Here is a 41383-nt window from a genome sequence, read left to right on the forward strand (position 1 = left end):
ATGCGGCTCAAAAAACGCTTCGCCAGAACCCTTCCTGAACAATTTTCGCTTCCAAAAACGAAATTTAAACATGCTCTGAGCACGGAGTATCGCCACGAGATTTAACAATTTAATTACGCGAAAATAATGATGAAAGAGGTAAGGTAAAGTCAGGACGAGTTTACGATTGCAACAAAACGTAATTTTTAAAAATCGGACATTTGATTGATCGTTTCCGAAGTCCTATATGTATTTTCCAAATGCTGCATTGTATCGATGTTTTTCCGCACTACTTCTGGGGTAGGGGAACTCAGGCGAACACACGGATAAAGGATGCTGCGTTCTGAAACAAAGTCATACATGCTTAATGTCTAGAAAACTAAACTCTTTTTATTTTCACGTGCTTCTTACGAAACAAATGGCCTTTTTGCTATGGTAAAGGGGCTTATGCGAAGAGAATATATATTTTACGCATAATTTTATACCTTTGCAGGCATGAAGTACCTGACGCTCATTTGGGGAATCCTGATTTTAGCCATGTCGTGCCTGCCGTGCACAGACAGCGGCGCGGCGTATGCCCAGGACCGACCCACGACCGTGCAGGCTGACGATCTACACCATGATGACGCACAGGACGCTGACCTTTGCTCTCCGCTTTGCGAGTGCAACTGCTGCGGCGGCATTACGCTTGCCACACACGTGCCAAAGCTCCCGGCGCCCGAACATACGCCGCAAAGCACTTCTCTGAGTACCTATCTGCGGGCAACTTCCTTTTCTCCTTCTTTCGCTTTCTGGCATCCGCCCAAAGCGTAACCTTTTCTTTTGATAAGAATCTAAATTCACTTTCCCGGCACCGTATGGGCTCAGGGAGGTGTGCGCATGCCTTTTCCGGCATGTGAATCTTTGGGATCAAAACTTATAAAGGTGTTAGACAGAATCATTCATTTTTCCATTTACAACAAGCTCATCGTCGGACTTTTCACCCTGGCGCTTGTGGTATGGGGCGGCTATTCCTTGACGCAGCTGCCCATCGATGCCGTACCCGACATCACCAACAACCAGGTGCAGGTCATCACGGTGTCGCCCTCGCTGGCCGCGCAGGAGGTGGAGCGGTTGATCAGCTTTCCGGTGGAGCAGACCATGGCCACCATACCCGACGTTGAGGAAATCCGCTCTTTTTCACGCTTCGGCCTCTCCGTCGTCACCATCGTTTTCGACGACAAGGTAGACGAGTACTGGGCCCGCCAGCAGGTAAACGAACGGCTGGGGGAGGCAAAACAGCGCGTCCCTCAGGGGATCGGAACCCCCGAAATGGCCCCTCTCACAACGGGTCTCGGAGAAATCTACCAGTATGTGCTCGCCACAAAACCCGGTTTTGAGCAAACGTACACTGCCGTGGAGCTGCGTACGATCCAGGACTGGATTGTGAAGCGCCAGCTGTTGGGCACGCCCGGCGTGGCCGACGTGAGCAGCTTCGGGGGCAAGGTAAAACAGTATGAGGTCGCCATCGACCCGGCCCGCCTGCGCAGCATGCGCGTCAGCATCCAGGAGATCATGACGGCCCTGGAGCGGAACAACCAGAACACCGGCGGCGCATACATCGACAAAAACCCCAATGCCTACTTTATCCGAAGCGAGGGCTTGCTCAGCAGCCTCGACGACATCAGCAAAGTGGTGGTGCGCAACGGCCCGGACGGGGTGCCCATTCTGATCGGGGACGTGGCCGAGGTGCAGTTCGGCCATGCCGTTCGCTACGGGGCACTCACGCGCAACACCGAGGGGGAAAAAGTGGGGGGCATCGTGATGATGCTGAAAGGGGCCAACTCCTCGAAAGTGATCTCCGCCGTGAAAGAACAGATGGCGCAGATAGAGAAGAGCCTGCCCGAGGGTGTTTTTGTAGACCCTTTCCTCGACCGCACCAGGCTGGTGGACAACGCCATCGGCACCGTTACGAAGAACCTGGCGGAGGGCGCGCTCATCGTGATTTTCGTGCTCGTGCTGCTGCTGGGTAACCTGCGTGCCGGCCTGGTGGTGGCCTCGGTTATACCCTTGGCGATGCTCTTTGCCATTTCGATGATGAACCTGTTCGGCGTGTCGGGCAACCTGATGAGCCTGGGCGCGATTGACTTCGGCCTGATCGTGGACGGGGCCGTGATCATTGTGGAAGCCACGATGCACCACCTGGGGCTGCTCCGGCTGGGCCGCCGCCTCACGCAGGCCGAAATGGATGAGGAGGTATATGAGTCGGCGCGGAAAATCCGCTCGGCCGCTGCTTTCGGCGAGATCATCATCCTGATTGTATACCTGCCCATCCTGGCGCTGGTGGGCACCGAGGGCCGCATGTTCGGCCCGATGGCGCAGGTGGTCTCCTTTGCCATCCTCGGGGCTTTCCTGCTGTCCCTGACTTACGTGCCGATGATGAGCGCCCTGTTTCTTAATAAAGAGATAAGTCACAAAAAAACCGTTTCAGATAAGATTATGGGGGCTTTCCATCGGGCCTACGATCCGGTAATCCGGTTTGCCTTGCGCCGGAAACTGGTGGTGATACTCACGGCCGTCGCCCTCTTTGCCGTCAGCCTGCTGCTCTTCCTCAACATGGGCGGCGAGTTTATACCTACCCTGGAGGAGGGCGACTTTGCCGTGGAAACCCGCGTGATGACGGGCAGCTCGGTGAGCCATACCATCGAGATGACGCAGAAAGCCTCGAAGATCATACTCGACAATTTCCCGGAGGTGAAAGAGGTAGTGGCCAAAATCGGCTCCGGCGAGATTCCAACGGATCCAATGCCCATCGAGGCGGCCGACCTCATGATCATCCTCAAGGACCGGGACGAGTGGGTGTCGGCCTCGAACCGGGAGGAACTTGCCGCAAAGATGAAAGAGGCATTGGAGGTGCTTCCGGGCGTAACGTTCGGCTTTCAGCAACCTATCCAGATGCGCTTCAACGAGCTGATGACCGGGGCGCGGCAGGACGTGGTGCTGAAAATATACGGCGAGGACCTGGACCTGCTCACCACCTACGCCGGGCAAATCGGGAGGGTGGCCCGCACGGTAGAAGGCGCGCAGGATGTGTATGTAGAGGAAGTGACCGGCTTGCCGCAGTTCATGGTGACGTATAACCGCGACCAGCTGGCCAAGTTCGGCCTTAGCGTTGACGAGGTGAACCAGGTGATTCAGACGGGGTTTGCCGGCCAGAGCGCGGGGCTGATATATGAGGGAGAGCGGCGCTTTGACCTCGTGGTGCGCCTGAGCGAAGCGAACCGCAGCAGTATGGACGACATGCAGAACCTATTCGTGACCTCTGCCAGGGGCGAGATGATCCCCATCCGGCAGGTAGCCGATATCCAGATGAAAACTGGCCCGAACCAGATTCAGCGCGACAATGCCCAGCGGCGCATTATGGTGGGCTTTAACGTGCGGGGCCGCGATGTGGAGAGCATTGTGGAGGAGATCGGCCAGAAGGTGGAAGAGCAGGTAAATTTTGAACCGGGCTACTACGTAACCTACGGCGGGCAGTTCGAAAACCTGCAGGAGGCCCAGAAGCGGCTTTCCATCGCGGTGCCGCTGGCTCTGTTGCTCATTTTTGTGCTGCTCTATTTCACGTTCGGTTCGATGCAGTATGGCCTGCTCATTTTCACGGCCATACCGCTCTCTGCCATTGGTGGCGTGCTGGCACTCTACCTGCGCGCGATGCCATTCAGCATTTCGGCCGGGGTGGGGTTTATAGCGCTTTTCGGGGTGGCGGTGCTCAACGGCATCGTTCTGGTGAGCGAGTTCAACAACCTGAAGAAGGAAGGCCTCACAGACCTGCGGGAGATCGTGCTCCGCGGCACGCGTGTCCGCCTGCGCCCCGTGATCATGACGGCCACCGTTGCCTCGCTGGGTTTCCTGCCGATGGCGCTGTCGCAGGGGGCAGGGGCCGAGGTGCAGCGCCCGCTGGCAACGGTGGTGATCGGCGGCCTGGTGACGGCCACGCTGCTCACGCTGGTGGTGCTGCCGGTGCTGTATGTGCTCGTGGAGAACTACGCCGCCCGGAAAAATGACCGTTCGGAGCGCGGCTTGCGCCTTTCGGCTCCTGTCGTCTTGCTCCTCCTCACGGCAGCCGCTATTCTGGCAGCACCCGTGCCTACGGCGCAGGCACAACAGGGGCAGCCTGTGCGGGTCTATACCCTGGAGCAAGCCGTGGAAAGCGCCCTTCGGCAAAACCCATCCGTGGAGGCAGCCCGGCTGAACGTGAAAAAAAATCAGACCCTGAAGGGCGCCGCCTGGGATATCGACAAGACACAGCTCCAGTATACCACTGGCAAGCTGGCCTCGGGCAGGTATGACAAGGAGGTGTCGGTGACGCAAACACTGGCCTTCCCGACGGTATACAGCAAGCAGGCGAAGGTGGCTGAGGCCCTGGTGGAAACGGGCCGGCTGAACCTGACGCAACGCGAGCGGGAAATTGTGCGGGAGGTGCGGCTGAACTATTATGGAATGGTGTATGCCATGTCGCGGCTCCAGTTGCTGGCGTATCAGGATAGCCTGTATACCGGATTTTTAAGGGCCGCCCAGGTAAGGCTCAGAACCGGTGAGACCAACCTGCTGGAGAAAGTCACGGCAGAAAGCCAGCTCTCGGAGGTTCGCAACAGCGCGTTTCAGGCCGCCGCCGACAGGGCCGTGTTTCAGAAGCGGCTGCAGGCCCTTCTCGCCACGGACTCGCTGCTTGCCACCGCTGACTCCACGTTGCACCGTTTGCCGCTACCGACGCTTTCGGAGCAGCTGCTCGAGCAAAACCCGCAACTGCGGCTGGGGCGGCAGCAAGTGGCACTGCGGCAGGCGGAAACCGAGCTGGAACGGGCCCGGCTGCTTCCGGACTTCAAGCTGGGCTATACCAACCGCACCCTGGGCGGGAGCCAGGCCATACCCGGAACAGAGGAGTTTGAGCCAAACCAGGAAGTGTCTATCGGTATAGCCGTGCCCTTGTGGGCAAAGCCCCAGAAAAGCCGGATCGAAGCCGCCAAACTGGAAGCGCAACTGGCGCAGCAAAACCTGCGGCAAACCCGGAACACGCTGGAGGCTGACCTGGAGGCATCGCTGCAACAGGCCCTCAAGCTCCAGGCCAGTCTGGACTACTATGAGGGCACGGCGCTGCCCCAGGCCGAACTCATCATCCGCCAGGCCACCAAGGCATACCGGGCCGGGGAGATCGACTATCAGAATTATATCCTCAGCCTCAACAGGGCGCTCTCCATCCGGACAAACTATTTGGAGGCGCTTTATACCTACGACAGGGCTGTGATTGCGCTTCAGTTCATCATCGAAAATCAACGCTAAACTCTTAAAGCTGAACCTATCCGACATGAAAAGGATCCTATATATACCCGTGCTCTTCTTACTAAGCGGTTTCATTTTTACTGCCTGCGAGCAGAAGACAGAGCCGGCGCAAGCTGAGGCAGAGGGGCAAGCCGGGGCACACCACGAGGAAAGCCCCTTCGCAGTAGCCTTAACCCAGGAGCAATACCAGGTGGCCGGAATCGCGCTGGGCAAACTCGAAATGCGCAGCCTGAGCCATCTGTTAACCGTGACGGGCATGCTCGACCTGCCACCTCAGAACTTGGCCTCCGTCAGCGCCCCGATGGGCGGCTTCGTGAAAAACACCGAGCTGCTGGAGGGTATGAAAGTGAAGAAAGGGCAACTGATCGCAAAGATTGAGAACCCGGAGTTTGTAACGCTGCAGCAGCAGTATCTGGAGGCCAACAACCGGCTCGATTTTCTGAAACTGGAGTATGAGCGGCAACAGGAACTTTCAGAAGAGCAGGTTACTTCGGCCAAAACCTTTCAGCAGGCTACCGCAGAGTACCGGACAGCCAGCGCCCAGGTAGAGGCCCTGGCAGAAAGGCTCCGGATCGTAGGCCTGAATCCTGCTACCCTGAAGGCGGGCAAAATCAGCCGTATTCTCCCGCTCTATTCCCCGATCGAGGGGTATGTCACCCTGATCAACGCTAACATCGGGCAATACGTAAACCCGACCGACGTGCTGTTCCGGATAGCGGACACGGAGCATTTGCACGTGGAGCTCACGGTGTTTGAGAAAGACGTCGCCTCCCTGAAAAAAGGCCAGGTAGTGCGTTACGCGCTCCCCGGAGAGGCCACAGCGCACCGAAAAGCCACCATCTACCTGATCGGCAAAGAGATAAGCCCTGAGCGTACAGTGCGGGTACACGCCCACATGGAGGACGAAGACAAAGACCTGGTGCCAGGCATGTATGTGCAGGCGCAGGTGGCCCTGAACGGGCAGCAACTGCTGGCCCTGCCCGAAGCCGCCGTGGTGCAGGACCAGGGCCGGGATGCCGTCTTCCTGTTTTTGGGAGAGGAAAAAGAGGGGGAAGCCACCCTGATGAAGTTCCGGTTGGTGCCTGTCGAGAAGGGCGTGACGGAGGGCGGATATGCGCAGGTGGCCCTGCCCGCTACTGTGGATGCCGCATCCGCCCAGTTCGTCACGAAGGGAGCGTATTCGCTGTTGTCAAAGCTGCGCAATGCAGAAGATGAAGAGGGCGGGCACCATTAACGTTGTAAAACTACTTTAAAACCGAAAGATGAAGCACACAGAAAACAACGATAAAGAAGAAGATTTCAAGCCGCTGGAGATCACTTCTCCGCGAACAGCGGAGGCTCCCGGCCCGAGCTTCGACGCCGATGGAAATGCCATATACCAGCCGGGTGCCGAAGACCATGCCCATGCCGAGGAAGAGGCAAAGGCGTCTTACCTGCCCACGGCCATCAGTTTGGCGCTCTTGTTGGGCGGCCTCCTGCTCGACTACCTCGACACGCCCTGGTTCGTGGGGTATGTGCGGCCCGTCGTGTACGGCATCGCCTATTTGCTGGTGGGCTGGCGGGTGGTATGGCATGCCATCAAAAGCATGCGCGGCAGTTTTTTCAACGAGTTTTTCCTGATGAGTATGGCTACCCTGGGTGCCTTTTACATCGGGGAGTATGCCGAGGGGGTAGCCGTGATGTTGTTTTACGTGATTGGGGAGCACTTTCAGGAGGCGGCTGTGCTGCGTTCCCGGCGCTCCATCAAAGCCCTGATCGACAACAGGCCCGACGAAGTGGAACTGGTTTCGGAGCAGGGCATCACTACCGTGAAAGCCAGAACAGTACAGGTCGGGGATGTGGTGCAGGTGAAGGCAGGCGAGAAAGTCGCGCTGGACGGCGAGCTGCTCACCGACAGGTCCTCTTTCAACACTGCCGCCCTCACCGGAGAGTCGAAGCCCGATACCAAGACGAAGGGCGAAACGGTGCTGGCGGGTATGATCAACCTGGACCGCGTGATCGAGCTGCGCGTGACCTCACCCTACGAGAACAGCGCCCTGTCCAAGATTCTGCAAATGGTGGAACAGGCCGGGAGCCGCAAAGCCAAGACGCAGCAGTTCATCACGAAATTCGCTAAGGTATACACGCCCATTGTCTTTTTCCTGGCCCTGGGGCTCATCGTGGTCCCATACTTTGTTGTAGAGGGGTATGATTTCGACCAGTGGCTATACCGGGCGCTCATCTTTCTGGTGATCTCCTGCCCCTGCGCTTTGGTTATTTCCATACCCCTGGGCTATTTCGGCGGCATCGGGGCGGCCTCGCGCAACGGCCTGCTCTTCAAAGGAGCCAACTTCCTGGACCAGATGACGCAGGTAGACACTGTGGTGATGGACAAAACGGGCACCCTGACCGAGGGCGTTTTTAAGGTGCAGGAGGTGCAAACAACGCTGCCCGACAAGGCTTGGTTTCTGTCGGCGGTTGCCGCGCTGGAAAGCAAGTCCACCCACCCAATCGCGAAAGCCATTGTGGAGGAAGCCGGACAGGCTGGCCAACGTATGGCTGTGCATGGTGTGGAGGAGATTTCCGGCCACGGCCTGAAGGGGGAGGTAGACGGAAAGCAGCTGCTGGTCGGAAACGGCAGGTTACTGGAGAAATACAAGGTGCCGTACGACGCCAAGTTGAAGGAGATTGTGGAGACGATCGTGCTGGTTGCCGTGGATGGAGCGTACGCCGGGTATATCACCATCGCCGACAAAGTGAAGGCAGACGCGCCACTTGCCGTGCAGCGCATGCGGGAACTGGGCGTCAAGAAGCTGGTGATGCTCTCGGGCGACAAAGACTCGATTGTGCAGAAAGTTGCCCGGGAGTTACAACTTGATGAGGCTTACGGCGGGTTGCTCCCTCAGGACAAGGTAAGCCATGTGGAGCGCCTGAAAGCGGAGGGCCGGACAGTGGCTTTCGTAGGGGATGGCATCAACGATGCTCCGGTCATCACGCTGGCAGACGTGGGTATGGCCATGGGCGCTTTGGGATCAGACGCGGCAATTGAAACGGCGGATGTGGTGATACAGGCAGACCACCCTTCCCGCATCGCCACGGCCATAAATATCGGCAAAAAGACGAAACAGATCGTGTGGCAGAACATCACGCTCGCCTTCGCTGTGAAGGCCATAGTGCTGCTCCTGGGTGCCGGCGGCCTGGCCACCATGTGGGAGGCCGTGTTCGCCGACGTTGGTGTGGCCTTGCTGGCCATCCTGAATGCAGTGCGTATCCAGCGGATGAAATTCGATTAAAACCAACTTATACCTATAGGGGCAGCGCGCGCTACCAGTTAGGTATGGCTCTGCCCCTGAAAAGGGTTGTCTGCTACAGGAAATCTATTTGGTATAATTGCGCGCGCCAAAGATGCCGCTGCCCACCCGGATCATGGTGCTTCCTTCGGCTACGGCCAGTTGCCAGTCCGAGGTCATGCCCATCGAGATCTCCCGAAAATAGTCACTGCCCATGAAAAAGGTGTCTTTCAGGTTCTGGAAACACTCGCGGAGGTATATAAACTCCTGGCGCAGCTTGTTTTCGTCTTCGGTGTTTGTGGCAATGCCCATCACCCCCGTAATGCGCAAATACTGCATCCGCCGGTACTCCTCCGACTGCAGCAAAGCGAACGCCTCATCGTAGCTCATCCCAAACTTTGTTTCCTCGTCCGCGATGGAGATCTGGAGCATGCAGTTGATCGGTGCCGTGCGGGCAAACCGTTCGGCCCGCGTTTCAATTTCCTGCAGCAGCTTCAGGCTGTCCACCGACTGGATGGTATCGATAAACGAGGCGATGTACTTTACCTTGTTCGTTTGGAGGTGGCCAATCAGGTGCCAGGCGATGTCGTGGGGCAGCAACTCGCGCTTGTCGATCAACTCCTGCACCTTGTTCTCGCCGAACAGCCTGTGCCCGGCATCATACGCTTCTTTTATTTTCTCGATGGGGTGCATTTTCGAAACGGCCACCAGGCGGCAAGGCGTGTTGCGCAACTGTTCGTCGAAGTATAGTATGTTCTCTGCTATAGACATAGTGTAGGGTTTAGTTGATTGATTTTAGTATCACGATACTCGTATCACGTAGCACGACAAAATTGGTCAAACATATATAAAATCGATGCTTACATATTTAGAAGAATCGACTTCAGACATGCTGCTAACCTTTTGCTGCAATCTACATCAAATTGCAAAGCCGTGTTTCTTCGGAAGCCTTTCCAGTACCTAAATCTTATATGAACTTGAAAACGTGATACGAGTATCGTGCTACGTGATACGAGTATCGTGCTACTAAAACCGTGATACGCCAAAAAAATCAATCATCCAGCACATTTGTGATAAAGGTGTTTTTGAGGAGCATCCAAAGCAGGAGAAGGAGCAGGGCCCACTTGAGGTATACCTGATAATAATCCTGCGTGTCGCGGAAGCGTTTCTCGGTCACCTCCGTCTTTTCCATCCGGTTGATGTTCTGGAAGATGCGCTGCAGGGCATCCTTGCTGTCGGCCCGGTAAAAGCTGCCGTCGCCCACTGTGGCTATTTTCCGGAGGGAGCTTTCGTCCAGTTGCGTCTCCACAAAAAGCGTTTTCCCGGTTTCGGTGTCGGTATACGGCACCTGCCCGTCTTTTCCGATCCCGATGGTATAAAGTTTTATACCGTAAGCGTAGGCCAGTTGCGCGGCCAGTTCGGGGTCCAGGCTTCCGGCGGTGTTCTCACCGTCGCTGATCAGGATGATGACCTTGCTCTTGGCACCCGAGTCGCGCATGCGGTTGATGGCCACAGCCAGGGCGCTGCCGATGGCCGTGCCGTCGTTGGGGATCATCTTAAAGCCAATGGAGTTGATGTTTTCGCGCAGCAGCTGGTAATCGGTGGTGAGGGGCGCGAGGGAGTAGGCATCGCCAGCAAACACCACCATCCCGATGCGGTCCTGAACCCGCCCGCCTATGAAGTCAAGCGCCACCTCCTTTGCCGCCGTCAGTCGGTCCGGCTGGATGTCCTGCAGTTCCATTGAGCCAGACACATCCAGCACCAGCACAATGTCGATGCCCTCGGCCGTTTGCTCCACCTGCTCGTTCACGCGTTGCGGGCGGGCCAGCGCCACAATCACCAGCAGCATAAACAGCACATAGAGCAGGTTGGGCAGGTGGCGCAGCACACTGCTCCACTGCCAGCTCACTTTGCCCTCAAACAGAGCCAGCTCCAGCTTGTTGCGAGTGTTCAGGGTAAAAAGCCACTTGAGCAAAAACAGCAGCGGCACCACGGGCAGCGCATACAAAACCAGCGGGTATACCCAGTCGAAGGAGCGCAGGGTGCCGTAGCTGAACCACTCCAGGCTGAGCCAGTCCCAGAAATTCTCAGTTACTCTTAGCATTCCGAATATAGTCTCGTTGAATTTTGTGACGGCTCTTGGCAAAGCGGCGCAACATGCCGAGCGCCAGGTTCGTTTCGCCCTCCGACTCGGTCTGGAGGTTGCCATATATGGCCTTGTCGCAGATGCGGAGCGCGGTGTTTACCTCCTCGTCGTTTTCGTAAAACTCAACGATCTCCTTGGTGGTGAAGGAGTTGATGGCGCTCCGCTCCAGCTTGGTGAGGTAATTTTTCCACAGCGACACGGCCTTTTCCAGGCTTTGCAGCGAGCCGGCTTTTTTAAAGCGCTCTTCGTGCGTGTTGTATCGGGAGGCGAAGTACACATGGTCTTTTCGGAGGCGGTACAGCTTGTATTTGCGCAGGATGGGTTGCCCGAGTATAAACCAAACCAACGCGAGCAGTGTGGTGGAGGCCACGATCCAGAGCAACAGGGCAGGCCAGTTAAAGCGCTCCTCTACCAGGGCCAGCGTGGTGTTCGATTTAATGGCCAGTGGCTCTTGCAACGCAAGCGGGCCTTTAACCAGCTGCGCCACTATCAGTTTGGATGGCTGGGTATAAACCGTCTGTGTGTCTCGCTCGCCCAGCACGTAAACCGGAAGCCCCAGCTGCTGCACCGGGTCTGTCTGGAAGGTGCGGAGGGTATACACGGCGCTGTCGGTGCTGATGCCGGCCTTGGTAGAGGTCGGGAAAAAGTCTTTCCGAACCAGCTCAAAAGGCGTGAAATCATACTGCTCAGAGGGCAGTATAACCTCCTGCGCGGCCGCGTGCCGATGCACCAGGGTATACTGCAGCAGCTCGCCCAGCTTGGCTGTGTCGCGGGCAAAGCCGCCCTCGGGTTTCGGGATTTGCCCCCAGGCCATGGTATGCAGGATGCTGAAAAGCAGGAGCAGGGTATGTTTACGCACTTTTCTTGGTTGACAGGTTACGCAGCCGGAACAGGTTGACGAGCTGCGGCACATAATCCTCGTTTGTCTCGATGGTCAGGTAATTGGCCTGGTACTTCTGGCAGAGGCGCATCAGGCTCTCCTTGTTCTGCGTGTACTGCGCCAGGTAGCGCTTCTGAAACTCCTCACCCGAGGTGTTCAGCCATACCGTCCGGCCTGACTCCTTGTCCACTATCGGCACAATGCCCATGGGCGGCAGGCGGTGCTCCCGCACGTCCTGCAGGTGCAGCACAATCAGGTCGTGCCGTTTGGCCAGCATGGCCAGCTCTTTCTCGTAACTGAGGTCAATAAAGTCGGAGAGGAGCAGGATGATGCTGCGGCGCTTGATAATGTCCAGCGTCAGCCGTATACCGGCAGCCAGGTTGGTTTTGCCGGACTTGGGCTCCAGTTCGCTCAGGGCTTTGATGATACTGTAGGCCTGCTGGATGCCTTTGGCCGGTTTGATGTATTTTTCTTTCTGGTCGGAGAAGCAGATAATGCCAATCTGGCTCTGCTGCCGCGCCGCCGAAAAGGCCAGCACGCCGCAGATCTCCTTGCCCACGTCTATCTTCTGCTGTTCGCCGGTGCCGATGGATTGCGAGGCGCTCACGTCGAGCATCAGGAAAACCGACTGCTCTTTCTCCTCCCGGTAGGTCTTCACAAAGGTGCCGTGGCCCTTTGCCGACACGTTCCAGTCGATGGAGCGCACATCGTCGCCATACTGGTAGGCGCGCACGTCGTCAAACTCCAGTCCGGTGCCTTTAAACACAGAGTGGAAGTCGCCCTGCATCTGTGTGGTAATGGCCTTGCGTATGCGGATTTCGTATTTGCGAAGCTTCTTTACAAGCTCTTTCATGAACTGCTGCCGTCGTGAGTTATTTTAAATTTACCACATAATCTCGTAATTTACATCCGTGAAAAGACTTTTCCTCTTACTTTTTTGCGGCTGTCTGCTGGGCTGCCAGTCCAAGGGCAACGACAAACCCGCGAACATGGTGCCGACCCAAAAGATGGTGCGCATCCTGGCCGACATCCATACCGCTGAGGCCGTTATAGAGCACAACGTGTCTTACCCGGACACCGCGCTTGTGCTATACTCAGAGCAGCAGGCCGATATCCTGAAGAAGTATGGCGTAAAGCCGCAGGCCTTTGAGGACAGTTACCGCTATTACCTGACGCATATAGAGGAGATGGACAAGCTCTACGAAGTTGTGGTCGACTCCCTGAGTGTGCGCGAGTCGCGGATAAAGGCGGCCCAGCGGGAAATCATACGGGACTCGGTGCAGTAGTGGCGTTGCCTCCGCTGCTGCACCGAAAGGCCCCTAGCTGTGTATTTTAATCTTAGCGAAACTGAGCAGGAGCGTTTTTTCGCCCACTTCCTCAAACTCGATGATGGCTTTTGTGCTGTTGCCCTGGGTGTCGATTTTGCTCACCACGCCAAAGCCGAACTTGGGGTGCTCCACTTTCATACCTGCCGCCAGGTTGGATGTGTCGCTCGGCGCGAAGTCGACGGGAGGGGTATAATTGCTGGCTACCTGCTTGCGGGGCGGCGGGGAAACCAGGCTGCTCTTGCGCTGTAGCACCCGGTCAAAAACGCCGCCACTATTGCCGGAGCTTCCGCCGTCGCCGTACTTGAAGTTGATATACTTTGGGTCGATCTCATCTAAAAAGCGGCTTTTCTCGCACGAGCGCAGGTTGCCCCACTGGTAGCGGCTGGTGGCGTAAGTGAGGTATAGCTTCTTCTCCGCGCGCGTGATGGCCACATAAAACAGGCGGCGCTCCTCTTCCAGGTCGGCGCGGGAGTTAAGCATCATCTGGCTCGGGAAAAGGTTCTCTTCCATACCCACGATAAACACATTCTTGAACTCCAGCCCCTTGGCTGAGTGGATCGTCATCAGGGTCACAAACTCGCTGCCATCGTCGGCCTTCGTGTCGGCGTCGGTGATGAGGGCAATGTCCTGAAGGAAAGCGGAGAGGCTCTTGTCTTCCTTCTCCGGGTCGTCCACATACTCCTTTATACCGTTCAGCAGCTCCTGGATGTTCTCGTAGCGTGCCAGCCCCTCCACGGTTTTGTCGGCATACAGGTCGTCTACCAGCCCGGAGTGTTTGGCCACGTGCTTGGCCACTTCGTAGGCGTCGCTGTGTTCGGCGATGCGCGCAAAGTCCCGGATCATCATCGAGAAATTCTCGATGGCCGTGCCCACGCGGTTACCCAGAAACTCCCCAGCGTTCATCACGACCTCCCATACCGCATGGTTTGTGTCGTTGGCGATCACGAATATCTTCTGCTCGGTGGTTTCGCCGATGCCGCGCTTGGGGTAATTGATGATGCGGCGCAAGGCCTGTTCGTCGTTCGGGTTCACGGTAAGGCGCAGGTAGGCGATCAGGTCCTTGATCTCCTTGCGTTGGTAAAAGGACAGGCCGCCGATGATCTTATACTTGATGTTCATGCGGCGCAGGGCCTCTTCCATGGCTCTGGACTGCGCATTGGTGCGGTACAGGATGGCAAAGTCGTCGTAGGAGAAGTGGTTGCCCATTTTCTCCTCAAAAATGGTGGTGGCCACCAGCTTGCCCTCCTCGTTGTCGGAGTTGGCTTTGATCACCTCGATCAGCGGTCCCTGCTCGTTGTCCGTGAAAACTTCCTTGCGGAGCTGTGCCTGGTTATTTTTGATGACCGAGTTAGCCGCGTGCACGATGTTTTTAGTGGAGCGGTAGTTCTGCTCCAGTTTAAACACCTCCAGCTCGGGGTAGTCGCGCTCAAAGTTGAGGATGTTCTGGATATCCGCTCCCCGGAAGGCGTAGATAGACTGCGCATCGTCGCCCACCACCACGATGTTGCGGTTTTGAGCAGCCAACTTGCGCGTGATCAGGTATTGCGAGTAGTTCGTGTCCTGATACTCATCCACCATCACAAACTTAAAGATGTTCTGGTACTTGTTCAGCGCGTCGGGGTGGTCTTTAAAGAGCACGTTCGTGTTAAACAGCAGGTCGTCGAAGTCCATGGCGCCGGCCCGAAAGCAGCGGTTCTGGTACATCTCGTAAATTTTGCCGATCTTCGGGCGCATGGCAGCATCGTCATCCGCCTGGATTACCGGGTCGTTGACATACTGCTTCACAGAGATCAGCTTGTTTTTGGCTGAGGAGATGCGGCCCAGCACCACATTGGGCTTATACAGCTTGTCGTCCAGGTTCATCTCCTTCACAATGTTGCGAATGAGTGTTTTGGAGTCGTCTGAGTCGTATATGGTGAAACTCTTCGGGTAACCGATTTTATCGGCCTCGGCCCGCAGGATGCGGGAAAAGACAGAGTGGAAGGTGCCCATCCAGATGTTTTTGGCCTCGTTGCCGATCACCTTCTCAATCCGGTGGCGCATTTCCTTTGCCGCCTTGTTGGTAAAGGTAAGGGCCAGTATGTTGAACGGATCCACACCCTGGCTGATGAGCTGGGCGATCCTGAAGGTAAGTACTCTTGTTTTTCCGGAGCCTGCGCCAGCGATAATCATGGCGGGCCCGTCTTTGTGCAGCACAGCGTTGCGTTGCGATTCGTTCAATAAGCTTAGTTGATCCATTTCTTCTCTTCCGCGTGCGTCTTTAAATCAATGCAATTTACGAATACAATTCCGTTTTCTGAACCGCTCCGCCACTTTTGGCACGGCTCCTGCACTGGTTTGCAGCCGGAAGCGCCCCCCTTTGAACAGGAATGGGCTGCAAAGCGTTTAGGATTAAGCGCGTATTTTGCAGGCGGAAGCACCTTTTTTGCCCGCTGTCTGCCTTCTTTTTGAATTACAGCCGCAGAGTTGATTACTTTGCGAAAATTTTTCGGCGTTTCATACTCCAGCATGACCAGATACTTTACCCCGATTCCAATGATAAAGCATTTACTGTTGATCCTCTTGCTAGGCGGCGTTAGCCATGCAGGTGTGGCCCAAACAAAGACCAAAAAGCCTGCACCCAAAAGCACTGCCACCACAACCGCCGCTGTAAAGCCCGGCTCGACGGTGGTAGCCAAGCCAGCGGCTTCCGTGGCTCCGGCTGCGGCCAAAAAAATATGGCGCACGCCTCTGATGGATGTGGCCATGGTGCATTACAAGTCGTTGCGTTTCCCGGAGGCGTATGCCAAGTTCAGGGAGGCCGCTGCGCAGGGCGATGCGGATGCCAATTATTTTATCGGGCGCATGCACCAGTACCGTGAGTTGCAGTATGACCAGGTAAAAATCGACACGCTGCAGCAGATCCAGAACGCAGAAAAATATTTCTCCGCCGACAAGGACTCCGCAAGTTACTACTACCAGCTTGCCTTGGACCAGGGCAGCGTGCTTGGGCATCTGGGTCAGGCCGAGATGATGACGCTCCGCACAAAAGATGACATGCGCATCTTTACCCAGCACATGCGCACCGCCGCCATGGACATCCGGGAGAAGGCCGTGGAAGGGGACGCGTTTTGTAACCGGATTCTGGGAAGCATGTATTATACCGGCTTTGGTGAGATGGTGGATAAGGGGCTGGCCTTTAATTACCTGAGTCGTGCAGCCGAAGCGCAGGATGTGGCGGCATACACGGCTCTGGCCAATTTATACCTCAACGGCGAGGGGGTGAAGAAAGACTACGACAAAGCGGTATACTGGCTCAAAAAAGGCGTGCAGGCCGGGGAGCGCGAAGCTTCCTATACCCTGGCGCTGTTGTATGAGGAAGGAACGCTGGGAGAGGTGAAAGTGGACTCGGCACGCCAGCTCTACCGCAAGGCGGTGGCAAAGGGAAGCGTGAGCGCCTACGAGCAGCTGCTGTACATCAACCAGACCCCAGACCAGAAAGTGGTGATCGCGTCGATTAGCCGCGACCCGATGATGCTGCAGCGGGCCATCGCCGCAGGCGGGGATGTGAACACCCTCGCCGTGCCCGATGAGTATACCGCAGCGCTGCACGGGCGCACGCCGCTGATGCACACGGTATACGTCCCGATGCTTCTGGAGGACTACGGAACAACCTATGAGCCTGAAGTGCGCCTGAAAACCGTGACGCAGCTGCTGCGCAAAGGAGCAAAGGTGAACGCGCAGGACTATGACGGCAAAACGGCCCTCCACTACGTGGTGAGCAGTTCCAGGGTAAAGTCGGAGCTGTATGAGACGGAGCAGGTGGAGTTACTGGATACCCTCATCAAAAGCGGCGCCGACCTCAATATACAGGACAAGCAAGGCAACACGGTGCTGGCCCAGGCGCTGCAGGCCACTATCGGGCAGCACATCGGCATTATGGAGTTGGAGAAACTGCTGCAGTCCGGGGCAAATCCCAATATCAAAAACATGGAAGGAAAAACAGCCTTGATGCTGGCCTGTGAAATGGACGCCAACTACGAGGTTATCGTGGCGCTGCTGCAGGCTGGCGCGGACCCGAAACTGCTGGACAACAGCCAGAAAGCCGCCATCGATTATACCAAACATCTAAACGTGAAGAACATCCTCCTGGCTTCCGGCTCGCCTCAGCCACGGTAGGCCTGCGTTATGTATCGAGCTGCTGCCGGAAAGGTGCGGCAAGGCGGGAGCCGGATTAAACTATTTTATGGTTACCTTTGTCTCCCAAACAATGCCCGGCAGCTGGCGTTTTCATCTGCCTTTCAATGTCCTGAGTAAAGTATGATAGTACTACAGAATACAGTCATCAGCGATGACGTGCGCGACCAGTTTTTTGTGTGTAACCTCGAGAAGTGCAAAGGGGCCTGCTGCGTGGAGGGCGACCTGGGCGCGCCGCTGGAGGAAAGCGAGTTGGCGGTTTTGGCGGAAAGTTACGAGCAGATTAAGCCATACATGACCGGTGCCGGAAAGCATGCCGTGGAAGAGCAAGGGCTGTACATCAAAGACTGGGAAGGCGATTACTCTACCCCCACGATCAACAACAGAGAGTGCGCCTACGCCATATACGACGCGGACAAAACCCTGAAGTGCGCCATCGAACAGGCCTATCTGGATGGCAAGACCAGCTGGCACAAACCGATTTCCTGCCATTTATACCCCATCCGGGTTACGAAATACGATGACTTTGAGGCCCTGAACTATGACCGCTGGGGCATATGCAGCGCGGCCTGCAACTTTGGGCAGGACCTGGGGGTACGGGTTTACCAGTTCCTGAAAGAGCCCCTGATCCGGAAGTATGGCGAGGCATGGTATGGGGAATTGGAAAAGATGATTGCAGAAGATGAAAAGCCCGCCTGATGCTGGAGGATTTGAATATAAACAGCCTTTAAAAAGAAACCCCCACCAATTTGGTGGGGGTTTCTTTTTAAAGGCTTCAAGTTGAGTTTCCTTTTAAATTATTTTGCAAAAGCTTCTTTGAGCTCGGTCACGGCAAGCTCCTGCGCGTCGCGGGCCTGTGGAAGCACTGCAGCCATACCGAAGAACTCGTGTGTTACACCCTTGTACACTTTTGAAGTTACTTTTACGCCAGCATCCTTAAGCCTGGCAGCATACGTCTGGCCCTCGCTCTGTAGCGGGTCAATCTCCGCGTTGATTACGGTAGCAGAAGGCAGTCCCTGCAGGCTCGACATAGGCGCTTTTACCAACGATATCCATGGGTTCTGGGCATCCGCCGGGGTGGAGAGGTATTTATCGAAGAACCACTTCATCAATGGCTTACTCAGCGGTTTGGCATTCGAATACTGCATATAGGATGGCGTGTTAAAATCATACCCTGCAATCGGGTACACTAACAGTTGGTGTATGGGTAACTGCACATTGCGCATCTTGGCCATCATACTGACAGCAGCAGCTAGATTGCCTCCCGCACTTTCGCCGGCCACAGCAATTCGAGCGGGGTCTATACCCACAGATGCGGCATTGTTCACTACCCACTCATAAGCTGTAAAAGAGTCCTCATGCGCTGTCGGGAACATATGCTCAGGTGCCTGACGGTATGCTACAGAAACCACGACAGCACCCACTTTCTCAGCTAAAGCGCGGGTAGAAGCGTCATACGTGTCGATTCCCGCGATTACCCAGCCACCGCCATGGTAATACACAATCCCTGGCAGTGCACCAGTAGCGTTTTTAGGGGTATAAACCCGAAGATGTATCATCCCTCCATCAACCGCAATATCACGTCCGGTGGTATCCACCATGGATGGCGGCACTGTGATATTCTTTTTCTTGATAACTACCTTAACGGCATCCGCTGGCGTTGGCGCCATACGTGCTTCCTCAGCCGTGCGTTCAGTTAACGGAGGGCCTACAGTCAGGCTATCGAGTGTCTCAATCACGGTGAGCATTTCGTCGGTAATGGTCGGTCCCCACTCAGGCTTCGGGCCTTTTGGTTCAAAGTCCTTGTTCTCATTAATTTTGCACGATGGCATTAGCCCAAGAAAACCTACGATAGTCATCAGGCTCATTAATCTAAACCATCCAGCTTTTTGGTTAATCATTCTCCCATTCTTTTGTTTAATAATTGTTTTCATAGAGTATTTGTGTTTTTATATAATAAAATGATTTGAGCTACATACGATGTTTTAACGTCGTCTGGATTTTGTTCTATACCATATTGGTGATTTTTTCCCTATTATATTTATAACTAACACTGTATGACCCTAACCGATACATGGGTGCATACCAACAGCAATTGAAATGATCATCTTTAGCATGGATACAGAGCGATTTATTTAGCAACTTATGGTCGACTATACTTATTTTGGAGGGTTTGTAGCAGTTCCGCTGTAGCCATTTTTTAGTCCTTGGTAATATGCATATATAAGAATAATTAAAATATCGTCATGTGGTATCTCTCTTTGGTGATTAGATGGATTTGTATTAAACCTTTAATGGCTATATAGGGCTAAGGTGATTTTGCCAGGCACTACAGTGTGGTACATCATCGAAAAAACCTTTAAACGCAAAACGCCCCGGTCATACATATGGCCGGGGCGTTTTGCGAAATTGATTTGCAGCTATTTACAAATCCTTGAAGTCAAACGTATCGAGGTAGGAGGTCGTGAAGTTTCCAGCTTTGAAGCCGGGGTCGTCCATCAGTTTCAGGTGGAAAGGCACGGTTGTCTTCACACCCTCAATCACAAACTCACTCAAGGCGCGCTTCATCTTCACCAGGGCCTCCTCGCGTGTTTGGGCGCTCACGATGAGCTTCGCAATCATCGAGTCGTAGTTAGGTGGGATCACGTAGCCGGAGTATACATGCGAATCGACGCGTACCCCGTGGCCACCCGGCATGTGCAGGGTCGTGATTTTGCCCGGAGAAGGGCGGAAGTTGTTCTTCGGATCCTCGGCATTGATGCGGCACTCAATGGCGTGCATCTTCGGGTAATAGTTTTTGCCCGATATTTTAGAACCGCTGGCGACTTTAATCTGCTCCTTGATCAGGTCGAAGTCAATCACCTCTTCCGTGATCGGGTGCTCCACCTGAATCCGCGTGTTCATCTCCATGAAGTAAAAGTCGCGGTTCTTGTCTACCAGGAACTCAATCGTGCCCACACCCTCGTAACGGATCGCCTTGGCACCCTCTACGGCTGCCTTGCCCATCTTGTCGCGAAGCTTGTCGGTGATGAACGGGGAGGGAGTCTCTTCCACCAGCTTTTGGTGGCGGCGCTGTATGGAGCAGTCCCGCTCCGAAAGATGCGCCACGTTGCCATACTGGTCTCCAATGAGCTGAATCTCGATATGGCGCGGCTCTACCACGAATTTCTCCAGGTAGATCCCATCGTTGCCGAATGCGGCTTTTGCCTCGGTGCGGGCATCGTTCCAGCTTTTTTCGAACTCGGAGTCGTTGTGGGCGATGCGCATGCCGCGTCCGCCGCCGCCTGCTGTTGCCTTCAGAATAACCGGGTACTTAATCTTGTTGGCGATCTTGATGCCCTCTTCCACAGAACTGAGAAGTCCCTCAGATCCCGGAATGGTAGGCACTCCGGCTTTTTTCATGGTTGCCTTGGCAGATGCCTTGTCTCCCATGGAGTTGATCATTTCCGGTGAGGCTCCGATGAACTTTATGTGGTTTTCAGCGCAGATGCGCGAGAACTCCGCGTTCTCAGACAGGAACCCATACCCCGGGTGAATGGCATCCGCATTGGTTATCTCGGCGGCCGCGATGATGTTCGGGATATTGAGGTAAGAAAGCGCGCTGGACGGAGGACCGATGCAAACGGCCTCGTCGGCAAAGCGCACATGCAGACTTTCCTTGTCGGCGGTAGAGTAGACGGCCACCGTTTTAATGCCCATCTCCTTGCATGTCCGGATGATGCGCAGGGCAATCTCGCCACGGTTGGCGATGAGTATCTTTTTAAACATACTTTTCGAATTAGGAATTAGCAATCAGAAATTATGGATAGTGAGTAGGAGGGGATTATATGCCCGTTTACCACTAATTTTTAATTCGTAATTCCTAATCAGGAAGGATCTACCAGGAACAGCGGCTGATCGTACTCCACCGGGTTGGCGTTGTCTACGAGCACCTTCACAATCTTGCCCGACACCTCAGACTCAATTTCGTTGAAAAGCTTCATGGCTTCGATAATGCAGATTACCTGTCCTTGCTTTACTTCGTCACCCACATTCACGAGAACAGGCAGGTCCGGGCTGGAGGCGCGGTAAAAGGTACCGATCATTGGGGCCTTGATGGCCACATACTTGCTTTCTTCGCTGGCAGGTGCAGCCGGGGCAGCAGGAGCGGCGGCTGGAGCCGCTGCAGGTATGGCTGCGGGGGGAGCGGCCACGGGTGCTGGAGCAGGCGCAGCGGCCATGGGCTCTTTCACGTACTTTACCTTCTGGTTCGGATCGCGCTGGACAGAGATCTTAAACTCCTCCGTTTCGATGTTTACTTTGTTCAGGCCGGATTTGGCGATGAAGTCGATTAGCTCCTGGATTTCTTTAGCTTTCATGTTTTATTTAACTCTCTCTGCGTATGAATAGGTACGGGTGTCTACTTTGATTTTCTCATCCTGCCCGATGAACAGCGGCACTTGTATGGTTGCACCCGTTTCCACGATGGCTGGTTTAGAGGCATTGGTGGCGGTGTCGCCTTTCAGGCCTGGCTCCGTATACGTGATCGTCAGTTCCACAAAGGGAGGAATCTCGCAGGTGAGCGGCGTTTCCAGCTCAGCGTGATACAGAATCGTTACTTCCTGGCCTTCTTTCATCAGATCCGCGAAGGGCACCATGTCCGCCTGCAGGGTCACCTGCTCAAAAGTGTTCATGTCCATAAAGTTATACCCCATATCGTCTTTGTAGATGAACTGGTGCGGGCGCTGCTCTACGCGGGCAGTCGTGATTTTATGGCCGGCTGAGAAGGTGTTGTCAAGCACTTTGCCGGTTCTAATGCTCTTAAGCTTGGTTCTTACAAATGCAGGACCTTTTCCCGGCTTTACGTGCTGGAACTCTGTCACCACATATAAGTCATGGTTGAACTCAATACACACTCCGTTTTTGATATCAGCGGTAGTTGCCATACAAATATACTCTTGTTAATGTCTCTTAAATAAGGAGTAAAAGTACTTCTGTTTTTGCTGTCTTGCAAAGTAAAGTTAGGGATTCTGCTGTAATTGTTGCGAAAGATGAACCTTTCAACGGGTTTTAAATTTGCCTCGCGGCATAGCCCGGATCCTTTCGAAATAACCACGTTGCACCGGGCGGGTTCGGTTTGTGTAAGTGCCTTTTCAGGCTTATCCTGCCCATAGCGATACTTAATTTGTTGAGACCGAAATAATTGCACCATTGTTTGAGGCACCGTTGGAGGATATACTTTTAGGCCGCGTTAAACAAAACCACTAGTGGTTGGTTGTACCCTCATTCACTTACCGATTTGCTTTACTACAAAATCATGAACAAAACCTATATATTAGAAAGCCGTCCTGTGGGGGCGCCAACTACAGAAAACTTCAAACTGACAGACACCGAGCTTCGCGACCTGCAAGACGGCGAGGTGCTCTTGAAGGCGCTCTACATCTCCGTGGATCCCTATATGCGCGGCAGAATGAGTGACGCAAAATCCTATGTCGCGCCCTATGAGATAGGCAAGCCGATTGTTGGGGGCGTGGTAGCAGAGGTTGTGGAGAGCCGCAGCTCGCTTTACCCGAAAGGGGCCGTTGTTATCGGCGGTCTGCCCTGGCAGCAGTATAGTATCCATTCGGGGCAGGGCCTCCATCGGGTAGACCCCGATGTGGCGCCCTTAAGTTATTACCTGGGTATACTGGGCATGCCGGGCCAAACCGCCTATTTCGGGCTGCTCCATATCGGGAAACCAAAAGCGGGCGAAACCGTGGTTGTGTCGGGAGCTGCCGGAGCGGTGGGCACTGTGGTAGGGCAGTTAGCCAAGCTAAAGGGCTGCCGCGTGGTAGGCGTTGCCGGTTCCGATGAAAAGGTGGCCTACCTGAAAGATCAGCTGGGCTTCGACGAGGCCATCAACTACAAAACCACCCCAGACTTGAATGCAGCCATGGCACAGGCTTGCCCCAACGGCGTGGATGTATACTTTGACAATGTGGGCGGACCGATCTCTGATGCTGTCCTGCTGTTCATCAATAAATTCGCGCGAATTGCCATCTGCGGCCAGATCGCTTACTACAACAATACTGCCCCAGCCACGGGTATGCGTGTAGAGCCGATTCTCCTGAAAAAGAGCGCGCTGATGAAAGGGTTCATCGTGAGCGACTTTGCTAGTGAATTCGGTACGGCCACTAAAGAGTTGGCCACTTGGGTCAGAGAAGGCAAACTGCAATACCAGGAGACCGTAAAAGAAGGCTTCGAACAACTGCCTGAGGCGTTCTTAGGCCTTTTCACCGGGGATAACACCGGAAAGCTATTGGTAAAAGTAGCAGACCTGGGATCCTGATCAATTTGTATAGGTTTACTGTAGACGCACATGTATACTGCGATTCTACAGCAAACGTACACTTAGGCAGCGTGCCTACTATATAATATGTATTCTATATCACTCTTTTATATTCACCATGAATAATTTCAATTTCTATAATCCAGTTAAAATATTATTTGGCAAGGGCCAGATCAGCGCGATTGCTGATGAGATTCCGGCAGGAGCCCGAGTTATGGTAACCTACGGTGGGGGGAGCATCAAGAAAAACGGCGTTTACGAGCAGGTAATGACTGCCCTCAAGGGCCATACCGTTATAGAGTTCAGTAATATTGAGCCGAACCCGCACTACGAGACGCTGATGCAGGCCGTGGAGATTGCTAAGCGCCAGCAAATCGATTTTGTGCTGGCAGTGGGAGGGGGCTCCGTGGTGGATGGCACCAAGTTCATCGTAGCCGCCATGGAGTTTGAGGGCGAAGACCCCTGGGACATCATGACAAAGCGGGTGCCCGTGGAGCGCGCCGTGCCGTTTGGCGCTGTACTAACCCTGCCAGCCACAGGTTCTGAAATGAACTCCGGCTCTGTGGTTACACGTGTCTCAACCAAAGAAAAGCTAGCATTTAGTAGCCCATTCACCTTCCCTAAGTTTTCTGTCCTGGATCCGGAAACTACTTTCACGTTGCCGCTGCGGCAAGTGAGCAATGGTATAGTCGATGCTTTCACGCACGTGCTGGAGCAGTATCTGACATATCCGGTGAACGCACCCTTGCAAGACCGTATGGCAGAGTCGATTCTGCTCACGCTGATAGAGGAAGGGCCTAAGGCGATACACAACCCACAGGACTATGACACCATGGCCAACATCATGTGGAGCGCGACGATGGCGCTGAACGGGGTGATCAGGGTTGGCGTGCCCACCGACTGGGCCACACATTATATAGCGCATGAGCTAACCGCTTTGCACGGTATAGACCACGCCCGTACACTTGCGGTGGTGCTCCCTTCGCTCCTTCGGTATAAAGGCAAAGAGAAAAGAGAGAAGCTGTTGCAATATGGGGAGCGTATCTGGGGCGTTGATGCCGGCACAGAAGATGAGCGCCTGGAAGCAACCGTAATGGCAACCGTTTCGTTTTTTGAGTCGCTTGACATCAGGACGAAACTCTCGGATTACGAGGTGGGAGAGGATACCGTGAAGACGATTGTCAAGCGTTTTCAGGAACGCGGCGTGAAAAACCTAGGGGAACGCGCCGATATCCAGATTGATGATGTGCAGCAGATTCTGATGATGAGTCTTTAAAGCATCGCAAGTTCCTATTGTAAAGAGGCCCGTTGCACGTCATGCAGCGGGCCACTTTTTTGATATCACAAATGAACAAATTTTCATTTATAGCCGTATTTAAGCGGATGCATTATTTATAAAGCGGCTCATCTGTTTTCATCACTAAAATCTATTGTTACTAATTCAAGCTGGTTCTTCTACCCCTTTATAATACATTTTAGCATTTAACTAATTTTCGGCGCTAACGTTAAAATAAATGTTGCTTTGATACTAATCGAGGGTCATAAAGAGGGTTTAGAAAATAATAGGATGTATTTTTTGGTACTTTGTTGATATTTATTTCGTAGATCAGGTTACTACATCGTATGCATCGCTATATATTCTTAATACTAATCACAAATTAGGTGAGTTATCACTCATTTGCATAACTCTTATAATTGGAGCTGTAACGCATATTTTAAGATCCATAGGGGTATTTGGTAGTCAATTATTGTAGTGACTGATAATATTTTCTGCTGAATGTTTGTGTTTTATAAATTAGACTTCTAAATTGCATTAAGCAGTTTTAGAAAAAGACTAGCAAACACAGTTGGCAAGGACGGAGCGAAGCCAGATTTCTAATCTAAATTGCTTATGCATGTGCAGTCGCACGTTCAGCCAGACTATAAATTTTTAGCCGATGTTAGACATTATCAATTTTGTAGCGCTTTCCGGAATATTTAATGTTTTGTTCTTTTGGTATGCCTCTACCAAAATGAGCTCAAAGCCGGATCCTGTCAAAACATTGGTCGTATCCTTTGTCTTTTCTATTCCGCTTAGTTTCCTGCTGATCGCCGTTTATACCACCATGCTTATCTATGCCGCTAAAACCGGCTCCAGCGAAGAAGCCATGTGGGAATATATGGAGCAGGAGGAAATGCAATAGCAATTCCCCATTTGTAATAAACACACCAATACATAAAACAGCGCGCCACCTTGCTAGCAAGGTGGCGCGCTGTTTTATGTATTGGTGTTTAAACTATGTTTGATTCTGGATGATGCGATTGAGTGGTATACGCTTCATCTAAAATAACGCTGCTGGTTAATGGCTGCCGGCACTGCTTCCGATATCCTGACCACCATCCTGCACATCGGCACTGCCTCTGCTACCACTTTTCTGTGAAGGGGCTCCTCCAACTCTTCCTTTTTTAATATCCTCTTCATCTACTTCCTCTTGTCTTACACCTGTTGGGTGTATGTTTGGCACACTGTTTCCAGTATTTAAGGTTTCACTGATATTCTCGTCTTTCAACTTGTCTTTTTTATTCTTATCGTTCTGGTCCATTTGTATTGATTTTTAAGTTTAAATTGTACTGTGCTTTATTATTGAAGCCCATGACTACGATTGCATGAGATGTAATTTTCATCGCCTATTAATTTACCAATTTAATAACCAGAATTAGCGTCTGTTTATACATGACTAGAAATGGACTTTATACCTCATTTCTAAAGCTTAATTTCTGATCTTTAATTTGGTGAAGCACCAGGAATCAGGCGCCATCCGTTAATACCACTCGTTTGAATGCTTCCGGCGATCACTGCCCTCCTCAGGCTGCCAACCATGCGCTGGGTGGCGCGTCTCATAATTGCCGTGGTAGCTGCGCCTGTGTCCACTTAATGGATCATATCGGCTATTCCAGTCCGGGTTATAGTTACTGCTGCCGTCATACCCATAGCTAAGCGAGCCGGCCATATTTCCGTAATTCTCTCCTCGGCCACTTCTGTACGTATCGGGCCGATAGTTGGCGTTAAAGTTCCCAACGCCATACGGGTCATTGTCTTCAATCCGGTCGTGAACACTCTCGTGCCCCTGGCTTACGTGATTGCGCTGGCTGCCGTAGCTCCTGTCCTGGAAATTCTCTCTGTCATTGCCACGCGCGGATTGCCGTGGCTCAGCTCGGTGGTCACGTGTAGGGTAGTTATAGTTTCGGTTATAGTCGTTGTTATAGTTACGATTATAGTCCTGGTTATAATCAGGGGATCGGCCTTGATTTCTGTTTCTGTCAGCGTGATCTTCTGAACGGTTCCAGTTGGACTGGTTACGGGGATCTCTGTCGGTTTCGAAGCGATAGGCTCCACGGTAACTGTCTGGGTTCTGACTAGGAGAATTGTCCCTTTGGCGGTTTCTCTTGTCTCTGTCCTCGGGGTATTGTGGGCTATTGTTCCAAGTGCTTCTTTCCATAGGTATTTATGTCGTTTGTCTGTCTTTATTAAACGCTGGAGTGGCGCTGGGGTTTTTATGAAGTATAGATGCTTGGAGGCTAACCCATTGTGCCCTTATACCCGTAAAAAGAAACAGTGCACTTTGACATTAAATCCCATACCCCTACCAAGCTATGAACACTACTGACAGGAACGAGAGAGAACCGCGCTGGCTACATGGGCATCACCATGGGCAGAACTCAGACAGAGGAAACTATTCCCCAGACAGCCACTTTTACCGGGGTTACGAGGACAGCCCCTATACCCAATACCGTGACGACAGCAGGTTTAACAGCAATGAGGACCGTCGCCAAATGTCCCCGTCAGGGCGATTCAGGCCGGGTGGGGCTAGGTACAGTGGCCCGGACTTTACACGTGGCAACGCCGGCGCTCCCGATAACCCTTATAACATGAGCTATCCTAAGCGCGACGGGTATAATTCGTCTCACCACTACGATGCGCGGGCAGATTACAGCCGTCGTGGCAATACGGATTTTGGCATGAACCTGTCCGGGGAGGAGAACAGAAGGTATGGCAGGGGAGAAGAGCGCTTTGGCCATGAAGTGAGGCGAAATAATCAGGATGACCGGTGGGGACGCGACTCACGAAGAGATTTTAAATCATACAGCCAAAACGAAGCGGGCTACACCAATTACGATGATGACTATACCCCCGGTTTTGCCGGTCGCAACTACTCAGAAGATGCCATGCAGTATGGCGAAACAAGACGTTTCTTGAGCCGTTGGGATGACCGCAATAGAAACACAGATGACTATGATGATTACATGCGTCACAGAGACAGGCGCTAATCCTGACTTCTCTGTCTTACACTCTTGACTTATATCCGCAAGGCATTCTTTTGAAGGGTCAACTCGACCAGATTACAGTAAGGGTATGTATGGATTTCGCCTCCCGAAGATGAGTATTATACATGCTTAAATTATCAGCATTAAACCTACGGCTGTCAGGCCGTCTATTCCTAATTAATCATGAAGAACGAACGAAGCACCAATTACGGCGAATACAACCGCAACTACAGAAATCAAATTGAAAACGATCCGCAACAACGACAGTTTCAGGCACAGGAGCATGCGCAACTGGGAGATACCCGCAATGAGCCGGGCGAGTATTACAGAATTCAGCAGAGCAGGGAGTTTGGCAGCAGCGGAGGCATGCAAGGCAATCGGGAAGACAGATACAATCAGATGTATGACACCGCTAACTACTCAGACCACCCACGATCCTCTGACTATGGCCTGCCTTACGGCGTGGAGAATGACCTGGACCAGGTTGGGCATTTCCCGTACAGTGAGGGCCCCTATACCCGGGAACCGCGGAGTTACCGCTATACCCAAGGGTATAATCCAAACTACGACAACCCGGAAGAGGGCGATCGTTACCGTGACTTCGATAGCCGGGGAAACCACGGATTCCGCCATGAGGGCAGCTACGGAAATCAGGATTCTTTCCGCGAGTTTGGGAACGACCGATTCGGGAAAAAAGGTTGGAGTAATAACCCGCACTAATCTGCTTCATCGGGCTGAGCATTTAACTGCTTAATCCACTGGCAAGATCAATAAACTAGCTTAAATTTTTAATAAGAAGAGGCCGTAGCACCACGCTGCGGCCTCTTCTTATATCCAGGTATGCCATCATCAAGCTTGCAGACGTTTTCGGCGGTCTTCCTGTAATTCTCCCGCATGCTCCGGCTCTACATGAGCGTGCTCTGATTTGAATACACGGGCGGCCCAGCGAGGAAACACAACAGCTCCAATAATCAGATACAGATAATGTGTCAGTATGCGGTACACGAACACCGCTATGGCTGTGAAACTTCCCAGGTAAGCGCCAAAGAACGCTGGAAAAGCCAATTCCGCAATACCGGCGGCTCCAGGAGTGACCGAAACAAATAAGACAATCTTATAGATCAGGTTGCGCGAAAATATGACCACATGATCGTGCAGGTTGAGAGTAGTAAATGCCGCGATAAGTAAGCCGATTATGATGTAGCGGGCCGTCCAGACAAACACCGTGGAGACTCCCGCACGAAACCAATAAGCTGCCGGTTTGCTGCGGAGGTGCTTTGAGGAGAGCAGCAACTCGTTGGCATGCCGAAGTATAGCCTGTCGCCATTTGCCGAAAAGCCGTATGCGGCATGTATAAAGTAGCCCGCGTTTAACGGCGTGCGGGTTAATAAAGAGGGCATAAAACATCGTAAAGGCAGACAGCGCCACGAGCACATAGCTGACAATAAAAGCAACTGCCAGCGTCTCGCGCAAAGCACCAGGTATACCTACCAACTCGGGGAGCAGGATGCCTTTTGTAAAGTAAAGGACCAAAGGCACAGCCAGCACAAAATACAGGTTATCCAGCATAGAGATAACCATGACCTTGCCGATTGATCGGCCTAATGGGATTTTCTCCTTGAAGAGGATATAGGCCAACACACTCGTTCCGCCCACCACCGTGGGGAGGGCGCATGCGGCAAACTCCCAAAGCATGATGACACTGAAGCTCTGTTTCCAGGAAAGCACCTGGTCGGTTATGTAGCGAATGCGATACATATTGCCCAGGTCCCGGACTATGAGGACAGCAACGGCCATACCTACCCAGTAAAAATTTGCTTGAAGAATTATGCCAAACTGACCTGGCTCATACCCGGCGTACAGCAGGTACGCGATCACGCTTAAACCCAGAACCGTAGGCAAAGCAAGATAGCGGACGGTAAACTTTTTACGAAGTTTCTTTTCTGATACAGTCATGAGGCCAGGGTAACGCGTAATGATCCAGCTTTGGTGAGGATAGGAAAGGGCTTAACGCAATTTGTATGAAGTCCCAGAAGACAACCACACATCACCCCAAAGCATACTGCAGCAGGATGTTATATAACTAATTTTAGGTTGGAGAATGGATGACATAAACGTGCTTGACCTAATTTTTCTGAAAGATAAAGACTTAATGTTTCCCTGAAACACTAGCTTTCAAAAATAGACTGTTTATTTAGTGAAAGGTATTATTCGGAGGGGTAGCGTAATTAAGGTGGACCTTTTAAATGGTTTTAAATGCTTAACTATTGTATTAATTTAAGTTAAAATTCTATTTATTTCATTTAAAACAAATGAATGTATAACTATATGGAAGCTTCCTCTATTTAGGAGAATGTGTTTAGATTATGGTTATATAATATTTTTGGTGTTGATGGTAGGTGGCGTTATAATTGAAACACAAGTATAGGTATGACCAAAAGTGAGAAGGATAGCGAACTATATTGCACAGAAAAGGCCAGCAAATTGCTGGCCTTTTCTGTGCAATATATAGAAATGCAAAGTCTGTTAATCTTGCATTAGTATGGCATCCCTTTTAAAGTAGCTTCTCCAACCTGTTCTTCAGACCTGAAGTTGCTTCCAGTAGCGGCAGCCTTACGTTGGCGGAGCAAATACCGAATCGCTCTAATAGCGCTTTTACTCCTACCGGATTGCTTTCCTCATAGAGTAGGGGGTTTATGTCGATAAAGCTGTGCAGCAGACTTGCCGCCTGTTTAAAGTTGCCCGCCAGAGCCAACTGCACCATCTCAGAGAATTTCTCAGGAAAAGCGTTCGCCAGCACAGAGATAGCCCCTTCAGCCCCGAAAGAGATCATGGGAACTGTCAGCAAATCATCACCGCTAATCAGTATAAATTGCTCTGGCTTATGCTTGGCAATGCTCATGCACTGCTCCATGTTACCGGATGCCTCTTTTATACCAATAATGTTGTCGTGCAGGGCCAACTTTAAAGTGGTATCGGCTGTGATGTTGCTGCTCGTGCGCCCAGGAACGTTATAGAGTATCACCGGGACTGGGGAGGCGTCGGCGATGTGCAGGAAATGCTGGTAAATACCCAGTTGAGAAGGTTTGTTATAGGCCGGGCTGACAGAGAGGATGGCATCGATTCCCTCAAAGTCTGTGCTTGCTATCGTGTCCAGCAGTTGCTGCGTGTTGTTGCCGCCCAAGCCATATACCAGCGGCACACGCCCCTGCACGTGCTTTTTGATAAAACTCAGGATTTCCGCTTTCTCTGCTTCCGTTGTGGTGGCCGATTCGGCGGTGGTGCCATTGACTACCAGGTAATTCACGTTTCCATCCAACGTAAAGTCAAGCAACTTTTGCAGGCCTGTATAGTCTACCGTCAGTTCTTTGGTGAACGGCGTAACAAGGGCTACACCTGTACCTGTAAATTTCTCTCTTCCCATTTCTTTAGTTTACGGAGCGCGAATTTCGAATTAAGAATTCTTTTCTGCAAATGCTTTTTATACCCCTGCATCAGATTGACGATGCTGGTTTACTGTGAAATTGCTATCGGCTACCGCTTTAATTTAAGAATACGCTAAAAGTAAGGGCTAATGTTTACCTGCGCAAGCTTACTGTATATTGTTTTCCTCCACCCACTTTAAAAAATTCTCCTTGTATACTTCCCCAATCGGTATCTCTTTGGGGCCAATGCGGATGCGGCTTTTCTCGATGCTCTCAATCTTTTGCAGCGACACAATGTAGGAGCGGTGCACGCGCAGAAACTTAGCTTCTGGCAGCTTCTCCATCATCTTGTTCATCGAGAGCAGGGTGATGATTTTCTGATCCTTGGTCTGGATGATGATATAATCCTTCAGGCCCTCGATCCAGAGGATGTCCTTGAAATCAACGCGCACCGATTTATAGTCTGCCTTCACAAACATGAAGTCCTGCTCGTGCGGCGCGCTTGGGGCCGGGGCGTCGGGTGTCTTCTCATGGCGTTGCAGCCTTTCCTGGGCTTTGGTCACGGCTTTCAGAAACCTGTCGAAGGGGATGGGTTTGAGCAGGTAATCGACTGCATCCTGGTTAAATCCCTCCAGGGCATAATCCGGGTAAGCGGTCGTGAAAATGATGAGCGGCTGGTGCTTAAGGATGTTCAGAAACTGGATCCCTGTCAGCTCGGGCATCTCGATGTCCAGAAACATCAGGTCGATCTGCTCGTCCTGCAGCGCCTGCATGGCCTCGGTGGCACTCGAGCAGGTGCGCACCAATTTCAGAAAGGGCAACTTGGCAATATAGCTTTCAAGGATATCGAGGGCGAGTGGCTCGTCGTCCACAGCGATGCAACGTATTTTCATGTTTTATTTGGCGTTAGGTCTGAAGTATAATTTCAAGGTCGCATAAAAAGCCCCATCCTTCTCCTCGAAGGCCAGCAAGTGCTGGTTGGGGTATAGCAGGTTCAGGCGCCGGCGCAGGTTTGTGAGGCCAATCCCTCCGAACTCCCGCTTTTTGTGCGAGCTGGTGTTGTTCACAGTGCTGAAAAGCAGGGCGTCTTCCTGTACGGTCAGGTTTATCTGTATGCCTATTTCGTTTTTGCTTACCAGCCCATGCTTAAACGCGTTCTCGACCAAAGTCATGAGCAGCATGGGGGCAATCTGGCGGTTCGCGAGTTCACCCTGCACCTCGAACCTGATACCGGTGTGCTCACGCAGGCGAAGCTTTTGCAGCGCGATAAAATTGTTGATATGCTCCACCTCTTTCTCCAGGCTCACCATCGTGTCGTTGCTCTCATACAGCATGTAGCGCATCAGCAACGAGAGCTTCATGATGGCGTCGGGGGTTTCAGGGTGCTGTTTGTAGGCCAGGGAGTATATGTTATTTAACGTGTTGAACAGAAAATGGGGGTTCACCTGCGATTTGAGGTATGCCAGTTCAGTAATCAGTTTCTGCGTCTCCAGCTCTTTGTTGCGCCGCTCGTTGCGGATATAATTGCCCGTCACTTTCAGGGCGGAGCTGATAAACGTGGTTACCAAACCGCCCAGCATGTACTGCAGCAGCCGCTCCGTGCTGTACAGGGTGTCCATACCGGGGTTATACTCCCGAAATATGTAATAGTCGAATGGTGCCTGCAGCACGGCCACCGAAAGGAGCATCGTGACGACCGCAAAAACATAGAGCAGTATCTGGTTGCGCGCAAGATACCTCGGGATGAGCACATACCAGTTGAAATAAAAGATCAGCAGGTGAAACAGCAGCCCGACGGTAATGTCCAGCCCTTTGTGCAAGGTGAGGGAGCGGTTGGCATACACAAAGTAAAAAATCCAGGCCCCAAAAATCAGCCAGCCAGCAACATGCAGCGCCAGTTTATAGCGTCTTTTCATGGTTACCTCCCGAAGCGTTATGTTCATTTTTTGTTGCTGTTGGCCATGGTATGGGCCTGCAAGTACCCGGACTGCCTAGGTACCTAAAGGCAGTCACAAACGCAAGTTTCTACCGCATTAAATTCAGATACTGGGTATGCGCAGCATAGAGTTGGCCCCGACGGTATCCCATCAGGGCCATATTTTGCTGGCTTTTAGGCGCGGATCATCTCCAGAAACTCGTCCTCTGACAGGATACGGACGCCCAGCTTATTTGCTTTCTCCAACTTGGCAGGCCCCATTTTGTCGCCAGCCACCAGAAAAGACAGCTTGGCTGAAATGGAGGAGACGACCTTGCCGCCGTGGCTGATGATCAACTGCTGCAGCTCGTCGCGACTCATGCTCTGGAAAACGCCGGAGATCACAAACGTGCTTCCCGCCAGCTTCTCGCTTTCCATGGCGGGCGCAGTGTTTTCAGACCTGAACTTTAGCCCAGCCGCCTTCAGGCGCTCCAAAACCTGCACATGCTCTGGGTTTTGGAAATAATCCAGGATAGACATGGCAATGCGTCCGCCGATCTCATGTATGGCTAGCAGCTCCTCGTGCGTAGCTCCCCGAAGCGCCTCCAGATCAGGGAGCTGCTCGGTCAGTTTCTTGGCTACCGTGCTCCCCACAAGGCGGATGCCCAGGCCAAAAAGGACCCGGTCGTACGGTGCCTCTTTCGATTTTTCAAGGCTGTTCAGGATGTTGGTGGCTGATTTTTCGCCCATGCGCTCCAGAGACGCGAGCTGTTCAAAAGTGAGGTCGTATAGGTCGGCGGCGTTGCGCACGAGGCCTTGCTTATACAGCTGTTCAATAGTTTCGGGGCCAAGGCCATCGATGTTTAGGGCTTTGCGGGAGATAAAATGCTCCAGTTTTGCTTTGATCTGCGGGGGGCAGCCTTCGTCGTTGGGGCAGTAGAAGTGCGCCTCCCCATCAGCCCGAATCAAAGGAGTGCCGCAGGCGGGGCATGCCGTAGGGTATAAAATTGGCTGGCTGTCAGCGGGGCGCTTGGAGAAGTCAACCCCGGTTATTTTAGGAATGATCTCACCGCCCTTCTCAACAAAAACAGTGTCACCCAGCCGCAGGTCGAGGCGCTCTATCTCATTTGCGTTGTGCACCGAGGCCCGCTTCACGACGGTGCCTGCCAGTAGCACGGGCGCTAAAAGGGCGACGGGTGTAACGGCTCCGGTGCGCCCCACCTGATACTTAATGCCAAGCAGTTGTGTCGCGGCGCTCATGGAAGCGTATTTATAGGCAATGGCCCAGCGCGGACTTTTTGCCGTGGCCCCGAGTTCTTCCTGCAGCGCGAAGCTGTTCACCTTTACAACCACCCCGTCGGTAGCGATCGGAAGCTCAAAGCGCTTCGACTCCCACTCGTTGATGTAGGCCAGCACAGCCTCAATGCTCTGGCACTTGCGCCAGGTATCTGAAACCTTAAACCCCCAGGCCTGCACTGCCTGCAAACTCTCCGCGTGCGTGTCAAAGGGATTTGGGGAGGCGTGGAATGAGTAGGAGAAGCAGCCCAGCTTGCGGCTGGCCACGATGGCGGAGTCCTGCTGCTTCAGGGTGCCGGATGCCGCATTGCGCGGGTTGGCCAGCAACTGCTCGCCCGCCTCCTCGCGCTCCGCGTTCAGTTGCTCAAACACCTGCAAGGGGAGGAACACCTCACCCCGTACCTCAAACAAATCAGGGAAGCCTTCGCCGTGCACCTGCAGCGGTACATCGTGTATGGTGCGCACATTCGCCGTGATCTCATCGCCCCGGCTGCCGTCGCCCCGTGTGGCGCCCTGCACAAACTCCCCGTTCTCATACGTCAGGCTGATGGCCACCCCATCAAACTTCTGCTCACAGACATACTCCACTTCTTCGCCGATTGCCTTGCGTACCCTTGCGTCAAACTCGCGCAGCTCTTCCTCCGAGTACGTGTTGCTCAGCGAGAGCATCGGCCACTTGTGGTGCACAGTTTTAAAACTCTTCGTGATGGTGCCGCCCACGCGCTGGGTGGGGGAATTAGGCTGACGTAACTCGGGGAACTGCTCTTCAATTTCCTGCAGTTGCTTCAACAGGCCGTCGAACTCTATGTCAGAAACCTCTGAAACACTGTTCTGGTAGTATTGGTAATTCAAGTGATTTATACGCGCTGTCAGCTCGGCTATCTGCTGGGCTGGCTCTTTCACTGCTGCCATGTGTCGTAGTTTTGTTCTCCCGTAAAAATAGGAAACAGGAAGCAGAAGTCAGAGCCGGAAACGCGGGTTCTTGTCCATCATCCAAAAAGACAGCCAGCTTAGGGAGTAATCGTTCCAAACTTAAGAAATCAAAGGGGTACACCTATGGAGATTCACGATGAAGGAGCATGTTCTACTAGCATACAGTAAACCAGACTTATGCCGATATCCAGACGCAAAAGCCATAGTATGCTTGCGCAGGATATGCAACCGTCAGCGGTCTGAGGCTACTGCAGCCATACCTAAAAACAGCAGAAATTTATTTATATAGCGCAGTGAAATAGGGTATGGGATACCAAAAACAATATGTATGTTGCAGGTATAAACTTAGTTACTGGTCATGTTATACCAATAGGCCTTTTCGATGCTGAAAAGTACCCTTCCCGTCAGGATTGGGAGGTATTTGACAGGCATCGATGCCTGGAAATTACCCAGCATCAGGTCGAAGTTAGTGGAGAAGTAAATGGTGGTGTTCTCCTTCAAATAAGCGACCGGAATTCTTGTGTCGTTGTTCACCCCCTGCAAGTTGATAGAGGTCTTACGGTTGATAGTGGACGGATTGAAGCGGCCTTGCGAGGACTGTTGCTCCGGTTCCGCGATCAGGATGAGCAGTTCAGGGTATTTCGCTCCGTATAGCACCTCGTAGGCCATGTCCGGAGGGATCGAGTCGTTTGTCGGAATCAGGCTCGCCACGGGCACCACGCATTCAAGGCGGTGCGTCTCTTTGTTGTGGCGCACCAGCATTTGATTTGAGACAAACTGGTATCGCTGCCCGATGCCCTCGAGGTCAATCCGTATGGTATTATTACCAGTATAGGCAGAGCGGTCATTCTGCGCCAACGCTTCCTTCTGGAAGAGCAGGCAAAGCGGGAGAAGGGCCAAAAAGAGTAGTATATTTTTTTTCATGGGAGTCTGGGATAAGGTGGAGGCCCTTTTATTAACGCAGTTTCTTTAGGAAGGATGTTGGCCATCGCAGTGCAAGCCTCGCGCCGCTGGTACTCATATTTTACATACAACATTAGGAGGATTAAACTGTTACGATACAGGGACGAAACACTATGAAAATTTTTAGGAAAATGCAGAACATAATATCCCTGCGCAGGTATAAATGAATAGGTGCATAGAACCACCGTACAGACTGTGAGACATTGTGTTACGCGGTTTGCCCAGCGGTGCAAATAGGCTGATAATGGATTCAGATAAGAAGAAACAAATTAACGCAACGCAACGCTCTGCCTTCCGCAGGATTGAGAAGATGCACCCTATCCGAATGCTGCTCTACCTGAGCATGATTGGCATAGGGGTATTGTTCTTTATTCTGACAGTCGCTTTTGCCCGGACGGGCGGCTTCCCGGGTGACAATTTTGAATTACCCAAATTCTTCAGTGTGAGCTCCATTCTGCTGCTCTTCAGCAGCTATACCATGACGAAGGTGCCACGCATGTATAAAAAGGAAAAGCTGAAGAAGATGGTGCGTTACCTGGCGCTGACTTTGTGTCTTGGCGTTTTCTTTATCGGGGCGCAGCTCATCGGCTGGAACGAAATGTCTAAGACAGGTATTTACTTTTCCGGGAAAGCGTCGGGCACTTATTTATACCTCATTTCGGCGCTGCACATTCTGCATTTGCTAGGGGGTATAATCTTCCTGTCCTTCATGCTGTTCAAAACCATTTATGTATCCTCGGATGGCGTGCGCAGCCTCATTTTTATCCGGGACCCTTTCCGGCACCTACAGTTGTCTATGCTCAACAGCTACTGGCACTTCATGGATTTCCTGTGGCTGGGCTTATATCTTGTATTTCTCTTCATTACCTAACTTCATACCGGAATTAGCTTTTACGTAGGGTTTTCGGGCCAAAAGGCAGAAGGCGATTAACACAATCTAAATATTTTTATCCAATAAAATTTTTCCGCTTGTTCTCAGTTTGCCTGTAAAAGAAAATGTCATCAAACTTTAGTCTCAACTAAGTATACCAGATGAGGGGAGTATAAGCTTTATCATTCCTTAACTTCCCAAAACAGCAGCGCCCCCTGTTCTTTTTAAGGACAGGGGGCGCTGCTGTTTTGGGGGATTCTCTTTACCTGACAATGGTGACCGAACCTCTAAACTTGCTGCTCTGGTAGTCTATCACGTAGAAGTAAACGCCGTCGTTCACGTCTTTTCCATCCCATTTAAAATTGCTGCTAGTATTGGCATATACTTCCTTGCCCCAGCGATTGTACACACGAATGCTTTTGAAAACAGCGGTACAAAACTCTGAAGGTAAATTGGGCACCTCAAAAAAGTCGTTTTTGCCGTCGCCGTTTGGCGTGAAAATATTCGCAGGGATATGATCATCGATTTTAGGGACTTCTATCCGGAATTCCATGGTCAGTTGCTGCGGAAGGGGAGTACAGGCATCTTCGGCGAGGTTGAAGTTGACCCGTACCAAGCCTTGTTCAGCGGCCTTGCAGAGCGCCTGCATCCTGAAGACACCTTTTACATCACCTTTGCCCGGAGTGCTCTCGAAGCTCATGCCATAGTCGGCAAGCGTGAAGCCGTCGCCGGAAGCGGAGAGCAGCAGATTGTCCAGATCGAGGTCGGTGCCAGAGAGTTGCGCCTCAAACTCATCGTTCAGCTTCAGGTCAAACACCAACACGGATTTGTCTGAGGTTAACTGCGGGGCATTGTTTGGATCCTTTATCCGGAACTCCATCACCAGCTCCTTATTCTGGTTAGGCGCACAGGCTTGCTCCTGCAGGGTATACTTCACCCGAACGCTCCCTCTCCTGACAGCTTCGCAGGTCGGTGTCCAGGTCAGGACGCCTGTTGCCTGACCTAAACCGCCTGTGCTTGTGAAACTTATACCCAGGTCATCCAAAGTAAAGCCCTCGCCAGCCGCCGTCAGGGTGAGTTGGTCCAGATCCAGGTCAGTCCCCAGCAGGTTGGCCGTAAAAGTTTGCCCTGTCTCTAACTCAATCAACTGATCTGGCTGGTCTGAGGTGAGCGTTGGCGCATTGTTGTTGCTCTCCGTCTGCACCTCAATCGCAATCGTGCGGTTAACTGGTTTGTCGCAGACGATGGATTCCACATTGAAGTTAACCGTATAGGAGTCTCTTTGTAAAGTCGTGCAGTTGATGTTCCAGGTGAAAGGCGAACTTACCCGACCGGTGGCACTGCCTCCCGTAAAGCTGATGTCCTGCTCGGAGAGGGTAAACCCTTCTCCCTCGGCAGTAAGCGATACGATATCTTCATCGGGGTCAAGGCCTAGGACATCAAAAGTAATCTGATCTCCGTCTTTGACTTTAAAGACACGCGTATTAGTCGACAGGGAGATTGAAGGAGGTATGTCTGGGGTCGGTTCTATCTGAAAGCGGACCCGGACAGTGTCCTGCCGGGGCAGGCTGCAGCCGTCATCGCTCACGATCAGGTCTAGTTCGTAGATTTTCCCGCCCGTGTCAAAGCATTGGTCAAAGCAAAGCGTGGCTTTCAGCGAGTCCAGGGCTGGCCCCTGGTTAATCATGCCGCTGGTCGTGCCCTGAAAAGTATATTCCTGACTGGAAAAGTTTACGGGCTTTGCGCGCAAAGAAACAAACTCGCTAAGGTCAGGGTCTGTGATAAACAAGTTAATGCAGCGGTTGTCTGTGGGGCTGATGCGCAGCACAGTGCCCTCCTGGTAAAACTCTTTTTTGCCTTGTTCTTGGGCTACTACTTTGGGGCTTTGGTTACGGGGACATTCGAGCACGAGCACCTGGAAATCGCGTCGGACCTCGCCGATCTTCTTCCCATTCCTGAATTCCTGGGCGCGGATACCAAACACGAACAAGCCCTTGCTAAACGGTCGCATGGTCAGGAGGCCCGTGTTTGGCTCGATGCTAATGGGCGGGCTGCCCTGTACCTGCGTGTTGGTGCCATACCCAGGCAGCCACCTCACCAGCGGGTAGGGCGCCGGCTTGGGCGGGATGGTATAAATGGGCATGTCGCGGTTGGTATAGCCGTTGAGGGGCGTCACCATATCATACACAATGGAATCTCCGTCAGGGTCAACTCCGTTAAAATCAAAGTAAAAAAGTTCGCCAACACAGGCATAGTCGCTCAGGGGCGGGAAAAGTTTCGGTGAGGAATTCACGAAGGGAGACCTGTCGAGCATCACGGGCGGAAACTCCATGTAGAAGGTTTGGGCCGCGTCTTCAGGCGCTACAATGTTGCTGATGGTGTTGTTGCGGCAGCAGCGCTCCCAGGTTACATAGTAGCCGCTGGGGTTATTGAAGATAGCCGGGTCCAGAAAGATGGACTGGTAGTAAACGATCTTGCGTGTGACTAACTCACCAACCGTACAGTCGATGTTAGTATACGGCACCAGCGACTGCTCCTGTATAAACATGTCCAGGGCAGCTATTCGCTGGTTAGTCGCCTTAGAAAAGATATTGACGGTGATAAACTGATCCAATGCGGCAGGACTGCCGTTGATCACATCAAAATACAGGTTCAGTTTCAGGCGGTAATTGTAATCCTGCAAATGCTCCAGTTCAAACTCTCCGCCTACAATATGGGTGGCGCTAACTCTGAGCGAACAGAGGACAATCAGTAATATGAGCAGTAACCGTTTTGGCATACAGAGACCCTTAAATTGCCATTCGTTGTTTAGGTCTAAATGTATCTAAAATAAATGTCATTTGAAAGAGAATTGCACTACATGCGCCATGTATAAACAAGCCCGCCTGCAGCCAGGCCTTAAGGCCGGGGTGTCTCGTCTGGTTGCAGCACCTTTTCGAGCAACTCCTCAAAGGGAAGAGCCGGGGAGAAATAGGAGTCGTGGTAGGCGTTAGCCGCAAAACGTATGTAGCCGGGGTGCTTGTTTACTTTTATATAGTCGAGCAGCACGTTCCCATACAACTGGTTACACAGGCTCGTTCCAGGCAGATCGGAGGCGGGGGGCGTAAGCAGGTGTTTCTCGATCTGCTCGGTATACCGCTCATGCCTGATTTCAAGCTTGTCGCAGTTGTGCAGGGTATAGCCCTGCTCTAGCACTCTGTCTCGCAGGAGGTCAAAAAAGTAACAGAAGTTTGTGGCCCCGATACTGGGGTCGTAAAAGAAAACTACTCCCCGCACATGCGTGTCGCGCACAATTTCCACCCGCAGCGGAGCCGGAAAGTTGGCTTTCAGGAAATGGTATGACTTGTAAAACACGCCGGTCCAGTTGAGGTATACCTGCGCGTTTAGCCATTCTTTGTAAGCGGCCTTATACTTGCCGGTCCGCTCCAGTTTGGTGCAGGTGGCTTTGCCGCTTTCATGGCCCAACAATCGCTTAAAAAATTCGTTAAATGGCATTTTTAAATTTACCCCATAAACATGCTACCCACTAAATAGTTTATTGCTTAGTTCCGCGAACTGAATTCCAGTACATGGGTTTGGGAACGGCGAAAACCTCTAAACTGCTTAAAATCATTTGAATCATACCAATTACTGCTATATTTGATAACATGCTAACCCACGGCCAACTCACCCAAAGCTGGCCGAATCAAAAACCAAAACTATGGAATTATTTACTCAGGACCTCGAAACAAAAAAAAGGCTTTTACAGGAATGTAACCGCCTGTTGAACGCGCAGATTAAGGCTGCTAAAGATGCCATGGACGAGGCGCAGGAAAGCGCCAACGAGCACCAAGGAGCCATGGAGGACAAGTTTGAGTCGTTCCGGGAAAACTGCCAGATACAGCGCGACATGTACGCCCGCCAGTTGGATGAGCTTATCCGGACCATGAGCGTACTGCGGAACATCAACGCCACGAAAGCGAACAAAGAGATTTCTTTGGGGGCCGTAGTGCATACCGAGCTTCAGAACTATTTTATCAGTGTCAGCCTGGGAGAGATCAAGCTGGATGAGGAATCGTTTTATGCCATCTCAGGAATGTCGCCGCTTTACAAGGCCATGGCCGGAAAGACCGCCGGAGAATCTTTCTCATTCCGCGATAAGACGTACAAAGTGCTGCAAGTATTTTAGTATAGCCTCATTTGATCAGTTTTATAGAGGCTGTAAAATGAACTGTGTCAAAGGATTAGGAGTACTACCTTTAACACAGCAGACATGGAAGAGAAAAACCAAC

34 protein-coding genes are annotated in these 41383 nt (G+C 52.4%); 14 read left to right on the plus strand and 20 right to left on the minus strand.

The features are described 5' to 3' along the window. Positions 1 to 474: 474 nt before the first annotated feature. From MKJ04_RS21085 to MKJ04_RS21100, 4 genes are all read left to right on the plus strand, one after another. Positions 475 to 792, plus strand: a complete 318-nt coding sequence (locus MKJ04_RS21085) for a DUF6660 family protein (RefSeq protein WP_241643919.1) — start codon at positions 475 to 477, stop codon at positions 790 to 792. A gap of 111 nt (positions 793 to 903) precedes the next feature. Continuing rightward, positions 904 to 5298: a CusA/CzcA family heavy metal efflux RND transporter gene (locus tag MKJ04_RS21090; protein WP_241643921.1), complete on the plus strand. Its 4395-nt coding sequence runs from the start codon at positions 904 to 906 to the stop codon at positions 5296 to 5298. A 25-nt stretch (positions 5299 to 5323) separates the two neighbouring features. After that, positions 5324 to 6532: an efflux RND transporter periplasmic adaptor subunit gene (locus tag MKJ04_RS21095; protein ID WP_241643923.1), complete on the plus strand. Its 1209-nt coding sequence runs from the start codon at positions 5324 to 5326 to the stop codon at positions 6530 to 6532. 28 nt (positions 6533 to 6560) lie between these two features. Then, the gene (locus MKJ04_RS21100; RefSeq protein WP_241643925.1) at positions 6561 to 8570 is read left to right on the plus strand and encodes a heavy metal translocating P-type ATPase; all 2010 of its coding nucleotides are present in this window, start codon (positions 6561 to 6563) and stop codon (positions 8568 to 8570) included. Positions 8571 to 8654: 84 nt separating this feature from the next. On the opposite strand, the gene MKJ04_RS21105 is transcribed toward MKJ04_RS21100, so the two are convergent. The 4 genes from MKJ04_RS21105 to MKJ04_RS21120 form a co-directional block, all read right to left on the minus strand. Beyond that, positions 8655 to 9338: a YggS family pyridoxal phosphate-dependent enzyme gene (locus MKJ04_RS21105; RefSeq protein ID WP_241643927.1), complete on the minus strand. Its 684-nt coding sequence runs from the start codon at positions 9336 to 9338 to the stop codon at positions 8655 to 8657. Positions 9339 to 9618: 280 nt separating this feature from the next. After that, a complete protein-coding gene (locus MKJ04_RS21110) occupies positions 9619 to 10671 on the minus strand; it encodes a vWA domain-containing protein (RefSeq protein ID WP_241643929.1) in 1053 nt (350 codons plus the stop codon). Further along, a complete protein-coding gene (locus MKJ04_RS21115) occupies positions 10655 to 11572 on the minus strand; it encodes a hypothetical protein (RefSeq protein ID WP_241643931.1) in 918 nt (305 codons plus the stop codon). Before MKJ04_RS21115 ends, MKJ04_RS21110 begins: the two co-directional genes overlap by 17 nt. After that, entirely contained in the window at positions 11565 to 12446 is an 882-nt protein-coding gene (locus MKJ04_RS21120) for a DUF58 domain-containing protein (RefSeq protein ID WP_241643933.1), read from the minus strand. Before MKJ04_RS21120 ends, MKJ04_RS21115 begins: the two co-directional genes overlap by 8 nt. A 58-nt stretch (positions 12447 to 12504) precedes the next feature. On the opposite strand from MKJ04_RS21120, the gene MKJ04_RS21125 reads away from it, so the two are divergent. Continuing rightward, positions 12505 to 12879, plus strand: a complete 375-nt coding sequence (locus MKJ04_RS21125; RefSeq protein ID WP_241643935.1) for a DUF4296 domain-containing protein — start codon at positions 12505 to 12507, stop codon at positions 12877 to 12879. Between the two features lie 33 nt (positions 12880 to 12912). On the opposite strand, the gene MKJ04_RS21130 is transcribed toward MKJ04_RS21125, so the two are convergent. Continuing rightward, on the minus strand, positions 12913 to 15159 hold the full coding sequence (locus MKJ04_RS21130) for an ATP-dependent helicase (RefSeq protein ID WP_241643937.1): 2247 nt from the start codon (positions 15157 to 15159) through the stop codon (positions 12913 to 12915). Next, positions 15147 to 15431 (minus strand): hypothetical protein, encoded by a 285-nt coding sequence (locus MKJ04_RS21135; RefSeq protein ID WP_241643939.1) that lies wholly within the window; start codon positions 15429 to 15431, stop codon positions 15147 to 15149. The genes MKJ04_RS21130 and MKJ04_RS21135 overlap by 13 nt, the downstream gene beginning before the upstream one ends. 25 nt (positions 15432 to 15456) lie before the next feature. On the opposite strand from MKJ04_RS21135, the gene MKJ04_RS21140 reads away from it, so the two are divergent. Both MKJ04_RS21140 and MKJ04_RS21145 read left to right on the plus strand, forming a co-directional pair. Then, complete coding sequence (locus MKJ04_RS21140; protein ID WP_241643941.1) at positions 15457 to 17079, plus strand: ankyrin repeat domain-containing protein; 1623 nt, start codon at positions 15457 to 15459, stop codon at positions 17077 to 17079. A 141-nt stretch (positions 17080 to 17220) separates the two neighbouring features. Then, the gene (locus MKJ04_RS21145; protein ID WP_241643943.1) at positions 17221 to 17796 is read left to right on the plus strand and encodes a DUF3109 family protein; all 576 of its coding nucleotides are present in this window, start codon (positions 17221 to 17223) and stop codon (positions 17794 to 17796) included. Positions 17797 to 17894: 98 nt separating this feature from the next. Here MKJ04_RS21145 and MKJ04_RS21150 read toward each other — a convergent pair whose 3' ends face one another. The 4 genes from MKJ04_RS21150 to efp form a co-directional block, all read right to left on the minus strand. Beyond that, entirely contained in the window at positions 17895 to 19031 is a 1137-nt protein-coding gene (locus MKJ04_RS21150) for an alpha/beta hydrolase (RefSeq protein WP_241643945.1), read from the minus strand. A 490-nt stretch (positions 19032 to 19521) separates the two neighbouring features. Continuing rightward, the gene (gene accC / locus MKJ04_RS21155) at positions 19522 to 20865 is read right to left on the minus strand and encodes an acetyl-CoA carboxylase biotin carboxylase subunit (protein WP_241643947.1); all 1344 of its coding nucleotides are present in this window, start codon (positions 20863 to 20865) and stop codon (positions 19522 to 19524) included. 98 nt (positions 20866 to 20963) lie between these two features. Continuing rightward, positions 20964 to 21455, minus strand: coding sequence for an acetyl-CoA carboxylase biotin carboxyl carrier protein (gene accB / locus MKJ04_RS21160; protein ID WP_241643948.1), 492 nt, complete (start codon positions 21453 to 21455; stop codon positions 20964 to 20966). Positions 21456 to 21458: 3 nt separating this feature from the next. Continuing rightward, a complete protein-coding gene (gene efp, locus MKJ04_RS21165; RefSeq protein WP_241643951.1) occupies positions 21459 to 22022 on the minus strand; it encodes an elongation factor P in 564 nt (187 codons plus the stop codon). Between the two features lie 371 nt (positions 22023 to 22393). Between efp and MKJ04_RS21170 the strand changes: the two genes are divergently transcribed. The 3 genes from MKJ04_RS21170 (at position 22394) to MKJ04_RS21180 (ending at position 25587) form a co-directional block, all read left to right on the plus strand. After that, positions 22394 to 23404 carry an NADP-dependent oxidoreductase gene (locus MKJ04_RS21170; protein WP_241643975.1) on the plus strand — a complete coding sequence of 337 codons (1011 nt, stop codon included), beginning with the start codon at positions 22394 to 22396 and terminating at the stop codon, positions 23402 to 23404. Between the two features lie 118 nt (positions 23405 to 23522). Then, the gene (locus MKJ04_RS21175) at positions 23523 to 24680 is read left to right on the plus strand and encodes an iron-containing alcohol dehydrogenase (protein WP_241643953.1); all 1158 of its coding nucleotides are present in this window, start codon (positions 23523 to 23525) and stop codon (positions 24678 to 24680) included. A gap of 661 nt (positions 24681 to 25341) precedes the next feature. Further along, on the plus strand, positions 25342 to 25587 hold the full coding sequence (locus MKJ04_RS21180; protein ID WP_241643955.1) for a hypothetical protein: 246 nt from the start codon (positions 25342 to 25344) through the stop codon (positions 25585 to 25587). Between the two features lie 156 nt (positions 25588 to 25743). Here the strand turns inward: MKJ04_RS21180 and MKJ04_RS21185 are convergent, their stop codons facing one another. Both MKJ04_RS21185 and MKJ04_RS21190 read right to left on the minus strand, forming a co-directional pair. Continuing rightward, positions 25744 to 25986, minus strand: a complete 243-nt coding sequence (locus MKJ04_RS21185; RefSeq protein WP_241643957.1) for a hypothetical protein — start codon at positions 25984 to 25986, stop codon at positions 25744 to 25746. Positions 25987 to 26205: 219 nt separating this feature from the next. Further along, a complete protein-coding gene (locus MKJ04_RS21190) occupies positions 26206 to 26883 on the minus strand; it encodes a hypothetical protein (RefSeq protein ID WP_241643959.1) in 678 nt (225 codons plus the stop codon). Positions 26884 to 27037: 154 nt separating this feature from the next. Between MKJ04_RS21190 and MKJ04_RS21195 the strand changes: the two genes are divergently transcribed. Then, positions 27038 to 27712, plus strand: coding sequence for a hypothetical protein (locus MKJ04_RS21195; protein ID WP_241643960.1), 675 nt, complete (start codon positions 27038 to 27040; stop codon positions 27710 to 27712). A gap of 180 nt (positions 27713 to 27892) precedes the next feature. Further along, positions 27893 to 28429: a hypothetical protein gene (locus MKJ04_RS21200; protein ID WP_241643961.1), complete on the plus strand. Its 537-nt coding sequence runs from the start codon at positions 27893 to 27895 to the stop codon at positions 28427 to 28429. 129 nt (positions 28430 to 28558) lie between these two features. On the opposite strand, the gene MKJ04_RS21205 is transcribed toward MKJ04_RS21200, so the two are convergent. The 6 genes from MKJ04_RS21205 to MKJ04_RS21230 all read right to left on the minus strand — a co-directional run bounded on the left by MKJ04_RS21205 (position 28559) and on the right by MKJ04_RS21230 (position 36202). Beyond that, positions 28559 to 29665 carry a YbhN family protein gene (locus MKJ04_RS21205; protein ID WP_241643962.1) on the minus strand — a complete coding sequence of 369 codons (1107 nt, stop codon included), beginning with the start codon at positions 29663 to 29665 and terminating at the stop codon, positions 28559 to 28561. 598 nt (positions 29666 to 30263) lie between these two features. Next, entirely contained in the window at positions 30264 to 31133 is an 870-nt protein-coding gene (gene dapA, locus MKJ04_RS21210) for a 4-hydroxy-tetrahydrodipicolinate synthase (RefSeq protein WP_241643963.1), read from the minus strand. 168 nt (positions 31134 to 31301) lie between these two features. After that, positions 31302 to 32027 carry a LytR/AlgR family response regulator transcription factor gene (locus MKJ04_RS21215; RefSeq protein WP_241643964.1) on the minus strand — a complete coding sequence of 242 codons (726 nt, stop codon included), beginning with the start codon at positions 32025 to 32027 and terminating at the stop codon, positions 31302 to 31304. A 3-nt stretch (positions 32028 to 32030) separates the two neighbouring features. Then, the gene (locus MKJ04_RS21220; RefSeq protein ID WP_241643965.1) at positions 32031 to 33077 is read right to left on the minus strand and encodes a sensor histidine kinase; all 1047 of its coding nucleotides are present in this window, start codon (positions 33075 to 33077) and stop codon (positions 32031 to 32033) included. 167 nt (positions 33078 to 33244) lie between these two features. Continuing rightward, positions 33245 to 35257, minus strand: coding sequence for an NAD-dependent DNA ligase LigA (gene ligA / locus MKJ04_RS21225; protein ID WP_241643966.1), 2013 nt, complete (start codon positions 35255 to 35257; stop codon positions 33245 to 33247). 366 nt (positions 35258 to 35623) lie between these two features. Then, positions 35624 to 36202 (minus strand): hypothetical protein, encoded by a 579-nt coding sequence (locus MKJ04_RS21230; protein ID WP_241643967.1) that lies wholly within the window; start codon positions 36200 to 36202, stop codon positions 35624 to 35626. A gap of 283 nt (positions 36203 to 36485) precedes the next feature. Here MKJ04_RS21230 and MKJ04_RS21235 point away from each other — a divergent pair, with 283 nt between their 5' ends. Then, the gene (locus MKJ04_RS21235; protein ID WP_241643969.1) at positions 36486 to 37112 is read left to right on the plus strand and encodes a heme-copper oxidase subunit III; all 627 of its coding nucleotides are present in this window, start codon (positions 36486 to 36488) and stop codon (positions 37110 to 37112) included. A 262-nt stretch (positions 37113 to 37374) separates the two neighbouring features. Here MKJ04_RS21235 and MKJ04_RS21240 read toward each other — a convergent pair whose 3' ends face one another. Together MKJ04_RS21240 and MKJ04_RS21245 are read right to left on the minus strand one after the other, a co-directional pair. Next, on the minus strand, positions 37375 to 39891 hold the full coding sequence (locus MKJ04_RS21240; protein WP_241643971.1) for a gliding motility-associated C-terminal domain-containing protein: 2517 nt from the start codon (positions 39889 to 39891) through the stop codon (positions 37375 to 37377). Positions 39892 to 40010: 119 nt separating this feature from the next. Continuing rightward, complete coding sequence (locus MKJ04_RS21245; protein WP_241643973.1) at positions 40011 to 40607, minus strand: hypothetical protein; 597 nt, start codon at positions 40605 to 40607, stop codon at positions 40011 to 40013. 205 nt (positions 40608 to 40812) lie between these two features. On the opposite strand from MKJ04_RS21245, the gene MKJ04_RS21250 reads away from it, so the two are divergent. Next, the gene (locus MKJ04_RS21250) at positions 40813 to 41280 is read left to right on the plus strand and encodes a hypothetical protein (protein ID WP_241643974.1); all 468 of its coding nucleotides are present in this window, start codon (positions 40813 to 40815) and stop codon (positions 41278 to 41280) included. Positions 41281 to 41383 lie beyond the last annotated feature (103 nt).

This window comes from Pontibacter sp. E15-1 (assembly GCF_022601975.1).
Taxonomy (GTDB): Bacteria; Bacteroidota; Bacteroidia; order Cytophagales; family Hymenobacteraceae; genus Pontibacter.

What these genes read in the sequence shown, in the direction of transcription:
- MKJ04_RS21085 (WP_241643919.1), top strand. Translation starts at nt 475, where the DNA reads ATGAAGTACCTGACGCTCATTTGGGGAATCCTGATTTTAGCCATGTCG.
- MKJ04_RS21095 (WP_241643923.1), top strand. Translation starts at nt 5,324, where the DNA reads ATGAAAAGGATCCTATATATACCCGTGCTCTTCTTACTAAGCGGTTTC.
- MKJ04_RS21100 (WP_241643925.1), top strand. Translation starts at nt 6,561, where the DNA reads ATGAAGCACACAGAAAACAACGATAAAGAAGAAGATTTCAAGCCGCTG.
- MKJ04_RS21105 (WP_241643927.1), bottom strand. Translation starts at nt 9,338, where the DNA reads ATGTCTATAGCAGAGAACATACTATACTTCGACGAACAGTTGCGCAAC.
- MKJ04_RS21110 (WP_241643929.1), bottom strand. Translation starts at nt 10,671, where the DNA reads ATGCTAAGAGTAACTGAGAATTTCTGGGACTGGCTCAGCCTGGAGTGG.
- MKJ04_RS21120 (WP_241643933.1), bottom strand. Translation starts at nt 12,446, where the DNA reads ATGAAAGAGCTTGTAAAGAAGCTTCGCAAATACGAAATCCGCATACGC.
- MKJ04_RS21130 (WP_241643937.1), bottom strand. Translation starts at nt 15,159, where the DNA reads ATGGATCAACTAAGCTTATTGAACGAATCGCAACGCAACGCTGTGCTG.
- MKJ04_RS21135 (WP_241643939.1), bottom strand. Translation starts at nt 15,431, where the DNA reads ATGCTGGAGTATGAAACGCCGAAAAATTTTCGCAAAGTAATCAACTCT.
- MKJ04_RS21140 (WP_241643941.1), top strand. Translation starts at nt 15,457, where the DNA reads ATGATAAAGCATTTACTGTTGATCCTCTTGCTAGGCGGCGTTAGCCAT.
- MKJ04_RS21145 (WP_241643943.1), top strand. Translation starts at nt 17,221, where the DNA reads ATGATAGTACTACAGAATACAGTCATCAGCGATGACGTGCGCGACCAG.
- MKJ04_RS21150 (WP_241643945.1), bottom strand. Translation starts at nt 19,031, where the DNA reads ATGAAAACAATTATTAAACAAAAGAATGGGAGAATGATTAACCAAAAA.
- accC (WP_241643947.1), bottom strand. Translation starts at nt 20,865, where the DNA reads ATGTTTAAAAAGATACTCATCGCCAACCGTGGCGAGATTGCCCTGCGC.
- accB (WP_241643948.1), bottom strand. Translation starts at nt 21,455, where the DNA reads ATGAAAGCTAAAGAAATCCAGGAGCTAATCGACTTCATCGCCAAATCC.
- efp (WP_241643951.1), bottom strand. Translation starts at nt 22,022, where the DNA reads ATGGCAACTACCGCTGATATCAAAAACGGAGTGTGTATTGAGTTCAAC.
- MKJ04_RS21170 (WP_241643975.1), top strand. Translation starts at nt 22,394, where the DNA reads ATGAACAAAACCTATATATTAGAAAGCCGTCCTGTGGGGGCGCCAACT.
- MKJ04_RS21175 (WP_241643953.1), top strand. Translation starts at nt 23,523, where the DNA reads ATGAATAATTTCAATTTCTATAATCCAGTTAAAATATTATTTGGCAAG.
- MKJ04_RS21180 (WP_241643955.1), top strand. Translation starts at nt 25,342, where the DNA reads ATGTTAGACATTATCAATTTTGTAGCGCTTTCCGGAATATTTAATGTT.
- MKJ04_RS21185 (WP_241643957.1), bottom strand. Translation starts at nt 25,986, where the DNA reads ATGGACCAGAACGATAAGAATAAAAAAGACAAGTTGAAAGACGAGAAT.
- MKJ04_RS21190 (WP_241643959.1), bottom strand. Translation starts at nt 26,883, where the DNA reads ATGGAAAGAAGCACTTGGAACAATAGCCCACAATACCCCGAGGACAGA.
- MKJ04_RS21195 (WP_241643960.1), top strand. Translation starts at nt 27,038, where the DNA reads ATGAACACTACTGACAGGAACGAGAGAGAACCGCGCTGGCTACATGGG.
- MKJ04_RS21200 (WP_241643961.1), top strand. Translation starts at nt 27,893, where the DNA reads ATGAAGAACGAACGAAGCACCAATTACGGCGAATACAACCGCAACTAC.
- MKJ04_RS21205 (WP_241643962.1), bottom strand. Translation starts at nt 29,665, where the DNA reads ATGACTGTATCAGAAAAGAAACTTCGTAAAAAGTTTACCGTCCGCTAT.
- dapA (WP_241643963.1), bottom strand. Translation starts at nt 31,133, where the DNA reads ATGGGAAGAGAGAAATTTACAGGTACAGGTGTAGCCCTTGTTACGCCG.
- MKJ04_RS21215 (WP_241643964.1), bottom strand. Translation starts at nt 32,027, where the DNA reads ATGAAAATACGTTGCATCGCTGTGGACGACGAGCCACTCGCCCTCGAT.
- MKJ04_RS21220 (WP_241643965.1), bottom strand. Translation starts at nt 33,077, where the DNA reads ATGAACATAACGCTTCGGGAGGTAACCATGAAAAGACGCTATAAACTG.
- ligA (WP_241643966.1), bottom strand. Translation starts at nt 35,257, where the DNA reads ATGGCAGCAGTGAAAGAGCCAGCCCAGCAGATAGCCGAGCTGACAGCG.
- MKJ04_RS21230 (WP_241643967.1), bottom strand. Translation starts at nt 36,202, where the DNA reads ATGAAAAAAAATATACTACTCTTTTTGGCCCTTCTCCCGCTTTGCCTG.
- MKJ04_RS21235 (WP_241643969.1), top strand. Translation starts at nt 36,486, where the DNA reads ATGGATTCAGATAAGAAGAAACAAATTAACGCAACGCAACGCTCTGCC.
- MKJ04_RS21240 (WP_241643971.1), bottom strand. Translation starts at nt 39,891, where the DNA reads ATGCCAAAACGGTTACTGCTCATATTACTGATTGTCCTCTGTTCGCTC.
- MKJ04_RS21245 (WP_241643973.1), bottom strand. Translation starts at nt 40,607, where the DNA reads ATGCCATTTAACGAATTTTTTAAGCGATTGTTGGGCCATGAAAGCGGC.
- MKJ04_RS21250 (WP_241643974.1), top strand. Translation starts at nt 40,813, where the DNA reads ATGGAATTATTTACTCAGGACCTCGAAACAAAAAAAAGGCTTTTACAG.